The following is a 44,076-nucleotide window of genomic DNA, read 5'->3' as shown; positions in this document are numbered from 1 at the left end:
GCGCAGCTCAGGTTAATTAAATTTGAAATAAAGTAGCTTAAGAATACACCAACACCTATAACAATTAATGAAAATACAATAATTGTTATAATGGCGGATTCACTATCAGATTGTAGCTGGGGGCCTATCTCATCTAGACGGCTTTTGCTTGCAAGTTTGATCCTTTCAATTTGCTCAGCGATTTCAGGACCTATTTTATTTAAAGAGTTTTCAGTTAAATTATTTCTTGAAATAATGATCTCTTGAACTTTCTTAATACCTTCGACATAAACTTCAGAGCGCCTTGCAAAATCATTAAAAGCGGCTATATCTTGAGCATTGGTCAGCACTGATTTCTGATTTTGCGCCTCTATTGCAACTTCTTCGAACTCGTCTAGAGAGCGTTGGTTCTCTTCGACTGAGTTATTAATAAGAAATTTGCTTACATATGAACGTCCAAGTAACAGCGCTTCTTGTAATTTTGAAGATTTATGAAGTAAATCTGTATCTCGAATAGATGCACTTCTATCCATGGTTTTTGTTATGCTCTTTCGCATTTCAGCGCCATTACCATCTAAGTCATTTTGCACAACTTGGTTTCGCTGTTCGAATAAGCTCATAACTTGTGTAAATTCAGAGTTGTAATCTTTAGCTCCTTTTCTATGTCATTGATGAAAATCTGCTTATTTCTATCTTGAAATTAGTTTTTTCCCCTGCCCGATGAATTTATTTAACAAGTTAAAACGTTCTTCAAACTCAGAAACACTCTTCTGATCTTGTTCTTTAAAAAACTTCAAAGCATTGAGCCTGACCATTAACAAGTTAGCTTGAATACGACCAGACAAATTACTGTCTCTGGCATTCATACGATATTCAACAAAATTATCATGCCCTGAGCTTAAGGCAAAGTTAAGTTGGACATGTAGCTTTAGACGCTGGAACATTTAGATAACTCTCAGTATTAAACACTACCTGTGTCATTTCAGTCCATGAATAGTTTAGTTTTTATGAATATAGAAGGTATCTTAAATTTTGCGGGATAATATTGATTGATGATAAGTTTTTGATGTTAAAGCTGGCAATGCCAGCTTTTATTTTTAAGATAAATACCACTGTGCTATTTGATGATACACGCCAATGCCTATGACTACATTGAGTGGAAAAGTTAAACCAAGCGAACTCAACATCGCCAAACCTATGTCAGCCTCTTTTATCGATGCTTTTATCGCGGCAGGTGCAGCGATATAAGAGGCACTGGCCAGAATACTAGCTAAAACAACAATAGAACCTAGAGATAAACCTAAAGTTGCGCCAACAAACACACCTAATGACCCAAGTATAAACGGGATTGTTAATGCAAATATTGCCAGCTTCCAATACTTAAATGGCAGCGGTCTTAAAGTTTGCGCCGCTGTAATACCCATTTCTAATAAAAACAGCGCCAGTACTACTTTAAAGCTCGAAGTTAGTAATCCAGTTACTTGTGCACCTTGTTGTTCACCATACATCAGACCTATAAATACACCGCCTACAAGTAGGATCACACTCTTATTCGTTAATGCCTCATGCCAAAGCGCTTTCATCGAAACTTGCGTAGAGGTGTCATGAGAGAGTTTTCTAAATAACAATAAGCCAACAATAATTGCGGGTAATTCTAACAACACTAAATATAGAGTCACCTCAGCGCCTACTGCCAACTGATTCGTTTCGGCATATGCTAAAGCAACCGCAAATGTACCTGCGCTTACCGAGCCATAATGTGCAGCGATACTGGCACTATTCGCCACAGAAAGACCGATTAATTTTCTTAATAGTGGAAATAAACTCAGTGGGATCAATGCACCTAATGCAACAACCGTCAGCATCTGTGGTAATAAAGACCAACTCACATTACCGTGTAATGCAATTCCGCCTTTTAAACCAATTGTCAGCATTAATAATAAGCTTAACGTATCGTAAGTGGCTTTCGGAATGGCCAGATCTGATCTTAATAACCCAGCGACCAAACCTAAGATAAAAAACATGACGATTATATCAGGCATAAATACTCCTCTAAATTGCTGCGAAGCATTGTAAAAGACTATTTATATTGATAATAATTAAAGTTTAATAATACATATATAGATAATAATAAATATGATTGAACGCTATCTGACATTTCGCTTGTTAAGGGTCTATATCACATTAGTTCAAACCGGCTCTATCAGCGAAACTGCAAGGCAACTTCATCTAACCCAACCCACTGTATCTATTCAGCTTAAAAAACTGCAAGAAACAGTAGGTCATAGATTATATTCTTTTCAACAACAGAGATTTGTCTTAACTGAAGCCGGAAATGCTCTGTACTTATCTTGCCAGAAGATTTTCGCATGTTTAGATGAATTTACCTCGCAGCTAGACGATATAGATGCAGGCCAATCTGGTCACCTAAAGATTGCGATGGTAAACACCGCACAATATATACTGCCTAAGCTAATAGGCCCTTTTCAGATCAGGTTTCCAGGAATAGAAATAACGCTTGAAATAGGTAACCGTGAGCAGGTTCTACAACGTTTCGAACAGGGCTTAGACGACTTGTATGTATTCAGTCATCCCCCCTCATTAGAGCATGCAATTGCTGAACCTTTTCTGGTGAACCCCTTAGTGATGGTTGCCAATAGCGCACATCCTCTTGCTCATAATGAACGCATCGATATCAGAGAATTACTCGAGAACCGTTTTCTGCTGAGAGAGCAAGGCTCAGCGACACGAATGATGTTTGATAGCTTTTTGCAAAACCAAGGCGCAACTCCTTCGCACATGCAGCAACTATCAAGTAATGAGGCAATAAAAGTTGGTATTTCAGCAGGAATGGGCATTGGTATGTTGTCGCAGCATGTATTAGATTTGCATAACTCCAACCTAACCGTTTTATCTGTTGAAGGATTACCTTTGGTGAATCATTGGTATTTTATTGCACGTAACGACCGATATATGCCCAAAACAGCATTGAAGTTTTTAAGCTTTTGTCAAACATCTGTAGAGCAAGTTTTAGGAGAACCGTGGCGAGGAGAATTAGAAGGCCTTATCGTTCGTCATTTTGAACATCTATAATTTGTGGTTTAAGTTCAAAGCCTCTGCCTAAGCCAGATATGACTTGCAAATTGCTTTGCTGATTAAAAATAGTGATAGAAATTAAGCATGCTTTTTGATTTGAACAATTCGCACCCCATAAATCAGGGTGAACTAAATCAACAAATATCTATAAGTCATCAAGATATTACCTTTATCGCGGAGATGACGAAACACCACCAGAGTGGAAGTTTGAAATTCACTTTTAGCTCACTGCTCACAAAAAAACCATAGAGCCAGTTTAGCTATATGGTTTTTCTGTCGTTTTATAAATATTAACCTCAAACGGTTAAGCTTCATCGCACTTAATACTGTGCTGTGAAAGTGAGCTGATAGACTTCACCACCATCAAAGTCGATTATGCTGCCGCCTAGATGAAACTTATCATTAAAGAAGTATTTCGCTTTAATACCTAAATCAGAATCAAAAGAGCCTAAGCCAACTGATAGGTTGCGATTCATGTAATAATTTATGACCGCTGACGTATAGTCATCATTAAAATAATAATCTTTTTCGTGCTCTAGATCTAAGCTAATGAACTGATCACCAGAAAGCTTCTTAAAATAACGACCCGAAAGTGTCCATGTATCAAAGTCTGACTCAGTATCAAGCGTTACACCAAAATAATCATTTTCATTAATTTGGTGATTATACTCTGCTTTCAACATGGTTTGGTCATTAGCATTTTCGCGGTCTTGATATCGAATGCTCAACTTTAATTTATCAGCAAATAAATAGCCAAAACCAATTTCAGCATCATCACTAATATGACCGATATCTTCAGTACCAGCCAATACAAACCACTCTTTAGTCGCGAACCATTCACCAGATACCGCAAGATCTTTCACATCATCATACTTCAAGTAAGTCGCTTGAATATTGGTATCAGTATTTAAATAACCAAAATCATCCCACACACCTGAATGTTGTTGCGGCGCAAAAAAGTAATGGCTAGAGATTATATAAGCATTATCTCCGTCAGGAAAATCAGCAAAACCTACCTGATTAAATAGCTGTTTAGACTCATCGGCTACAGAAGAAAATGAAGAAAGTGCTGCAATTACAGCAACAGAAAGAAGCTTTTTCATGGTATTCCTTTAGATTCCATTGAAAACATTGTCATAAGAGGCGGCATTCTAATCGAAACTGCCTTAACCTCAAATGACTTTTTGTTACAAAACATTCGACTCTTTTTATTCAATTATCTTTATAGTTCAGCAAATTAAAGGCACACTTTGGCTTCTTCTGACACATATTCAGTCAACCTAGAAACTTGGAGGCTCAGTTGAGCGATAAAGACAAAAAACAGCAGTCTGCTTTTAAGAGTCTGATACCTATTTTTGGTTTTATAAAACCTTACAAACTAGTTGCACTTTCAGCATTGTTAGTACTGCTATTTACTTCTGGCTTAAACCTTTTATTAGGCCAAGGGGTGAAATATGTCATCGACCATGGATTTATTGCAGGCTCTGTAGAACAGCTCACCAATGCGGTTTTTGTCATGATTGCACTGATTGTTTTATTTGCAGGCGGTACATTTACTCGATTTTATTTAATGAGCTGGATTGGTGAACGAGTCTGTAATGATATACGTAAAGCCGTGTTTAATAAAATTATCCACCTTCATCCGAGTTACTTTGAAGAAAATCGCAGTGGCGAGTTGATGTCACGCTTAACCACGGACACAACACTTTTACAATCCATAGTTGGTTCTTCATTCTCAATGGCGCTGCGCAGTACATTAATGATGTTTGGCGGCTTAGTCATGTTATTCATTCTGAACTTTAAGCTGACTTTATTGGTGATGCTCTGCGTACCTTTGACCCTCCTTCCCCTTTTCTTCTTCGGTAAAAAAGTGCGTAAGCTTTCTGAGAACAGCCAAAGTGCTATTGCGGATATAAGTACTTATGCTGGTGAAATTATTCAGAACATAAAAGTGGTACAAAGTTACACCCATGAAACAAAAGAAAAAACCGCATTTGCTGGAGAAGTAGAAAAAGCGTTCACAGTAGCAAAACACCGTATTACACAGCGAGCAATATTAATTGCAGCAGTAATTGGCCTAACATTTAGCGCCATTACCGTGATGCTTTGGGTTGGTGGTATGGATGTGATCGCAGGGCATATGTCAGGCGGTGAACTGGCTGCCTTCGTATTTTATGCAGTGATTGTTGCCTCGAGTGTAGCAACTGTCTCTGAAGTATATGGTGAGCTTCAACGTGCAGCCGGTGCTGCAACCCGATTATTAGATTTATTGAATGTCAAAAGTGATATTACCAACAAAGATAATGCCTCCTTGCTTACTTGGCATCAAGACGCCCATTTAAAGTTTGATAATGTCACCTTTAATTACCCTTCTAGACCTGAAGTTGCGGCGCTAGATAAAGTGAGCCTGACAATCGAAAAAGGCAAAATTGTTGCTATTGTTGGCCCATCAGGCGCAGGCAAAACCACCCTATTTGAGTTATTACAGCGCTTTTACGACCCGCAAACCGGAAACATTTGTATAGGCGAGCAATCTATTGATTCTCTGACTTTAGATTCTCTTAGACACACAATGGGCATGGTGCCGCAAAACCCCGTGCTATTTAGCTCAGATGTATGGCACAACATACGCTACGGCAACCCGGACGCAACTGACGAGCAAGTTATAGAAGCCGCAAAACGTGCCCATGCACATGACTTTATTACCAGTTTACCCGAAGGCTATGGCAGCTTTTTAGGCGAGCAAGGCGTTCGCTTATCAGGAGGACAAAAACAACGTATCGCGATTGCTCGAGCTATTTTAAAAGACCCATCAATTTTATTGCTTGATGAAGCCACCAGCGCCCTTGATGCAGAAAGTGAATTTCATGTTCAAGCTGCTTTAAATGAGCTAATGCAAGATAGAACGACGCTAATCATTGCCCATCGCCTAGCAACTGTAATGCATGCCGACACTATAGTGGTAATGGATAAAGGACAAATTGTTGCGCAAGGCAATCATCAAACACTACTCAAAGAATCAAAGTTATATCAAAGACTTTGTGAGTTACAATTTGAACATTCAGGTAAATTAGATTAGTCATTTTCTATGTTTTGATTTAACAATATTGCTTATCCCCTAGCTTGGTTATACTCAATCAAGCTAGGAAATCTCTTTTGAAATAAACTCTTCAAATAATTTGAATATATCTATCAATTTCCTACGCTTATTTACCTCAACTAAACTTGCTAAATTTATCTCATCAAACAGCTAGAGATTAAGCAGCATGAAAATTATTCGTACCAACAAAGCACACGCCACCCAAGATGGTGCTGGCGTCAACATTAGCCGTATTGCGGGGTTTGACGGTAGAAGCCTTGACCCCTTTTTGATGATCGATGAACTAAAATCAGACAACAAAAGTGATTTTATGGCCGGCTTTCCTGCTCACCCTCATCGTGGCATTGAAACCTTTACTTATATTCGTAAAGGTGGCTTTGAGCACCAAGATCAAATGGGTAATAAAAAAGCCATACGCGCAGGTGACGTTCAATGGATGAGCACTGGCCGTGGCGTAATACACTCTGAAATGCCACTCGCTGATGCAGAGCACGGCATGCACGGCTTTCAGATTTGGTTAAATATGCCTGCAAAAGACAAAATGCGTCCGCCTCGTTATAAAGATACCACGGAGCAAAAAGTCCCAGTGTTACAAAATGACGCAGGTATAGAGCTAAGAGCACTGGCTGGAAGTTGGCAACTAGAGCAACAAACCGCGATATCTTCAATTGATGAATTAGCCGGTAATGGCGCTATTGCCGATGTAATATTGCCAGCAAACACTGAAACAACTTTAGACATCTCTGCACACAGCAAAGCACTTGTTTATATTCATTCTGGCTCTATTGCTGACACTGAATATGTCGAAACCTATCAGTTTGAGGTTGAACCTAACGCACCACTAACTTTAAAAGCAGGTGAAAGGGGGTTAGGTGTTTTAGTGTTAGTCGGCGAGCCTATTCGAGAGAAAATCGCCCACATGGGGCCTTTTGTGATGAACACCCAAGAAGAGCTTCATCAAGCAGTTCGCGATTATCAAATGGGCCGCTTTGGCGATATTGTATAAGTGCTTTTTTGATTTAACCTTTTTCCAACATACAAAACTGACCCGAGTATTTTGATTCGGGTCATTATACTGTTTATCATTCATTTAATGCTTCACTGCAACTACCAAACATGATGAGTCTTAAAAAGGAATGAAAAATGAGAGTTGATGATATCCGCGTCTTTATACCAGCAAAAGATTTTACAATATCGAAAGCGTTTTATACCGCGCTTGGGTTTAACGGCAGTGATGCTTCAGAAGATTTAACCCTTTATGAAAAAGGCGATTGTTACTTTTTCTTGAGCCGCTTTTACAACCAAGAGCTAGCAACTAATTTAATGATGCAACTTTCGGTACATGACATTGATGAGGCTTATGAGCATATCTCTTCAATTCAAGGATTCGATATCAAATTCACCCAAATTAAAACTGAGCCGTGGGGCAAAGTTGTTTATTTATGGGGACCTTCTGGAGAGTTGTGGCATGTAACCGAGTTTAATTTGCGTTAAACCATTTAATGAACTGGCTAAATATCTGACACACCTTGTTGCAAGTTTTGCTTTATCTTACCTATGCGCGTTTTGTAAACTAAGCAAAACCACTGAGCAACAAGGAATTACAGTGATAAGCGTAACTGAACTATGCTTTTCTCGCGCTGATGGCGACCAAGTACAAACCCTATTTGATGGCTTTAGTTTTGAAGTCAGTGCACAAGAGCAAGTGGCACTACTGGGTGACAGTGGTTCAGGAAAAACCACCTTATTACACCTACTCGCTGGGTTGCTCACACCCGATAGTGGCCAAATCAGTATTAATGGCGAGGTTATATCTGCATATAACGACAAAAAACTTGCACATTATCGTCGAAAAATAGGCCTTATATTCCAGCATTACCAACTGCTCGATTGCCTGACTGTTAAACAAAACATCTTATTTCAGCACAAGCTCAACTACCCTAATCAAGATGCCAAAGAATTTGACCTTCTGATTGAGCAACTTGGTTTAAATGGCAAATTGAATAAGTTACCTCACCAATTGTCTGGTGGTGAGCAACAACGTGTCGGTATAGCCAGAGCCTTATTAAACCAGCCTAAGCTTATACTTGCTGATGAACCTACCGGCAACTTAGATCAAGCTCGCTCACACCAAGTGGTTGAAATGCTCACAAGTTTATGTAAAGAAAGACAAATTAATTTAGTTATGGTCACTCACTCGCAGCAACTGACACAGTATTTTGATACGGTGAAAGTACTCGCTAATGGGCAATTCAACGAGTAGATCATGGCTGAAATTAAACTCATATTAACGACGCACATTGCTTATTTTAGGCGTCACCCTTGGCTATTGTTGCTCTTTATCGTGGGGCTGAGTTTAGGCAGTGCCCTACTCACCGCCATTGCCGGACTTAACCAAGAAGCAAAAAATCGCCACAGTAAATCATCAGCCCTCATAGACTCTGCGGTCAGTCACATTGTCAAACCTCCCATAGGGCAAGACTATCTCGATGGCAAGCTATGGCTGAAGTTACGCGAACATGGTTTCACCAAGGCGCAACCTGTATTACGGGGTAAGCTAACACTCAAATCAGGTAAAACTCTGTACGTTCAGGGCATAAACAGTCTCCTTTGGATGACTCAGTCTATTCCCGAATTCTCTACTCAAACTGAAGAGAAAGAGAATACTGGCTTTGCATTTGATGCCATTATGATTGACACCAATCGAGCACAAAGCTATCAACTACATAAAGACGACAATACGCTTGCGCTGCAAAACAATCCGCATACGCCAAAATTTATATTAGTTGATGACATAGGTGTTTGGTCGCTCACCGATATTGCTTATGCAGACATGTTACTCAACGCACAAGGTAAACTCAGTTTTATCGAATTTACAGGCTTATCATCTGAGCAAGTTTCGCAGGTTGAAGCCATTTTAGACCATGAAGCCAGATTAGTTGCCTCACAAGAGCAAGACTTTGATGCGCTTTCTGAAGCTTTCTTTTTTAACCTCGCAGCACTGGCGCTACTTGGTTATATTGTCGCTGCGTTTTTAAGCTTCAACGCCATTAAGCTTTCTATTGCTGGGCGCAAAAAACTGCTCACTCAATTTAACCTGTTGGGGTGCTCAAAACAGGCGATTACGACGGCCATTGTCATAGAGTTTACCCTCATGAGCTTTATCACTGCACTACTTGGTAGCGTGGCAGGCTTTTTAATTGCCAATGCACTTGTACTCGATATAAACCGTACCTTGATGGGCTTATATCAGTTAGATAAAGCACTTACCATCAGTTGGCAATGGCAAACTTTAGCACTAGGGTTTATCGTCAACTTAGCGACTTTAGCACTTATGGTTGTCACCCAGAAAAAGAGGTTGCAAGGAAAAGGCAATACGCTTTTCACGCTATCGCTGCTCGGTATTCTTGCCGCACTGAGTTACTTGTATTTAAATGCCAGCACTGAATTTGAAGCACTGTTGTTGTGCTTTTTCATCTTGGCCTTGTTTGTGCAGCTCACGCCAACTTGCTTACAAGGTTTATTAAGTTTCAAAAACCCATTCAAGCAGCCTCTTTGGCAATGGCTTTACGCCGACAGTAAATCTCAATTAACTGAATTACGCATTGCCATCGTGGCTATTTTAGTTGCGCTTGGTAGCGCTATTGGTATGCAAATTATGGTGAAGAGCTTCAGTAACACTCTCAATGCACACCTTGAAAAACAACTCAGTGCCGACATGTATATTCATGCTGATAAATACCAACCAGAACTGAGAGCGAATTTGAATGGCGATGCTGACATTCAGCGTGTTGGCATTTATATGGCGTCTAATGGTTACATCAATGCTATGCCTGCAAAACTTGCAAGCTTTGGGAATAGCGCTGATGCTTTCTCACATATCAACTTAACTACAGGTGAGCCTATCAGTGCGGCGCACTTTACTAATAATGGCTGCATAGCCAATGAACAAGCACTTATAAAACACGGTATTCAACTTGATGATACGGTGTTGTTCAAGCAAAACCAGTACAGCTTCTTGTGTCGTATTTCGGCGTTTGCTTATGACTATGGCAACACCGCATTGGGTCTCATTACCCTTGAAGATAATATCAAGCAAAGCCCATTACATTGGCAAGTATATGGCTTATCTTTGACCTTGAACAGACAAGTATCAACTTCTCAAATTACTGAAAAGCTTATTAATAACTATGGGATAGATAGCGCCGCCATTTCAGAAAATAAACGCTTTAAAGAAATCGCAAACAAACTGTTTAACGACACCTTCAAAGTCACGAAAGTACTCAATGGATTTATTCTCGCCATCGCACTGATCAGTTTATGTATTAGCTTATTAAGTCTCAGTGCCCAACACGCTAAACAACTGGCAGTGCTTAACAGTCTAGGGGTCGATCCCACTCATTTACATAAGCTAAAACTCATACAAACCATTGCGTTAGTCGGTTTTACATGCTTGTTTGCCATTCCGCTAGGGTTAGCTTTGGGTTTGGCATTGCTGAAATATGTTATGCCTATTGCCTTTGGCTGGACCATACATTTCTATCTAGATATACCAGCTTTGATCAGCACCTGTTTATTCTTGCTGTTATCTGCTGTGATATGCGCTTATCTACCAGTGAAACGGCTCACTGCCAGTTTACATCGTAAGGAAGGTTAATTGTGAAATCTGTTTATGTATTGTTATTCACTTTATTAATGCTGCTGGGGTGTGAAAAGGCGCCACAGCCGCAAGAAAAACAGCTTTTACATACCATGCGCGGCGAACCTGTCGATGCCAAACGTGGTGTGAAGTTTCCAGAAGATCATGGCGCACATTTAGCGCAAGGCATTGAGTGGTGGTACATCACAGCCACTTTGACTGCTGAGACAGGTGAAACCTTTGGTGCACAGTGGACACTATTTAGAACTCAAGTCCCGCTGCCATTCGAATCAACCTGGTGGGACGACCAGCTCTACTTTGCGCACTTCGCCCTACAACATGAACAAAAACATGTTGCTTTTGAGCGCTATGCCCGTGCAGGCCAAGCGCAAATAACATCACAACCCTTTACTGCTTTTTTAGATGATTGGTCACTTAAAAGTCAAGCTCGCAACTTTTTACCCCTGCAAATGAAAGCCAAACAAGGCGACTATGAAATTGATGTTTCGCTAACCAACAGCCCACTTACGCTACATGGTGACAATGGCTACAGCCAAAAAACACAAAGCGGTCATGCCTCTTACTATTTTAGCTACCCATTTCTAGAAACCGCTGGCACCCTCACCTTTGCAGGTAAAGAGTATAAAGTCACAGGTAATGCTTGGTACGACCGAGAATGGTCAGCAAGCTTGATCGACAAAAATCAAATGGGTTGGGACTGGTTTAGCCTAGTAAGTGGCACTGATAAAAGTCAAAAAACAGGTCTGATGCTATTTTGCATTCGTGATGCACAGCAGAACTATGATTACTGCAGCGGCACGCATATTGATGAAAAAGGCCAAACACAGCAAATTCTCAAACAAGATATTCTGCTAGAAAAACTTAAGCACATAAGTATTGATAACAAACGCTACCCAAGTAAGTGGCGTGTTACTTTGCAGAATATCGAGCCTATCGTGATTGAAACCATCACTAAAGACTCAGTCAATAAGCTCTCCATTCAATATTGGGAAGGCAGAGTCAAAGCCAATGGTGGTTTTAAAGGCATGGGGTATGCAGAGTTATTTGGGTATTAAAATTTAGCGGCTTCATTAAGCCGCTTTTTAGAATAAAAACCTTTACACCTTCACGATAACCCTGAACTTTTTCTGTTCACTGCTATGCTATATAAAACAATAATCGCTAGCTTTGACATAAGTATACTAATACGCGTATCTAGGAACGATGATTAAATGCCAAGAATCAATCTCATACTTTTGAGTTTTGTTTTTTTTGTATGTAGCTTAAGTGCCCAGAATTCAACTAATCAGATACAAAAAGAACATCAACCAATTAGAATAATTACCAATAACTGGGCTTCCCAAAAGGTCATTTCTCATATCGTTGGCAATATCTATCAACAACTCGGCTTTGAAGTGAGTTATCTAGAATTACCTACTGAAGGCCAATGGTTTGCACTGAAATATAATAAGGCTGACATACAAGTTGAAGTATGGGAAGGCAGTATGGCAGATAAATATTATCAATTAAAAGAAGAAAATAGCATTATCGATGCGGGGAGCCATAACGCTAAAACTCGTGAAGAATGGTGGTTTCCTAGCTATGTTAAAGCACAGTGCCCTAACCTACCAAAATGGACTGCATTAAACGAATGCGCGGCTTTGTTTTCAGATGAAAACTCAAACCGCGGTATTTACTACGCAGGCCCATGGGAAAAACCTGATAGAGCAAGGATCAGAGCATTGAAACTAAATTTTAAATTGATCACCCTCAATTCTTCAGATGAACTCTGGGTCAAGTTAACAGAGGCTTATACGCAAAAAAAACCTATTTTGTTGTTTAATTGGACACCCAATTGGGTCAATGCCAAATATCAGGGCGAATTTATTGAGTTTCCTGACTATGATATTGAGTGCGAGACAGTGCCTGAATGGGGTGTAAATAAAGTTTTTCTTTATGATTGCGGCAACCCTAAATCAGCTTGGCTAAAAAAAATTGCCTCACGTAGTCTAGCTGAGCGTAATTCTTGCGCCTTGAACACTCTAAAAAATGTGAATTTAAACAACTCGCAGTTTGAAGAAATAGCAGCTTTAGTCATGATTAAGGGGCTAACCATAGAAAAAGCAGCTAAGTATTGGCTAAGCGAAAACCAATCTCTATGGAGAAGTTGGATAAGTAAAGATTGCCAATAGTTAATATCAACCTTTTTCAGATAGATGATCTAGTTAACTTGTGCTTCTTTTTTAATTTGAAAAATGCAGATACTTGCCAAAATCACACCTAGAACATTAACCACCACATAAACTTGTGTGGTTATATTAAAATGAAAGCTCATTGCCAATGCAAATAAAAAACCAAACTTCTGACCGTTTACTCCTACGACTAATATTTGACATAGCCAAAATAATAAAACCAAGTAACGGGCAAACACCCTTGCTTTAAATAAGCTATAGCTGGCAAACACACCCATCACGCAAAGTAATGCTGAAAATGGCGCAAAATTTAAACTAGTCATATACATATAGCTATTCGCACCTAAACTTAAAATAGCAGCAATAGCTGTGATGAAAGACATAAAAATGAGGGTTTTATTACGGTTCAGCACTTTTCAATCTCGTACCTAAAATGGACCACTGCAATCATAAAAAATTTCACAAGATGCAACAATGATTAAAAAGAAAAAAGCCCCAAAAAAATTTGGGGCGAAAGTAGCTCAAGCTTGGATGGGAGACCCGATTTCTCGGAATTTAAGCTGCGGCTTTTAAATTTAATACATTCATTAAAATGGGTTTAAACACTAAATTTGACAAATACGACACTAATGCAATTGCAGTTATTATCAAAAAGGGCGTTACAGCACCAAATACCAGAAAATTTCCTACTACATAGGCCAAAACACATTCAGCTCTATAAATAGGTAAAATTAGTCCTGCCACTAACAACATAACAGTGCACATTAAGAGCACATCTAAACCATAAATAACAAAGCTAATAGATTGTAAAGCAGCCAGCAGTAACATGACTAAAAAAGCCAATTTAACTGCCCTAACTTTATTAATCACTTTGCTTTTATCTAATTGAGAACACACAACTCGGCTTTTTAAATTTACTGATACAAACCAAGTTAAAGCTGGCAAAACAATCATACTCCACCAATTAGATACCTCTGGTAATACAGAGCTATACAATAAGTGATGGCTGACAATCCCACCATTAGCATGTTGCCACAACAAATGAGTGGTGACGAAAAATGTGATTGCCATCAATAATTGTAATGAACGTGTTTCAAACCTTAATTCACTCATGACACCCTCTTTGACTGTCATCAGAAGCTATAAGAGTGAGTGTATTGCAGATTTAAAATAAAGAGTGTCAATTGTTCGAATAAATGTAACTGTCTATGTCAGGTGACATAAAAACTGTAAATTTGACACATTTTGCGCAAAAAGAGCCCCACCAAAACGGTAGGGCAAAACAGCGTTAGCTTTTTCAGGGAGATTAAGCTGTGCTCACAGGGGAAAACTTAAATAGGCTTGTTACCAAACCCATGACAACGTCATATAGAGCCGCCAGGCTGAAACACACCTCGCTCACTTTTAGTTCTGTAACCTACTACCAAAACCAACTACTGGTAATAACAAGTAAACTAAAAGCTTTGCTGTAACCAAACTCTATGAAACCCAGTTTAATGATGTAGAAGAATTAAACAGTCACAATTATCGCTGCATTTGTAAAAGAGTGTTTTCAGTACCCTAAAGTCTGTAACCACATCAATAATCACCCTGCATTTTTAAAAGAAACGCTAGTTGGAGGGCCGTAATTCAATCCAACAAATTAAATTGATAACTACTACACTCACATCAAATTGCAGGCAAAAAAAAGCCCCACCAAAATGGTAGGGCAAAAATTAGTTTAAGCTTCAGAGAGATAAAGCTTTGCTCTCAAGGGGAAAACTTAAAATGGGTTCGTTGTCAAACCCATTGAAAACTTCACATACAGTGTCGTTACTGTTGTAACCAAACTCTATGAAACCTAGTTTAATGATGTGGGAAAATTAAACAGTCACAATTATCGCTTCATTTGTAAAAGAGTGTTTTCAGTACCCTAAAGTCTGTAACCACATCAATAATCACTCAGTATTTTTTAGACAAACCACCTATTACAGAACTAAAAAAAGAGCATTTATCAAAAATAAATGCTCTTCTTCAAGGTGATTTATATATGAGCTAAATTTAGCTTTTCGCTAAACGAGCTCGTGCTGCGTGTAGCTTCTTATAGCTTTCAATTAAGCGTAAATGCTTATCTAGACCTTCAAGGTTCATGCTGGTTTCAGTTAAACCATAGAAAGTCACATCGCCATTAATTGAGCCGACAACGGCATCCATCACTTCTTGACCGAACATACGTGTGAAGCTATGAATGTAATCTTCGATTTCAAGTTCTTCATCAAGTGCTACTTCTAACGTTGCATCCATCGCTTGGTAGAATAAGCCACGCTCAACAATGGTATTGTCGTTGTATTGTAAGAAGGCTTCAACCAGCTCTTTGGTTGCTTCTAAATCACCTAATGCTATATAAATTAATAGCTTAAGCTCAAGAATTGTTAGCTGACCCCATACCGTGTTTTCGTCAAACTCAATACCTATTAATGTGATGATGTCGATGTAGTTGTCTAGTTCAGACTCTTCTAAACGCTCAACTAAATCAGCCAGTTCATCTTCACTCAAACGATGAAGATTTAAGATGTCTTCACGATATTGCAGGGCTTTATTGGTGTTATCCCAAATTAAGTCTTCAACCGGATAGACTTCTGAGTAGTCTGGTACAAGAATACGACATGCATTACCAATGTGTGTAAATTCAGCCACATAAGCTTCTTTATCCATCGACTCTAAAATACCAAATAACTTGTCTGACTCTTCTTCAGTTGTACCCGAGAAGTCCCACTCAACAAACTCATAATCGTGCTTAGCACTGAAGAAACGCCAAGAAATTTTACCTGTTGAATCAATAAAGTGTTCAACAAAGTTCTCAGGCTCTTGTACTGCCATGCTGTTAAATGTTGGCTTAGGTACGTCGTTTAAGCCTTCAAAACTACGACCTTGCAGTAGCTCAGTTAAGCTACGCTCAAGAGCAACCTCAAAGCTTGGGTGGGCACCGAATGACGCAAATACACCACCCGTTTTAGGGTTCATTAGCGTCACACACATAACAGGGAATTGACCGCCAAGTGATGCGTCTTTTACAACGACTGGGAAACCCTGCTCTTCAAGACCTTGAATACCTTCAACAATACCTGGGAACTTATCTAATACGGCTTGTGGTACATCTGGTAATACAATTTCTTGCTCGATGATCTGACGTTTAACCGCACGCTCAAAAATCTCAGACAAGCACTGAACTTTCGCTTCAGCTAGGTTATTACCGGCACTCATACCATTACTTAAGAATAAGTTTTCGATTAAGTTGGTTGGGAAGTAAACCGTTTCACCGTCTGAGTGACGTGTGTAAGGAATTGAACAAATACCACGTTCAACATTACCTGAGTTAGTATCGATTAGGTGCGAACCACATAACTCACCCTCTGGATCGTAAATCTCGCGCGTATATTCGTCTAAGATCTCTGTTGGTAATTCATCTTCTTCGTTTGGCTTGAACCATTTTTCATTTGGATAATGCACGAACTCAGCATTGGCGATTTCAGTACCAAAGAATTGATCGTTGTAGAAGAAGTTACAGCTTAAACGCTCGATGAATTCACCTAATGCCGAACATAATGCGCTCTCCTTGGTTGCGCCTTTACCATTGGTAAAGCACATTTCAGAAGCCGCATCACGAATATGCAATGACCAAACATTCGGTACGATGTTGCGCCATGAAGAAATTTCGATCTTCATACCTAAGTCTTCCATTACCGATGTCATATTGGCAATGGTTTGCTCAAGTGGTAGGTCTTTACCTAAAATATATGTTTCTGTGCCGCCTTCTGGCGTTGTCATCAACATCGCTTGTGCGTCAGCGTCTAGGTTCTCAACGGTTTCAAGTTGGAAATCAGGGCCAGTTTGGATCACCTTTTTAACCGTACAGCGGTCAACCGCACGCAGCATGCCTTCACGATCTCTCTCAGAGATATGCTCTGGGATCTCAACCTGAATTTTAAAAATCTGGTTATAGCGGTTTTCAGGATCAACAATGTTGTTTTGTGCTACGCGAATGCCATCGGTCGGAATATCACGGGCGTTACAATACACCTTAATAAAGTAAGCCGCACACATTGCTGATGAAGCTAAGAAGTAATCGAATGGGCTTGGTGCTGAGCCATCACCTTTATAACGAATAGGTTGGTCGGCAATAATTGAGAAATCATCGAATTTCGCTTCAATTCGAAGATTATCAAGAAAATTAACTTTGATTTCCATAGAGCGGTTTCCACGGTCGCGCGCTTACTATGCTTTGTAAGCGCTTTTCTAAAAATACCGCTAATTATCCGCTTTTTCTGCTCAACTGTCTTGGGTTAATTATAAAAAAACGCCAACGACAAACTAAAATGCTTTCTGCAGAAAAATATCGTATCGATACTCGTTCGATTTACTGGTTTTTTTAGCCGTCATCATTTTCTGTTCTTGCTTAGATTTACGTTTGAACAAGCCATCTTTGTCGTTTAAAGGCTGATCGGGAAAATACAGCTGCGTCAGTAAAGACTCATAACCGTACTTACTGATTTTTATATGAATATGAGGTGTACGCTGCTGCGGTGCATTTAATGGATATGCTCCCGGCATCACGGTTTTAAATTTAAAGCGCCCTTGTTTACCACTTTGCAAAATCGCCCAGCCTTGAAAATGCGGGTCAATTGGCGCTTCACTATTATCGTGAGGGTGATGATATTTACCATAACTATTAGCCTGCCATAAATCTATGGTGACATCTTCAATGGCATTACCTTCTTGATCAAACACTTGTCCAAAGATATCTATAATAGTACCTTTGGCTCGCCCTACTATACCCTCAACTTGGGTTAAATCTGCATCCTTGTCTTTTTGTGGAGTTATGGGGTAAAACGGCCCTTCGACTTCCCTAGGGGTTAACATTTTACCACCAGCCTGTGCACCGAACGTTTGGCTTATAAGTAAACCGCCCATCGAGCCTAAGGCTGCACTTTTAATAAATTCTCTGCGCTTCATTGTATTCTCCTCACCTGCTTAACTAGGCTTTTTGTCATTGCATGGTTTTCACTGTAAAGCGTAGCGATTTATTCTTCTTATCAATCTTCTATTATTTTCCTAACCGAGAGTTTAAATAAATTTAACTCTATTTTTTATAAACTTATGGAAGGTAATAGATCATTCATGCAAAATTATTCTGGGCTCAGACTGCCAAACAACATCCAACTCAATAGGTTGGCTTGTTTGATACTGATAAAACTTTCTGCCATCTTCTTGCCACTGTTTTACCATTACACCTGGTGCTTGGCTTTCATGCTTCAATTGGGTGGAGAGTGTTGTTCTTAGCATAGCTTTAACAGGCACTCCCGTTTGAGATGGCTCTGCAATTAACCCTTTGTTTGCTCTTTCTAAAGGATCTTGAATTTCAAACTCAGGTTGATAACCAACCATAGGTAAAATTGATTGCGCCGCGATTTGTGACCACTTAGGTTTAATTATCAAGTGCTCTGAACTTGGCCAAAACATTACTTGCTTGAGCATTAAGCTCACTTTCAGGTTAAGCGACTGCCCTACCTCTAATGGTTTAGCTAATCTAATTTCATACTGATTGAGTTTAGGTGGCTTTATTTCCCCTTCTCTGTTTATCAGAGTCAAACTCCAGTTTGTATGATTGCCATCTCGACTAACTAAAAACTGACTGATTGGATATTCACTGGTATTTTCTAGCGTGTATTGAACATCAAAGTATGCTTTGCCTTGCTCTGGATAAAACGCGATTTTAGTGTCTAATTCTGTCATTGTTGGTTGAGGTAAGTCGGCAAAGTGCCTGAAGGTTTGCTCGTAATCCGCTTGCCACTGCATTCTTTGCTTTTGATAGGTCAAAGGCTTTTCATTGGTGATTTGAATGTGCATAACGCTACCGGCTCCGAGCGTTAGTAACGCCATCGCAACTGCTGGCATGGTCCAAATTTTTTTATTCATCACATACCCTGCCCCTCTATGTGACAGCTTTACAGCAAATACACAAAGCGTTGCAGCGACCAGACTCCAAAACAGCATAAATGGTAAAAATACCTGTTCACTCTCTAAAAACAGCTTTGTTTGAGAGGCAGGTTGCAATGGTGAACCCGCAATATTCCAGAGTAAGTGTGTTATTCCTAGCGCCGAAGTGATGGGTGTGAACTTAATAATTAGCAATGCAAATATACACAGCCCTGCTTTAATCACAGATTTAGCAATATGGTGAATACATACAAATATCACAGCCAACAACGCTTGTGGTACTAGACTAAATATTATTTGCTGTACATAGTGCAACAGCGAAATATCACTCCCCGCTATGAGCTCAGCCATTAGGCTCGCGACTCCCATAACCACAGTTAAAACCAGTAAGCAAATTAACAATGTAATCATATCTGCCATGATTTTTTGCCAATTACTGATTGGTGTCGAAGACAATACATCTGCAAACTGGTTACGCTGTGTATGCCAACAAACTAGCCCGCTCCACAGCGCCAAACACACTGAAGTAAAAAGCAAATATACATCCCAGGCGACGGCATTGAGTGCCGTTATGCTGTTATTGAGATTATGAGCTTGAGCTGAAAGCAACGTTGAAAGTGCCTCATTAAGAACAATACTGGCCCAAATGACCAAAATGACAGGGGTAAGCTTTGAGCTCAACAACACTTTAAAGTTTAAGAAAAGCAGATGAACAACAGGCAGATCGGGCAGACGCTTATAAACATGGCGTCTGGTTTTTTCCTGCGCAGGCTTAACCGCCTTTTTATTATTGTGCTCAACATTTAAATTAATACTGACTTTAGACAAAGCCAAAAACACAAGCACACCCACTATAAAATAAACGATTCTATTAACTATAAAGGGCACATTTGAAGCTTGATCACTAACATTGATATCTAACAAAGGCGTTATACCAAACGGATCTGCCCAGAGCATGAACGTGTAAAACACCTCACTCACTATCGCGCTGCCCGATAAAAACTGAAACCCTAAAATACCGCCAATGACTATGTAAACAATGCCTTCGGCAGCACTGATGGCATACAAGGTAAACGGCGTACATGACCGTTTAACCAAATAAAAGGCGATTAATATCAGCAAAAAACTACTTTGAACAATGCCAAATAGACTGATCAAAAAGAAGCTTTGCAAACCCATCAACCAAGTTGTTTGACTTGCAAATACACCACAGACGACTACAAAGCCGAACAACATGGGAAAACTTAAAATAGCGGTCGATACAAACACTCTGGTACGCCATCGCACCCGAAAAGACACAGGGGTTACATCGATAAGCACCATCATGTTCGACGTACTGTCTCTAAATAGTAAAGTGACCGCAATTACGGCAAAAGCCGCTGGCATTATCAACATTTGCAAAAGCGCATACACTTGGTAGAGCTCATTGAGAGTGCTTAGTTCATGCAGACTACCTAGGCCGATTAGGGTGTTTAATAAGCTCACAGCTATAGTGACCACCCACACGATTGGCTGTCGGTAAGCGTATCTCAACTCATTATTTATTAGCATGACGCGCCTCCTTTTTATGAAGCTCTAAAAAATAACGGTCTTCTAATTTTGCCAGTTGAAGGCGTGCATTCGCAGTAGGCTGTTGCTCACTATAAATTCGCCACGATGGCTTGCCATATTTATAGCTTTTACTTAAAACCTGAGCATGGCTAGTAGGAAGCGTATCACACAACCATATTTTGTTATTTAGCGGCGCGATTAAGGTTTCTACATCATTGCTGTCGATGATTTGGCCTTCTATCAACATAGCAACGTGATGACAAAGGTTTTCAATGTCTTCAACTATGTGGGTAGAGAGAATGATTAATTTATCAGCGCTTATTTCAACTAAAACATCATGTAAACGCTCACGCTCTGCGGGGTCGAGCCCTGACGTTGGTTCATCCATGATCAGTAATTTGGGTTCGCCGAGTAAAGCTTGAGCAATACCAAAGCGCTGCTTCATCCCCCCTGAAAAAGTCGAAACATGGCGTTTAGCAACTGAAGTTAAATTTGTCAGCGCTAATAGTTCTGGAATTTGCTTTTTGTATTGCTTTGCCGATAACCCTTTTAACACTGCAATATGGGTTAATAGTGCTTCGCAAGACATATTGGGATACACACCAAAATGCTGAGGTACATAGCCTAATTGTTTGCGTAGCATAGAAGGGTCTTGCAAACATGATTTGCCTAAAAACGCATAGTCGCCTTGATCTGGCGCTTGTAAGCAGGCAAGCGTTCGCATCAGGGTTGATTTACCGGCGCCATTTGGTCCTAGTAAGCCAACCATGCCTTTGTGTAATTCTAGATTAATCTGCTTTAGGGCATGTGTGCCGTCAGGATATTGTTTATTTATGTCAGTTAAAACTAGCATGTACCACCTCTGTTCAACTTTGTTCAGTGGTTTTATGCTATTGAGTCAATTGATGACTGACTATTACTTGATGACGTCTTGCTTTGTTTAAATGATAAAGCGCAAAAATGGCTTTTCATCATTTAAAAATGCACTTTCGTCACTTCAAAAGCGCTCTAGGTCGCCTTATATTGTGTGTTTAAGATATAGTGGCCTTATCTACTTTTCGCAGTAAACTTTTTATAAACAGCGTTATGAGCCAATTGTTCCAAAGCAGCCCGACACTATTTATCTCACGGTTTGTGCCTATGCTATGCGCGCTCATGATAGTGACTCACTTACAATTTTTGTCAGCAAAACAGACAAGCGCTTTAGCGTATATAAGCACATTCATTGAAGTCGGTATGATGAGTTTGCCTATGCTACTTGCTCATTTAGCTACTTATAATAAGTACATATTGAAGCGGCTTATTTATTGGTCTCTTGGTTTCGTTGTTTACCCCGTCGCCCTTTTTACCTTACAAACACTGCAACCAACTTTTTTGAATGCTCACCTTAGTTTTGATGGCGTAATGATTTTTATTGGCTTGAGTCTGTGTAGTATCTTTATACCTTTGGTCAAATTTAAGTTGAGGAGCATAAATAGTGGGTACTTACAAACCATAAAAATTGAAGACCTATTTATGCTTATAGCCCTAGGGGCTTGGGTTATTTTGATGTGTTTAGCCAACAGCCATGATGAAGCTTTAACACTCACCCCTAATACCCTAGTTATCAGCCTAGACGTAGGAGTGACAGAGTTTAAAGCGCTTATTTGGACTGGCATACAATCTAGTATTATTGCAGCACTTATCTGGGTAATTTATTGGTTGAACAAGCGTTTTCTCATCGCAAAACTACTTGGGCAATTCGGTTTATTTAATTATTTGTGCGGTACATTCGTCTACTTACTTATCTGCACACCGGTTGTGTTTTCCCTCATTAATGTATTACCCATATCTGGGCAAACATTGTTACTCATACCTTCAAATGCACAAGGTATTTTTCAACCACAAAACTATGTGTTTACTTTCAGCTTAATAGCACTTAGCACCCCGATTATTCTGCTCTGTCGACACCACAGAACAGAGCGCAAGCTGTTCGAATTAGAACAGCAAAACAAACAGGCTGAGCTCACTTTGCTGCAACAGCAAATAAACCCACATTTTTTGTTCAATTCACTTAACAATATTTATGGCAAAGTGCTTTGCCAGTCTGACGATGCGCCAAACTTGATCGAGCACTTATCGAGTTTGCTGCAGCATTCTGTCTATAGAGGGCACAAAGACTTTGTACCCCTTGAAGATGAGCTCAACTACATCAGACACTTTATTGAGCTACAAAAAGTGAGATTAAGCGGCAATATTAACTTGAGTATTAACCTACCAAGATTCAACAACTCAGCACATCAAATCACACCACTGCTACTCATTGTGCCCATTGAAAATGCTTTTAAACACGCAATAGCCAATAGCCTTGAGCGTTGCAATATTCGAATTGACTGTAAGCTAGATGGTAATCGCTTAGCCTTAATCTGCGAAAACAGTTTTAGCGAGCAAATGGCCGAAGATATGAAGCAAAACAAGGAGCATACCGGCGTTGGCTTACAAAATTTAAGCAAACGGCTTTCTCTCATTTATGCTAATAATCACCAATTAAACTATGGTCCTAAGGGCGATCATTGGCAATGCAATTTAGAAATAGAGCTAACATGAAACATAAAGTTGTATTGATAGATGATGAGCCGATTGCACACCAAGTGCTGCTTCATCATTTAAAAAAGTACCCTAATTTTGAGGTTGTCGCTCAGTGCTATAGTGCCGTTGAAGCGTTGCAAGTATTAGCCAATCAAGACATTGATTTATTATTTTTAGATATCAATATGCCTGCCCTAACTGGTATTGAGATGCTAAAAGTTGTTAAACAGTGCCCGCCAGTGATCATCGTTAGCGCCCACCCTGAATATGCCATAGATGGCTTTGAACTCAATGTGGTCGACTATTTATTAAAACCCGTCAATGAAACTCGTTTTGCGCAAGCTATTGATAAGCTCTCTTTTGTAGCGACCAGCTTAAGTGCAGCAACGTCTTTAACCCTCAAAGTAGGTAGAAGTCTAGAAAAAGTCACCCTTATAGACATTACATACCTCGAATCTTACGGTAACTATGTAAAAGTATGGGTTAAAGACAACATGATACTCGCCAATACCACGCTAAAATCTTTAATCGATGAATTACCAAGAGAAAACTTCTTACAAATCAATAAATCAACGGTGATTAATTTAACGCACATCCATAGCGTTACAAACAAAGACGTTACGCTCAGTGATGGACAAACTAAGAAAGTCAGCAAGCTATTTATTGATGACACAAAAGTATTGCTAAAAAGCAGCTAAGCAAATTCAATAAAAAAGCCCGCTTAACAAAGCGGGCTGCTTACTAAAAAACCTTAGTTAATCTTAATCGACCAAGCGTTTAATGTGCCTACATCTTGGTTATAGTGATCTTGCACTCTTAATTGCCAAGTGCCTTTTACACTACCCGACAAATTCACCGTGTAAGACTCAACGACATTATCAGCACTATCGCGACCATTATAATTCTTAAGTTGATATTGAGCACCTGTTGGCGAGGTCAACACTAGACTAATATCACCACGGTATGTATGGCTAATATTCACCTTTACGGTTGCAGTGCCAGATGTCGTTGAGTTATCAACATCAAGCGTTGATGTCATTGCGCTGTTGTCAGGAATAGAAGAAACACTATCCATTTCAAAGAATGTTTCTTCAACCACAGGTTCAGTAACAGGTGTACCGCCATTAAAGCTTTGACCTGAGTTCACTTGATTGTACGTTGAAGCAGTTACTTGCCAAGTGAAATCACTGTACTTTGAACCTGAGCCAGTAAGTTGTAGCGCGTGGCCTACTGCAGTAGATGACGTTTCAGATACAGGAATTGCTGTTGAAGATTGACCCTGCGCTGCACCATCGGTTGCAGTAAAGGTACCTTCATAACTTAAGAATTGAACCAACTTACCGGTGTTATCTACTAACGCAATACCATCTGGGCCACCATTTTGTAGGCCACTTATAGCGAAGAATTTAGTACCAAAACCAGATTGTTGATCAGCTAAAGTGCCTGATAGTGAAATAGTTTTGTATGCCGCACCGCCGTTGCCGTTATAAGCTACTAGCTGCCAACCACTTAGATCTACACCTGCAGCGCCTGCGATTTCAACACCTTCGTTTACATCTGAACCATTGTTGTCATAGTGGAGTTCGTTTATCCAAGGTGTTGCGTCACTGCTACCTGTGTCACCTCCACCAGTATCGCCACCGCCAGTTCCAGTGCCTGCACCTACGCCTGAACAATCACTTTCAAAGATACATGCTGCAAATTCAGGGTGATCGATAAATGGGTTACGGTTACCTTGATACTGGAAAATTACATCGTTACGACGGCGCTCAAAATCATCAACTGGATCGTCTTTGTGCCATTGAATAAGCACTGTTTTTAAACCCATATAAGCAACAGCTTCATTACCGCCGGTCTTAGAGGCTTCAATTTTACTGCGATCATCGGTCAAAATAAGATCAGGCTCTACAAAACCATTGGCATTTGTACCACCTTCATAGCGCACTGCTAAGTACATTAATGCACGGGCTACATCACCACGACGGCCCGGCCAAGTTTGCCAAATACCATCTAACGGACCTGAACCCATAGTTAGATTCACTTCAGATGATGATCCACCGCGGTTATTATTTATATCAGTGGTTTTTGTTGAGCAAGACGCACTAGTACAGTTTGCATAAGGTTTGTTATTTCTGCTCGAATTGTAGCTACTATTTGAAATAAATAAGTGATGTAGGTCTGTATATGCCAAATTTTGACTGCCATCTTTTGGAAAACCATAAGATTTCGGCCAAGAGTGCTCGCGATTGTAGTTAGTATTACCACCACCCACTTTGGTGTAAACTGCATTTTTATATACATCAACAACTTGAGAGTTGTTATCTGGGTTTTCATCGGCTTTTTCTAGTACGTCCCAAGTATCTGTATTTGATGATGTATAAGGAATTTTTGTGTGACCCTTAATAATTATATGCAAGCTTTGTTTCAGTGTTGTTGCATTTGCATTATCAATGTTCTGGTAATAGTTTTGTGGCGCAGCAGCCAAGGATACACCTGACAACGTGCTCATAAGCATTGCCATAGATGTCAATCTAAGTGAGAGTTTCATAATTAACCGTGTGTTTTAATTAAGATTTATTTTTATATTCACCTTCCTTTGCAAACCGCTTCCAAAAGCTGACCCCATGCCAGCGCGCAGAAGTATACACTCTAATTTATTACAAAAAGATAACAAAAGAATAAATTATCTAACGTGTCAACGCTGTCAAAATTTCAATAATAAAAATAATTTATATTAAACAAGCGGTTAACTTGTTTACAATTATTTACCAAAAAAAGATCCCTTACGGACTAAAGACATTGAGATTGCAAGATCTAGGTGATAGCAAGAATTGTTAGAGGTTTACTTTTACTGATGAAAAGCTTAATTGCAGTTTAGATAATTTTAAAAATGCAGGGCTGAGCTGTGAATATGAGAGTCATGTTATTCAACTGACGTATGTGACTGTTAAAACCAAAAAAGAAGCTAGTTTTTGAAGATTGCATTAATTTTTTTATCATGAAAACCGAATTAGTAAATAAAGAAAAACACAATAAAAACTGAGACTTGAAAGAAATTAAACACGCCGCCCTCTGTCTTTGTTAAGGCTAATTTCACTGATAAGGTGTATTTTGTATATTTTATACGATATAGTTTGTTTAACAGAGAATTTTGACAGAAGGTAATACGATGCAAACAAATAGTACAGATTGGCGTTATACAGTGATGCCAGCCGTGTTTACATGGCTAAAAGAAACAGACTCAGGTGACCTTGAAATCGATCTAGCTGCAACACAAAAATACGCTGCAGATATTCTAAGAGTTGAAGGCAAAGGTGGTACTAGAATGGGCGGACTAGTCGGCTCTGGTACGCTTGGCGAAAATAGCTACCTAAGCACTGAGCAGCGCCTTTCTTTACTTAAAGCCCTTTCTGAAGTTGCTAAAGAGTTCAATGTGCCTTTAATCAGTGGTGCTGCTGCAGAAACAAAAGAAGCACTTGCCAAAATCGTCACTGAGCTTGCAACAGTCGGCGTAGACACTGTGATGGTTATGCCTCCAAAAACCACACAAGCCCCTTCTGATGAAGAGATGTACGCCTATTATGCGCTTGCTGCAACTGCTGCAAAAGAAGCAGGCGTAACCATTATGCCTTACAACAATCCTGACGCGGCGGGTTACCATGCCCTATCGACAGATATCCTTAGAAAATTATCTGCGCTACCAGAAGTAACGGCACTTAAAATTTCGACAACAGATGTATCTGTCATTGAAACTCTGATGTTAGAAAACAAAGACTCAAAGATCTTAGCGGGTGTTGACACAGTAACTGTACATGCTGGTTTAGCTGGCGCATGTGGTGGCATTACGGGTGTTGGTTGTATCTTCCCTAAAGCCAGCGTAACGATGCAAGAATATGTTAATAATGGCCAATGGGCTGAAGCAAACCAGATTTCACAAGCTATGAACTCAATCTCATATCTTGATGCTCAACCTCTGCTTTTAGAATACCTAAAGTTTGCATTTGGTGTTCACCACAATGATGCAGAAGGTGGTCTTCGTACTCTAGGTAAGAAGTTAACAGCTGAGCAAATTGATGACGTCCGCGCTAGGTATCTACTTGCAAAAGAACGACTTGAAGCTCTAGGCTTAGCAGAATAATTCCTTAAGATAAACAAAGCCCCAATTTATGGGGCTTTTTTATATCTAAAACGTGTGCAAAAAGCTCATCACATCTAAGCAGTAGCTGTGCTTGCTTATAGATCGAAAGACAAAATTACACTCTTCTGCGAGCCTGCTGATCTCTTCTCTGGATCATAAAAAGTATCAACGATTTCAAAGCCAGCTTTACGCATCATGCCTGCTGAGGCTAGGTTTTCTTCATGCCTTTCGATCAATACCTTCTTGGCATAGTGCACTTTTGCTTCCAGTATGCATTCCTTCAATAACTTAGTCGCAATGCCCTTCCCTGCATGATGTGAAGAAACAACCACATCGCCCACAAATTTCATTTGTTCAAGTGGCGAATATTTCTCTAGGTAACGTGGTCCAACTAACCCATCTATCAAAACGGCAAAACCAATAATCTCAGAGTCAACAACCGCTATAATCGCTTGCGCATCACCACGCTCAATCAGCGCAAACTCATCATTCACGCCTTCTGGCGTTAAGTAGTTCCATTCATTTGGGCCAAACTCCCAAAGGAGTGATTTAAGTTTATCTATTTCTTGAGTTGAAGCTTTACGGAATAAGGCCATTACAACATCCTTATAATAATTAAGAGGTTTTATGAATCAGTAAGTATAGGTAATAAAATCAATGAGAAAGAAGTGCAAGTCAAGCCTTTTTCGCCAACTCCCTGCAACTAACAGTCCCATTTAAAAATAGCAATTTGATTACGTACTCATCATCATTGAGAAGTGCAATTTGTGACTTTTTCAGTGTTTAGCTGGCTAGTTTTACTGCCTCGAATTAACTTAGCAATAGGCTTTTCAAAGTACCTAAATGAAATATATGCGACCAATATACTCATTGATAAAGACGCTAATAGTTTCAGCTCAACAGAAAAATCTAACTTGTTTACCTGCACAATAATGGGCATATGCAATAAATAAAATGAGTACGAGATCTTCCCGAAGAAGTCGCCAAACTTATTCGCTAAGAGCACATTATTATTTGGCACCAAAAACACCACACAAAAGAAAACTGTACTCATCACTAACAACACTTCGTAGCTTAACCACATTCTGCGTTTTGCATCAGAGGTGATTGTTGTCAAATCTGGATACATCAGTGGAATTAAGCAAAGCGCCAATATAAACCAATGCTTTTTAAGGTACTCTGGAATTTTCAGCCTTCTATAATGCATCCCAAAAATAACGCCAACAAAAAAGTACGGTAAGCTTCTGAGAACATTAAATGCGTTATAAGGAACCCCATTGATATCACCGTATATTCTCGGAAAGTTGAATAAAAACAGTAAAATCATCACTGCAAAAATTAAAAGATAAATGTAGCCTTTCCTATTCTTTGCACACATCCAGAAAAGGATAAACATGAAGTAAAACTGTATCTCAGGTGAGATTGACCAAAGCACGCTTTCGCCGTAAAGGAATAATAAATGCCCTAAGAGGGTATGGAGATCAGAAATAGTATAAAGCGTATTTTTACCAGTGCTAGACAGAAAATAAGAGCCAAATACAACGGCTAAATACAGAGGTAAAACCCTACAAGCTCTAGCTAAAAAGTAATCCTGTATATTAGCCTGAGTAAAGTCTCTGTCTAAATAGAGGTAGGCCATTAAGAAGCCACTTAACAAGAAAAATAGCATAACTCCATAAGCGCCAGAGCCGCCTCCTAATACGCCATCGAGCCAGTTTGTAATGTCACTAAAATGAGTCACAAAGACAATTAGAGCGGCTAAGCCTCGCAATGTATTAAGTTTTCTAATTTCCAATGCTCTTCCCTAAGTTCACTTCTAAAGTTGAAGCAGCTAAATTCTGAGTGATGCCATAGTCTCTTTTTAGGTGCGTTTCGCATATATCCTAAGTTTCTCTATCTCCGCATCTGTTAATCTTGATTTTGGGATTGATATAACCCCCTCCTCCAAATTGAAGAAAATATTTTGAGGAAAAAAGTCGACAGAAGTTAAGTCTTCCCATTTCGTATTAAGTTTGCCTTGTCCTGAACTTCTTTCAATTTGCTCTTTATTGATTGTGAAATGATATGTGTCTTGAAGTTTTTCCTTTTTTGCAAAAGCGAGTGCTATTGATGGCATTAGAAAGTCTGCAAATAGACAGGGAATAGCATAGATTGAGAGGAGCGTAATGAGACTAATACCCCACCAGGAAAACAAAACATTGAAGTAGAAAAAGACAACACCAACAAATATTAAAATACCAGTTGGTAGATAGGTGTGGAGATGTTTATTTGGCATCACAGTCAATTGTTCTCTAAGCGCTGATTTATATTCTGCATCAGAATATTTGATTGTTAATTCAATACTCACCCTTGCTTTTCCCTTTAGTAATAACGCCCTGTTAATAGGCAAAATATAGTTGGCTAAAATTAAGCGACGAAGGAGCAAAAGCCAACTGTAATTTGTACCTATTTAATAGCTTGTTATAACACGATTTCACCGGATAAAACTTGTTTGAAACAAATCTCTTCATTTAAACTTTTGTTTTTATCAGGGTACCAACATTGATCCAGAGTTTTATAAGTATCAGCTAGTGGTAGAGGTTTAATGTTCTTCGCTTGTAGTTGACATTGTGCCTTATAAAAATAACGATAAGAAAGAATGTCATACTCCATTTGATCGGATATATCGATTTCATACACTTCTTTAGCTATTGCTTTAGTTTCATCGAGACTAAACCCAGCTTTTTCAAATGCGTCATGATGCACTAAGCCAAGCATTCTCCAACCACCTGGCTCTTTATCTTTTTGAGTTTTATTTGTTTCCTTAAGTGCCCATTTAGTGGCAACCATAGGCCCTACAGCCTCAGCAATTAAGTCGCATTTAGAGTTTTTAGGTTGTACCTGCACTTTTGAAACATTTGATGTCGAATTACATCCAGCAACAGTAAATACAATCAGGGAAAATATTAAATTACGCATCCGTTCCTCATAGTGTTATAACGCCTCGCTTAACCGGCGCAAAATAGCAGGCTAAAAATAGCGACGAAGGAGCGCAAGCCTGCTGTTTTGCGTCCATTGGTTAAAGCGTTTGTTAGGTGTTTTTTTGACCGAACAAGTATCCGAGAATCATTGTTAAAATTGGTACTATTAACTCCCAGAATTCACTTGCAGTGATTTTTGAATCAATAAAAAGAGTTAGTATCCCTGTAGCTATTAGCAGTACAGCGATAAAGCCGGCAATATTTTTAGATGCAGCTTGAGAAACTCCAAACACTTTCCCTAGTAAACCTGCTTGTAAACCTAACTTTTGAGACTCTAATGCATATTGATGTTGTGCTTCTGGTTGAATACCACTTTTAGGTTTAGTGGAAGCGAATTTTGTGTTATTCATAACTATTCCTCATCAGCAGGAGCTAAGCCTAAAGGAATGAGCGCGTGATATGAGATAACCGCACAATTTTGACAAGCAGTTATCGCTACTGGCATGTCATAATCCATATTATCTGGACTATCACCTAACTCTTGTTTGCTATATCCCACAAATTCAATCTTTGTATGACCACATCTATGACAAGGCTTGTCAGCCCCGAGCTCCTCTAATTTTTGAATAACTTTTGTATTAAATTCTATCTTGGAATTCATGTTGCCTCGAAATATTTGTGAAACACCTAACGCTTAGCTAACAGGCAAAATTGAATAAGCTAAAATCGAGCGAAGCGACGAGCTTATTTAATTTTGTCCTAGTTGAGCGCCTTGTTATGCGGATTTATTCAAATTATTAAAGCGTAAAAACAATTTAGCAAAAACAAAGCCCGTTATAGAACCAACGGGAATCCAAATATACATTGGCAAATCTAAACCAGTACCACAAACCCAGCCAAAATACTCCTGCATTGCTTGTATGTTTTGAGCTATTTGATATTTAGCAATGCCAAAGCCGATAATTGCCCCTAAAGCAGGACCTAAGAGTAAAACTGGTTTTTTCATTATCAAAGCCATTTATACATTCTTAATGTACACCTTAACTGCTTACCCGCATAACGCTGCGCTTAACCGGCGCAAAATAGCAGGCTAAAATTAGCGACAGAGGAGCGCTAGCCTGCTGTTTAGCGTCCTTTTGGTTAAAGCGTTTGTTATACGGTGTTTTTTATGAACCTATTAACCTGATTATATCTTTCAACAACTTTATTCCTATCAGTATCTCTACCAAGGTTTAATTTCCCTTTAGAAAATTTGAATATAAGCTCATAGTCATCTGAACAATCACCTGATATTTCATCTATTATGATCTCTTTAATATCATCATATTTTTGATACACCTCTCCATTTTTTAATATTTCTTTCTTTATAGAGTCAAAAATGAATATTTCTTTTTTGATGAAGCGTGTTGTACAACCTGATATACACAAAATTAGAAGTATTAAAGTTACGAGAAAAAACGAAAAAAACCAGCTATCAGGCGATAAGAAATTTAAATAGTATAAGGAAGAAAAGTAACCCGCCCAGATCAAACAATACAGAAACCAAGGCAACTTATCATAAGTTACCTTAAGTTGAGCTTCATTAATTTCAGTGATTTCTGGATACATCTACAACCGTATAACAGCTTTTTCATAGGAAAAATTCCTGTTTTTGTCAGTACCAAATCGGGAATCATTCCTGTTAATTTCATCAACAATATCTTGTTTCTATCAAGTACTCAACAACTTAGAATAAGCCTGCTTAATAAACCGGCATGGTAAACGGATTTAATCGGGAATTGTAAACAGTCCCCCCATTAAACAAATTTAACTTAAAAACGCTGAATTCGATTTTATACTTGATTAAAACCAATCCGCCCTTATCATATTTGCACGTTTTTATTTTGAACTTGTTGCTTTGAACCGAATTTTAAAAATTCTTGCTGTGTTGTTTTTACTGTTTGCCGTTGCTCCGTCATCTGCCGAACAGTTTGCGCATGCGCAGAATAATGTTCAGAGCCAGACTAATTATCAAAGTCTGTTTGAAGTTGAAGTTGGTGATGAGTTTTCATCGCAGCAGCAATCTCAAAACCATCATATTACTGCCGATGATTCTGGGTTGTTTTCAATTGTTGAGCGCCCTTCTCAACAACAAGCCATTCGTTTTTTACATCCAAAACAGCAAAGCGAATTTATTTTAGTTTTTGAGCTGATGTCAGACACTTACATTAGCGAAATTCGCTTGCAAACAGACAAGCTCGAACAACCTTGGTACCAATGCAATACACGGCCAAACCACGGCTTTATTGATGCCTGTAAACCTGCCAATTTAGTTTATAAAGCGCAACTAACCTACCACGCTTAATTTCACTTATCGCAAAAAAGTCTTTTAATTTTTTCGGCAAAACTGTGTTTTGCTGCCCTAGATGAGTGAATTATGAAAAATCAATTAAACCCTAAGTCAAACAACCGTTTGACCCCATGGGCGTTGCTGTTAGTCATTGTATTTCTGGCAATTAGCGCGCTACCAAACCTTTATCCGAATAACACGGTATTAAAGGTCAGCAGCCATAACAATACGTTATCGGCGACTCAAATTAGCCAATATCTTGAAGACGCGCAATTGCCTGTGCGTGAAGCGACGGTAAATCATCAAACCGGTGAAATTCGTGTGTTGCTCGAACATCCAAAAGCAAGTGTGAATGCGCAAGCCATATTACAAAAAAAGTTACAAACACAATTACAAAACGCAGCAAACATTAGCGTGCAAAGTGAAGCAACTACACCCGCATGGCTGCAAAGCTTTAATTTATCCCCTTTAAAATTGGGCTTAGATTTAAACGGCGGCGTTTTATTTGTATTAAAAGTTGATACCGACAAAGCCCTTGAAGAGCGACTCGAAAAACTGCGTTTAGTCGCCAAAGATTATCGCATTGAGCACAAATTACGTGGTATCAAGATTGAAGCAGCCCATGATAATCGCGTGGTTATAAAAGCCAACAGTAACCAAGCAGGTAAGCTTGCTACCTTAGTTAAGCACTTAAAAACAGACTACCCAAGCCTTACGAGTGTTGAACAAAACACGGCAAGCCAAGCGATTTGGCAACTTGGTTTTGACGAAGCTAGCCAAAAGCAGATTGCTGAACAAGCAATTGGCCAAGCCATTAGTACTTTGCGCTCGCGTATCGAGCAATTGGGGATCACAGAAGCAGTCACACAACGCCAAGGTAAACAGCATATTCGAATTGAGTTGCCGGGAGTACAAGATCCAGCTGCTGCAAAACGCTTAATTGGGGCAACTGCTGAGTTGTCTTTTCATGCGTTGAAAGACATTGGTGGCCACACTTACAAGTATAAAGATGGCGGCACAACCAAATTGAACCCCTTACCTATTTTTACTGGCTCAGAGATTGAATCGGCTCAGGCTGGACGCGATGAGTCAGGACAACCGCTAGTACAACTCATGCTCTCCCCTGCTGGCGGCGATAAGATGAGTCGTTTCTCGCGACAAAACATTGGTAAGCCAATGGCCACTCTCTATGGCGAATATCACCAAAATCAAAAAGGGGATGTGGTTAAACAACAAGAAGTGATTTCGGTCGCCACCATTCAACAAGCCCTTAACCGCCAATTTAGTATCACTAATTTAGGCACCATGCAGCGTGCACAAGAGCTGGCTATGGTATTGCGTGCTGGGTCACTTCAGGCACCTATCACCATTGTTGAAGAGCAAACGATTGGCCCAAGCCTAGGCGAGCAAAACATTGAAAACGGCTTTAATGCGCTCAAATTGGGCTTAGCCATCACCCTATTATTCATGTTGGCCTGCTACGGGCGACTCGGTGTAGTCGCCATCATTGCATTGGTGGTGAATCTTGTTTGTTTACTTGGGTTAATGTCGTTATTACCGGGAGCGGTGTTAACCTTACCCGGGATCGCGGGTTTAGTACTCACTATAGGTATGGCGGTCGATACCAATGTGATTATTTTTGAGCGTATTCGTGATGAAATTAAACAAGGTGCGAGCACACTTGGCGCTTTAAAACGCGGCTATCAACATGCTATGTCGAGCATTATCGATGCGAACCTAACGACGATGATCACCGCGCTGGTTTTACTTGGTGTAGGTTATGGCCCAATCAAAGGTTTTGCTATTACGTTAGCCCTTGGGATCTTAACCAGTTTGTTCTCGGGCGTATTGGTGTCGTCTCACCTTTCGCCACTCTTTCTTAAAAATAAAAGAAAAAACGAGCATCAAAAAGATAAAAACAAGGCCCAACTTGAATCAGTAACAACAAAGAAAGAAGGAGCGCATCATGCATAATATTTGGCAGTCTGCCCGTAAAATGGGCTTTATATTTAGTCTACTTGCTATTGTTGTTAGCCTTGGCACTTTAGCCCTTAACCCCATTGTATTTGGTTTAGATTTTACGGGGGGTACCGTTTTAGACTTCACGTTAATGTCGCTAACCAGTATGAGTGAATTGCAAACCACATTAAGTACCTTAACATCAGACGCATTTAGCTTATCGCAAAGCCAAGACGGCCATTGGCGGGTGTTGTTTTTACCCGACGTGGCTTCAGATTCAATCGCCGCTTTTCAAACTGCGATTGAGTCAAAGTTAAATGCCCATATCCTAGAAAGTAAGTTTCTGGGCGCACAAGTAGGTGAAGAGCTCAAAACCAGTGGTGCACTGGCGGCTGTGTTTGCAGTGATGTCTGTGCTGATTTATTTAATGGTGCGTTTTGAGTGGCGACTCGCCGTCGCGGCAACTGTCGCGCTGTTCCACGATGTTTTACTCACCATCGCTTTATTCACTGTGCTTGGCTTAACCTTCGATTTAACGGTATTGGCAGCACTTTTAGCGATTATCGGTTACTCGCTCAACGACAGTATTATCATTGGCGACCGCATTCGTGAACTCATTCGTGCCAATCCTGAACAACCCATTGGTCATTCAATTAATGAAGCCTTGCAAAGTACATTACGCCGTACGCTGATCACCTCGTTTACCACACTTGCCACGGTTTTTGCGATTTGGTTGCTCGGAGGCGATGCCTTAAATGGTTTTGCCAGCGCCCTGTTAATTGGTTTAACTGCGGGTACCTTGTCATCTATTTTTATCAGCGCAACCTTGCCTGAATTTATGGGCTTAAGTTTTGCAAACTATCAAAACCAAGACAGCGATGAGGTGAAAAAACTACTCGCTGAGCCCTAACTAACATTTAGAGCATTTAGCTCACTCATCAACTATGAGTGAGCTTCTGTTTATATTCATAGACTTAGAAATTACTCATTTCTGAAAAAGCTGATTTAAATTAACATTTTTGTAACTTTTACGTGTTAATTCTAGCGCTCCCTTTTTTTAGAGTAATTACTTATGTCTATTTCACGTCGAAGTTTTTTGAAAGGATCAGCTCTACTGAGCGTGATGCCAATGAGTTTAACACTCTCGGGTTGTACGTTTAAAACCAACCCTTTCAGCCATGGCGTTGCCAGTGGTGATCCGCTCCATGATGCGGTGATCATTTGGACTCGAGTCACCATTCCTGAGGAAATCACTCAAGTTGTCGATATCAACAGCCTGGTATTGTCTGTGCGCTGGCAAGTATCAACATCATCTTCATTCGCGACTATCGAAACTGAAGGCAAGGTTGAAACCAGTATAGATCGAGATTTTACCGTTAAAGTCGATGTCACAGGTTTAAATGCTGATAGCATTTATTACTATCGCTTTATCATCGAAGAGCTCGATGAGCCTGTTGTATCGCCAGTCGGTCGCACCAAGACTTTACCTCAATATGATGTGTCTGAAGTAAAGCTAGCGATGACATCTTGTTCACACTTTAGCTATGGCTATTTTAACGTCTATGCTCGCATCGCAGAAATGGATGATCTCGATGCAGTTTTACACCTAGGCGACTATTTATATGAGTACGGTAACGAAGATGTTTACCGTAACCCGTTATTATGGAAGAGGCTGGTAGAGCCAAAACATGAGATGGTGTCACTCAATGATTACCGCTTACGTCATGCGACGTATAAAACAGATGAAGATTTACAAACCCTGCACCAAACCCACCCTATGATCTGTATTTGGGATGATCATGAGTTTACCAATGACACTTGGCGTGGCGGTGCGCAAAACCATAATGACAATGAAGGCGACTGGCAAACCCGTGCCAATGCAGCCATTCAAGCATATTATGAGTGGATGCCTATTCGAGAGCCTCAAAGTGGTAACCGTGAAAAGGCGTATCGCAAATTCGAATTTGGCCAGTTGCTGCATTTAAATATGCTCGATACCCGTTATGTTGGTCGCGATGAGCAAGTCGATGTGAAAGACGATGCGCGCCTTGATCCTATGCGAACTTTATTGGGCTTTGAGCAAGAGCAATGGTTAGAAGACAACCTGCTCGATGCCAAAAATAATGGCGTGAAGTGGAATTTAATTGGTCAACAAGTGCAAATTATGCAAATTCAGATGTTTGGTAAACCCATTAACGCTGATGCATGGGATGGCTATCCTGCCGCTCGAGACAGACTACTTAACTTTGTTGAACAAAGAGACATTAAAAATGTGGTGTTCTTAACTGGCGATGTACACTCATCTTGGGCTGCCGATATTGCTAAAAACCCATACGACTGGCGTGAATATAATCGCTTTACCCATGATGGTGCACTTGCCGTTGAAATTGTTACACCTTCTGTCACTTCGCCGTCAATTCCTGTACCGGGTTTGCAGCAAATAGTGGGAGATGTCGGCAATATCCTAAAACCAGAAAACCCACATATTCGTTATGTTGACCTTAAAAACCGAGGTTTTGTCACCCTTAACATCAAGCAAGACAAACTCACTTCTCAATGGCACCATGTACCAATTGTTGGTTTTAAAAATAACCAGTCATTCGTTGATAGAACCCTGTATGTTAATTCAGGCGAAGCCAAACTGCACAAATTGTAATCTGGCAATCAGCACGCGAATTTGAACACAAGGGGAGCTTAGCTCCCCTTAAAGTCATGTAGAAAAGTATTTAAATGATGTTCATAGAAAAGAATAGACATTGACTGTTTTATCTCGGCCTTTGAGTTTTACATCCGCAACCCAAGCTAAATCCGACATCTCTGATTTTTCTGCGGTGTCTTCACTGACAAGTAATACTTGCCCAAGCTCTTTGGTCTTGCTCTCTATTCTCGCTGCGACATTAACTGTGTCACCAATCACGGTGTAATCCATACAACTCAAACTCCCCACATTACCTGCAATGGCTTCACCACTGTGAATACCAATGCCAATTTCAAGCTGTGGAAGGCCCTGCTCGGCAAATTGCTTATTTAACTCAATCAATTCTTCAAGCATGCCCTTAGCTGCATCTATTGCACATTGAGCGCTATTCATTCCTGCTTGTGGTGCACCAAACACAGCCATAATCGCGTCACCGATAAATTTATCTATCATGCCATCATGTTTAAAAATAGGATTACTCATGGCTGAGAAATAACGATTTAGAATACGAGTAACTACCTCTGGTTCATTGCGTTCACATAAGGTGGTGAAATTACGAATATCGGCCATCAAAATCGTTACTTCTCGGCGCTCACCGCCCGGCTCTATGTCAACGGCACCGGTTTCAACCGCGCTAACCAGCTTTTCAGGCAAATAGCGTAATAATCTTTCGCGATGACGCAAGCGTGTATATGTATTAGTAATGTAATGAGAAATTGACCACGCGAGTAACCCCGAGAATAACACGATGATCTGTTCGTGGATCTCTATGGTTCGGTCAGTCTGGCTGTGCTCTAAAATAAGCGTTGTCGCAGCTAAACAACACAGCGTTGAAAAGTAAATAATCACACGACCTTGCCTGAATGCACTCATGACGTTAAATAGGATTAGCGCGCTGATCAGCATCAATTCAAATTGTGTTTGATGTAGATCGCGTAAGAAGTGCCCTATTTCGGCCAAATATTCCATTTCTAATGTGATCCCTAAAATAATCACATAATCGAATAAAATAGATACATACTTGAGCCAAGGCTTATAACTGCCTGTGGTTGCCCAGTGCCGAACTAGCCAACACCAACCTGCTGTTATAACCATCGACCCAAGATCGACACCGATTAAAATTAAATCCAGTCCCTGACTGAGCGTACCGACCAGTAGTTCAAGTAAAAACAGCGCCATCAAACCAAAAAAACGAATTTTGTTGATGTGGTTTTCCATTTCCATTTCGCGCTGCTGATAGCAATCTGTCAGCAATGCATCAAAGCTATCATCAATATGTTTCAACCATTTCATAAGTTTAAGTATTCTGCTTTTTTATTAAACATAGCTTGTCATAACAATGAGTACGAAAAATGAAGGCAGAAATAATGGTAGGGTATGAAAAAAGGCAATTTAGTTACCTAAATTGCCTTTGTAAAACAAAGTGTGGGAATTACTTAATTGAAACTCTTATTGTTGGCATAAACCTTTATCAGTCCAAACGTCCCATGGACCTGAGAACTGTTCTGGATTTTGACCTTGGTTCCACCACTTAGCCTGATATAAACGACCATTTAGCGATGTTTGTGCATCAGGTAAGAACACTGCGCCGGCTGTCCAAGCTGGTACACCATTACAGCCAGCATTTGAATCTGATGATACATTGACTGTCTTAGATACACGGTGAGATAAGCCCTCAGCGTCGGTTACTTCTAGGCTTACTGAGTAAGAACCTGCTTGTACATAGCTGTGTGACGGGTTAGCAAGTGAACTTGAACGACCATCTCCGAAGTTCCATGCATAAGACGCTACACCTTTATCATCCGTTGCTTGCTGAGTGAATGATACGCTCAAACCGTTAGTATTGAATGAGAACGCTGATACTGGCGCCTGGTTGTCACCGCCACCAGAGCCACTACACTTGCCTAATTTTTTCCAAACATTCGTGAATACATTAGGCTGTGCACCTGTTGACCACCAAGTTGCTTCGTACTGATAACCGTTGTAAGACACTTTGTCGCCTGCACGGTATGACTTAGTTGCCGACCATGCTGCAACACCATTACAACCACCAGTGTTACCATCTGTAATGCTGACAACAGAAGACTTACTCGCTGTTTGACCAGCTGTGTCTGTTACAGTTAGCTTAACCGTGAAATCACCTGTTCCGCTATAAGTGTGACTTGGGTTTTGCTGTGAACTGGTTGCGCCATCACCAAACTGCCAAGCATAACTAGAGATACCTTTATCGTCTGATGAACCATCAGTAAACTGAACTGTTTTACCATTCACTGCCGCAGTAAATGATGCCACTGGCGCTGTATCACCTGTGCCACCACCACAGCTTGAGTTAGCTAGATAATCATAAGCCGCTTTTGCTTGAACAATACCGTAACCATAAGAAGTATCTCGGCCCGCACTGCCCTTATCTTTTGCTGTCGCATTAAGCGCATCACGAACTTGTTGGTTAGAACAATTTGGGAAGTGACTCCATACCAATGCAGCGACACCCGATACGTGTGGGGTTGCCATCGAGGTACCACTTATACTTTTATAGCCGTTGTTATTCCAAGTCGAGTTTACATTAACACCCGGTGCTGCAATCTCAACTTGACTGTTATATTGCGAGAACGACGCTTTGCTCTCACTGCTATCAACCGCGGCAACAGATACAACTGCGTCATAAGATGCTGGATAACTCATTGAGCTGTTACCATCGTTACCCGCTGCTGCAATATGTAACATACCCTGCGCATAACTATTCGCAAATGCTTGACGTTCAGCTGATGATTGGCCAGAACCACCTAAACTCATACTGGTGATGTTTGCGCCAGCTTGCTGACATTGCTCAATGGCTTTAATTAAGTCAGAACCATATGCCCAGCGGCCTGAGTCATTGAATACTTTAACAATGTGAAGACCAAGCTGACCCGATGGGTTAACACCCACAACACCTTGACCATTACCACCAATGGCCGCAATCGTGCCCGCTACATGTGTACCGTGACCGTTGCCATCGTTATACCAGTTACCAGTATCATTACTGCCGTAGCCGTCGTCACCTGTGATCCCAGTCGATGGAAGATCTGGGTGGTTAAGCGTGTAACCTGTATCCATAATACAAACTTTACGGTTACCCGACATGTTGTCGCTCAGCTGGTTAGCTTGCACCATGCCAATACCGTAAGGCGTGCTCTCAGCTAGCAAATGACGCTTAGGATCCACTTCAATTGATACAACATCTGAACGAGACGCAATTTGCATTCTTTGTTGTAATGTCAACTCAACTGACACTGCATTAATCGATGGTAAAACTTGAACAGCTTCGGCAGCAACATCATCAGCAACCGATTGTAGACGGTTAAACTGAAGCTGCTTAGCTTGCATTGGGCTTAATTTAAATGGTAAAGCCACTGCTTGATTTTCTTTTTTCAACGTCACAATGTAACGCTGCTCTTGATCAAAATTCTCCCCTAAAACTTCAGGTAATGAACCCGAAGCATATACCGTTGGGACCAACGTACCGCAAAAAATTAAAGCTTGTGTTGTTTTATTTAGTCTTGCTTTCATGGCGATGCCTTATCTTGTTGTTTAGGTGCGCAAACGGTTAACAACCCGTTTACAAGCAACAAGGAAAGAGCAAATGTCCAGCGCTGTCAATTTGTTTTTATTTTAGGTGCAAAAGCTCTAATCGTAACGATTTCAGCTGTAAAAATTTCATTACATAGATATAGATACGTATATACGTCTAGATACACAGAGCTTGAACAAAGTTTGTACTAACTTAATTACAGCTGCACAAAATTTGTTACTAAATTGTTATAACCCAGAGTAATAAGGTATGTTTATATGATTTGAAATAGTCTAAAAGATTACACGTTTCACCGATGCCGCATTGAATAGAAATTCAACTTGAGTGAAATAAAAAACATTAAAAAGATGGGGGTATTCAGATAATTTAAACGTTAACTTACTGCTCTCTCATAACGATAATCATCAATATACTTAGAATTTATGACAACATTATTTTTCAGCTTAGCGGTTCTTATAAAACCACTCTTTTCTAGCAGTCTTATAGATGACACATTATTTACCGAGCATATTGCAATCAGTGTTTGAATGTCTAACGCAGTAACGGCAAATTTAACCAAAGCTTCAAGCGCCTCAAAAGCATACCCTCTGCCCTGTTTATTTGGACTCAATAAAAATCCAAATTCAGCTGCTCTTGTTTTGTGATCAAGTATTTTGATTGAGATATTGCCAACCTTATCGCCTGTGTTTGTTTCAGTTATCCCAAAGCATAACCAATCATGGCTGTTTCTATCCCACGGCTGAGCTAAAGCCTCAAAGCCAGCCTCGGCTTCTTCTAACGTGCTAGGATCATAACAGTGTTCCATCACCTCAGGGTCCATACATAACTCAATAAAAAGAGGTTTATCACTTTCATTTAAAGGGGCTAAGGTAAGTCTTTCAGTAACTAATATTGTTTTGTTCATTTATTTTCTTATTTTTTTGGCGCTTTAATCACAAAGCCCTTCTCGATACCCGCTTTAAAACCGACCGACTCATATACTCGGTGCGCGCCAGTCAGGTTCTCACCCGAAAGCAACATGACTTTGTAGCAATTTAGCACCCACGCTTTTTGAATGCCAAACTCGAGTACTTGTTGACTTAATCCACGACGGCGAAATTTTTCTGCGGTGATCACATGTTCAATAATGGCAAAAGGTCGCCCACCATTTGCAATACTCTTATTTAAACCCAGCGCGCAAGTTGCAGCTAACTCCCCTTCGATATCTGCCACCACTATATGTGTTTCTGGACAACGCATCATCTCTGTCCATACCTGCTCTGAAAAAGACTTTTCAAGCTCGGGGTCGTGCGGACGTAGTTCTCGGTATAAGTTGAGCACTTGTGGAAGATCTTCTAGATTTGCAAGGCGGATCATTGGTTTACTCCTTTAAACTTCAACAAACACCTATAATGAATACAAACTTATGAGATGTAAACTGCTGTTTTAATGTGAAGAAAAAACCCGTTTCTCGCATAAACTTCAATTTCAAAAACATTCAAAGTTAGCTTACAAAATTGTATGAATCAAAACTCAATAAATAAGATATGCTTAAAAGGTAATATATTTCTTTCAGAGCGTTATGAACATCTTATTAGTTGAAGACGATTTAGATACAGCTGAATTTATCAGCAAAGGGCTACAGCAACATGGTGAAATAGTTCAACATTGTGATAATGCTGAACAGGCTATGCTGTTAGCATCGTCAAGTGAATTTGATGTCATCATATTCGATAGATTACTGCCTAATATGGATGGCCTTGATGCCGTTCGCATTCTGCGTGCAAGCAAAGTTACCATTCCTATCATCATGCTTACGGCGCTCAGTGACACATCTGATAGAGTTGCAGGGTTAGATGCCGGCGCTGATGACTATTTAGTTAAGCCGTTTGCTTTTTCGGAGCTTTATGCTCGAGTTAAAGCCCTTGCCCGGCGCCAACCTCTAAAAGAAAGCAGCCTTGAAATTTGCATTGGTGAACTCAAACTTGAACGAACCACTCGGCAAGTATTCAGGGCAGGAAAAGAAATTGAGCTCATGCCAAAAGAATACCAAATCCTTGAGTTTATGATGCAAAACCCCGAGCAACTTATCACTAAAACCATGCTGTTAGAGCAAGTATGGGGGTTTAGCTTTGATCCGAAAACCAGCCTTGTTCAAACTCATGTGTCTAGACTTAGAAATAAAATAGATAAACCCTTTGTTTTCGATATGATCAAAACCGTACGTGGTTGTGGCTACTTATTGTCGAGGCAACAAGATGCTGAATAAACATCAAATCGTGCAAACTTTAAAACTAAGCACATTGTCTTGGTTTGCATTACTTATTTTAATATTCACCTTGATAGAAACGTCGCTCTGGTTTGATAAGCGCGATCAAAAGGCTGAGTTTGCTGAGAATGCTGAAGAAATAGAGCATATCTATGAAGAGCAAGGTCCTCGTGCCATCTTAAAAGAGCTTGAGCTGACACATCGACCTAAATGGACTGATAATGAAGCAAAGACACACTTATTAGAAGAAGGTTGGCTAGTTGCAGGCTTTCGAGACGGCAAACTCATGCTTGGTGCCGACACCGATTTACCCACAGCTGATACCCCAACTTGGTTCACACTGAGTTTAGAAGACGACGCACCTATTCAAGTGCTCACCACAACATTATATTTTAATGAGTATGCATATGCTCACTTTTGGCAAAAACAAGAAGAAACACAAAGACTGAATGGAGTTTTTGCCTATAAATTGCTTGCTTGGTTTATACCGCTTAGCTGGCTTATCTTATGTATTTTATTTGCCATTATTACACGTCGAGATTCAAAACCAATTCAAGCGATTATTGGCCAGCTTGATGCCGTTGCACAAGCACCTGATTCAGCAAGAATTAAAGTAGAGACGACTAATCCACAATGGCAAGCGCTTGGCCAATCAATCAATACCATGTTAGATGAAATTGTGCACTTGCATAATAATATGAAAACTATGTCGGTCGGGATTGCTCATGATTTAAAGACCCCCCTATCTCGTGTATCAAACCGACTGCAATCTATGTATCAAGATATTGAGGATGCTCACGCGCTGCATTTTCACCTCGAGAAAGCCAATCAAGACCTCACTCATATAATTACTACATTTAACAATTTAGTACGGTTAAATGCCATTGAGTCAGGCAAGCATATTCAAGGCTTTACCGTGTTTAATTTATCAGAGCTGGTCAATGAATTGGCCCTCAGTTACCAACCTGTATTTGAAGATAGCGGCCGCCAGTTTGAAATCTCAGTTGTACCCAGCGTGCAATGTTATGGTGATAGAGATTTAATAAGTCAGTTGCTGTGTAACTTACTTGAG

General features: G+C 40.0%; 39 protein-coding genes and 1 pseudogene (1 of these 40 cut by a window edge). 17 read left to right on the top strand and 23 right to left on the bottom strand.

Annotation, left to right across the window (positions count from 1 at the left end):
• From CWB72_RS12730 to CWB72_RS12720, 3 genes and pseudogenes are all read right to left on the bottom strand, one after another.
• A pseudogene (locus CWB72_RS12730) lies at window positions 1–599 on the bottom strand (hypothetical protein); the annotation flags it as partial.
• Window positions 600–668: 69 nt separating this feature from the next.
• The gene (locus CWB72_RS12725) at window positions 669–923 is read right to left on the bottom strand and encodes a hypothetical protein (protein ID WP_138631903.1); all 255 of its coding nucleotides are present in this window, start codon (window positions 921–923) and stop codon (window positions 669–671) included.
• 153 nt (window positions 924–1,076) lie between these two features.
• On the bottom strand, window positions 1,077–2,021 hold the full coding sequence (locus tag CWB72_RS12720; RefSeq protein ID WP_130255159.1) for a sodium-dependent bicarbonate transport family permease: 945 nt from the start codon (window positions 2,019–2,021) through the stop codon (window positions 1,077–1,079).
• 94 nt (window positions 2,022–2,115) lie between these two features.
• On the opposite strand from CWB72_RS12720, the gene CWB72_RS12715 reads away from it, so the two are divergent.
• Window positions 2,116–3,072, top strand: a complete 957-nt coding sequence (locus CWB72_RS12715; protein WP_138631901.1) for a LysR family transcriptional regulator — start codon at window positions 2,116–2,118, stop codon at window positions 3,070–3,072.
• 323 nt (window positions 3,073–3,395) lie between these two features.
• Here CWB72_RS12715 and CWB72_RS12710 read toward each other — a convergent pair whose 3' ends face one another.
• Entirely contained in the window at window positions 3,396–4,178 is a 783-nt protein-coding gene (locus tag CWB72_RS12710) for a putative porin (protein WP_130255157.1), read from the bottom strand.
• 197 nt (window positions 4,179–4,375) lie between these two features.
• Between CWB72_RS12710 and CWB72_RS12705 the strand changes: the two genes are divergently transcribed.
• The 7 genes from CWB72_RS12705 to CWB72_RS12675 all read left to right on the top strand — a co-directional run bounded on the left by CWB72_RS12705 (window position 4,376) and on the right by CWB72_RS12675 (window position 13,006).
• Window positions 4,376–6,154: an ABC transporter transmembrane domain-containing protein gene (locus CWB72_RS12705; protein WP_252371554.1), complete on the top strand. Its 1,779-nt coding sequence runs from the start codon at window positions 4,376–4,378 to the stop codon at window positions 6,152–6,154.
• Between the two features lie 187 nt (window positions 6,155–6,341).
• Window positions 6,342–7,181 (top strand): pirin family protein, encoded by an 840-nt coding sequence (locus CWB72_RS12700; protein WP_138631897.1) that lies wholly within the window; start codon window positions 6,342–6,344, stop codon window positions 7,179–7,181.
• A gap of 137 nt (window positions 7,182–7,318) precedes the next feature.
• Entirely contained in the window at window positions 7,319–7,669 is a 351-nt protein-coding gene (locus CWB72_RS12695) for a lactoylglutathione lyase (RefSeq protein WP_138568184.1), read from the top strand.
• Between the two features lie 112 nt (window positions 7,670–7,781).
• Complete coding sequence (locus tag CWB72_RS12690) at window positions 7,782–8,438, top strand: ABC transporter ATP-binding protein (RefSeq protein WP_138631895.1); 657 nt, start codon at window positions 7,782–7,784, stop codon at window positions 8,436–8,438.
• Between the two features lie 3 nt (window positions 8,439–8,441).
• Window positions 8,442–10,832: an FtsX-like permease family protein gene (locus tag CWB72_RS12685; protein WP_138631893.1), complete on the top strand. Its 2,391-nt coding sequence runs from the start codon at window positions 8,442–8,444 to the stop codon at window positions 10,830–10,832.
• Between the two features lie 2 nt (window positions 10,833–10,834).
• Window positions 10,835–11,890, top strand: coding sequence for a lipocalin-like domain-containing protein (locus tag CWB72_RS12680; protein ID WP_252371553.1), 1,056 nt, complete (start codon window positions 10,835–10,837; stop codon window positions 11,888–11,890).
• A gap of 156 nt (window positions 11,891–12,046) precedes the next feature.
• Window positions 12,047–13,006 (top strand): ABC transporter substrate-binding protein, encoded by a 960-nt coding sequence (locus CWB72_RS12675; RefSeq protein ID WP_138631889.1) that lies wholly within the window; start codon window positions 12,047–12,049, stop codon window positions 13,004–13,006.
• A gap of 29 nt (window positions 13,007–13,035) precedes the next feature.
• Here CWB72_RS12675 and CWB72_RS12670 read toward each other — a convergent pair whose 3' ends face one another.
• From CWB72_RS12670 to CWB72_RS12645, 6 genes are all read right to left on the bottom strand, one after another.
• Window positions 13,036–13,389 carry a hypothetical protein gene (locus CWB72_RS12670; RefSeq protein ID WP_138631887.1) on the bottom strand — a complete coding sequence of 118 codons (354 nt, stop codon included), beginning with the start codon at window positions 13,387–13,389 and terminating at the stop codon, window positions 13,036–13,038.
• Window positions 13,390–13,561: 172 nt separating this feature from the next.
• A complete protein-coding gene (locus CWB72_RS12665) occupies window positions 13,562–14,119 on the bottom strand; it encodes a hypothetical protein (RefSeq protein WP_138631885.1) in 558 nt (185 codons plus the stop codon).
• Window positions 14,120–15,046: 927 nt separating this feature from the next.
• Window positions 15,047–17,233 carry an OsmC domain/YcaO domain-containing protein gene (locus CWB72_RS12660; RefSeq protein ID WP_138631883.1) on the bottom strand — a complete coding sequence of 729 codons (2,187 nt, stop codon included), beginning with the start codon at window positions 17,231–17,233 and terminating at the stop codon, window positions 15,047–15,049.
• A 123-nt stretch (window positions 17,234–17,356) separates the two neighbouring features.
• Entirely contained in the window at window positions 17,357–17,998 is a 642-nt protein-coding gene (locus CWB72_RS12655; RefSeq protein ID WP_138631881.1) for a protocatechuate 3,4-dioxygenase, read from the bottom strand.
• 159 nt (window positions 17,999–18,157) lie between these two features.
• The gene (locus CWB72_RS12650) at window positions 18,158–20,533 is read right to left on the bottom strand and encodes a hypothetical protein (protein WP_138631879.1); all 2,376 of its coding nucleotides are present in this window, start codon (window positions 20,531–20,533) and stop codon (window positions 18,158–18,160) included.
• Window positions 20,520–21,386 carry an ABC transporter ATP-binding protein gene (locus CWB72_RS12645; RefSeq protein ID WP_138631877.1) on the bottom strand — a complete coding sequence of 289 codons (867 nt, stop codon included), beginning with the start codon at window positions 21,384–21,386 and terminating at the stop codon, window positions 20,520–20,522. The genes CWB72_RS12650 and CWB72_RS12645 overlap by 14 nt, the downstream gene beginning before the upstream one ends.
• Window positions 21,387–22,048: 662 nt before the next feature.
• Between CWB72_RS12645 and CWB72_RS12640 the strand changes: the two genes are divergently transcribed.
• Window positions 22,049–23,119 carry a sensor histidine kinase gene (locus CWB72_RS12640; protein ID WP_171037296.1) on the top strand — a complete coding sequence of 357 codons (1,071 nt, stop codon included), beginning with the start codon at window positions 22,049–22,051 and terminating at the stop codon, window positions 23,117–23,119.
• Window positions 23,116–23,799, top strand: a complete 684-nt coding sequence (locus tag CWB72_RS12635; protein WP_171037295.1) for a LytR/AlgR family response regulator transcription factor — start codon at window positions 23,116–23,118, stop codon at window positions 23,797–23,799. Before CWB72_RS12640 ends, CWB72_RS12635 begins: the two co-directional genes overlap by 4 nt.
• Before the next feature lie 53 nt (window positions 23,800–23,852).
• On the opposite strand, the gene CWB72_RS12630 is transcribed toward CWB72_RS12635, so the two are convergent.
• Window positions 23,853–25,610 (bottom strand): endonuclease, encoded by a 1,758-nt coding sequence (locus CWB72_RS12630; protein ID WP_252371552.1) that lies wholly within the window; start codon window positions 25,608–25,610, stop codon window positions 23,853–23,855.
• Between the two features lie 660 nt (window positions 25,611–26,270).
• On the opposite strand from CWB72_RS12630, the gene CWB72_RS12625 reads away from it, so the two are divergent.
• The gene (locus CWB72_RS12625; RefSeq protein ID WP_138631871.1) at window positions 26,271–27,239 is read left to right on the top strand and encodes a dihydrodipicolinate synthase family protein; all 969 of its coding nucleotides are present in this window, start codon (window positions 26,271–26,273) and stop codon (window positions 27,237–27,239) included.
• Window positions 27,240–27,334: 95 nt separating this feature from the next.
• Here CWB72_RS12625 and CWB72_RS12620 read toward each other — a convergent pair whose 3' ends face one another.
• The 8 genes from CWB72_RS12620 to CWB72_RS12585 form a co-directional block, all read right to left on the bottom strand.
• On the bottom strand, window positions 27,335–27,835 hold the full coding sequence (locus CWB72_RS12620; protein WP_138631870.1) for a GNAT family N-acetyltransferase: 501 nt from the start codon (window positions 27,833–27,835) through the stop codon (window positions 27,335–27,337).
• 152 nt (window positions 27,836–27,987) lie between these two features.
• Window positions 27,988–29,034 (bottom strand): acyltransferase family protein, encoded by a 1,047-nt coding sequence (locus CWB72_RS12615; RefSeq protein ID WP_138631869.1) that lies wholly within the window; start codon window positions 29,032–29,034, stop codon window positions 27,988–27,990.
• A gap of 66 nt (window positions 29,035–29,100) precedes the next feature.
• On the bottom strand, window positions 29,101–29,586 hold the full coding sequence (locus tag CWB72_RS12610) for a hypothetical protein (protein ID WP_138631868.1): 486 nt from the start codon (window positions 29,584–29,586) through the stop codon (window positions 29,101–29,103).
• Window positions 29,587–29,699: 113 nt separating this feature from the next.
• On the bottom strand, window positions 29,700–30,197 hold the full coding sequence (locus tag CWB72_RS12605) for a hypothetical protein (RefSeq protein WP_138631867.1): 498 nt from the start codon (window positions 30,195–30,197) through the stop codon (window positions 29,700–29,702).
• Window positions 30,198–30,309: 112 nt separating this feature from the next.
• The gene (locus CWB72_RS12600) at window positions 30,310–30,609 is read right to left on the bottom strand and encodes a hypothetical protein (protein ID WP_138631866.1); all 300 of its coding nucleotides are present in this window, start codon (window positions 30,607–30,609) and stop codon (window positions 30,310–30,312) included.
• 2 nt (window positions 30,610–30,611) lie between these two features.
• On the bottom strand, window positions 30,612–30,860 hold the full coding sequence (locus CWB72_RS12595; protein ID WP_138631865.1) for a hypothetical protein: 249 nt from the start codon (window positions 30,858–30,860) through the stop codon (window positions 30,612–30,614).
• A gap of 114 nt (window positions 30,861–30,974) precedes the next feature.
• Window positions 30,975–31,205: a hypothetical protein gene (locus tag CWB72_RS12590; protein ID WP_138631863.1), complete on the bottom strand. Its 231-nt coding sequence runs from the start codon at window positions 31,203–31,205 to the stop codon at window positions 30,975–30,977.
• A gap of 146 nt (window positions 31,206–31,351) precedes the next feature.
• Window positions 31,352–31,807, bottom strand: a complete 456-nt coding sequence (locus CWB72_RS12585) for a hypothetical protein (RefSeq protein WP_138631861.1) — start codon at window positions 31,805–31,807, stop codon at window positions 31,352–31,354.
• 289 nt (window positions 31,808–32,096) lie between these two features.
• Between CWB72_RS12585 and CWB72_RS12580 the strand changes: the two genes are divergently transcribed.
• The 4 genes from CWB72_RS12580 to CWB72_RS12565 all read left to right on the top strand — a co-directional run bounded on the left by CWB72_RS12580 (window position 32,097) and on the right by CWB72_RS12565 (window position 37,143).
• Window positions 32,097–32,543, top strand: a complete 447-nt coding sequence (locus tag CWB72_RS12580) for a hypothetical protein (RefSeq protein WP_130256906.1) — start codon at window positions 32,097–32,099, stop codon at window positions 32,541–32,543.
• Between the two features lie 72 nt (window positions 32,544–32,615).
• Window positions 32,616–34,502: a protein translocase subunit SecD gene (gene secD, locus CWB72_RS12575; protein ID WP_138631859.1), complete on the top strand. Its 1,887-nt coding sequence runs from the start codon at window positions 32,616–32,618 to the stop codon at window positions 34,500–34,502.
• Window positions 34,495–35,397 carry a protein translocase subunit SecF gene (gene secF, locus CWB72_RS12570; RefSeq protein ID WP_138631857.1) on the top strand — a complete coding sequence of 301 codons (903 nt, stop codon included), beginning with the start codon at window positions 34,495–34,497 and terminating at the stop codon, window positions 35,395–35,397. Before secD ends, secF begins: the two co-directional genes overlap by 8 nt.
• A gap of 219 nt (window positions 35,398–35,616) precedes the next feature.
• Window positions 35,617–37,143, top strand: a complete 1,527-nt coding sequence (locus CWB72_RS12565; RefSeq protein ID WP_240701019.1) for an alkaline phosphatase D family protein — start codon at window positions 35,617–35,619, stop codon at window positions 37,141–37,143.
• 81 nt (window positions 37,144–37,224) lie between these two features.
• On the opposite strand, the gene CWB72_RS12560 is transcribed toward CWB72_RS12565, so the two are convergent.
• The 4 genes from CWB72_RS12560 to CWB72_RS12545 all read right to left on the bottom strand — a co-directional run bounded on the left by CWB72_RS12560 (window position 37,225) and on the right by CWB72_RS12545 (window position 42,112).
• A complete protein-coding gene (locus CWB72_RS12560; protein ID WP_138631855.1) occupies window positions 37,225–38,478 on the bottom strand; it encodes an adenylate/guanylate cyclase domain-containing protein in 1,254 nt (417 codons plus the stop codon).
• 156 nt (window positions 38,479–38,634) lie between these two features.
• Window positions 38,635–40,734, bottom strand: a complete 2,100-nt coding sequence (locus CWB72_RS21150) for a S8 family serine peptidase (RefSeq protein WP_138631853.1) — start codon at window positions 40,732–40,734, stop codon at window positions 38,635–38,637.
• A 395-nt stretch (window positions 40,735–41,129) separates the two neighbouring features.
• Window positions 41,130–41,660: a GNAT family N-acetyltransferase gene (locus CWB72_RS12550; RefSeq protein ID WP_138631851.1), complete on the bottom strand. Its 531-nt coding sequence runs from the start codon at window positions 41,658–41,660 to the stop codon at window positions 41,130–41,132.
• A gap of 8 nt (window positions 41,661–41,668) precedes the next feature.
• Window positions 41,669–42,112, bottom strand: a complete 444-nt coding sequence (locus CWB72_RS12545) for a GNAT family N-acetyltransferase (protein ID WP_138631849.1) — start codon at window positions 42,110–42,112, stop codon at window positions 41,669–41,671.
• Between the two features lie 205 nt (window positions 42,113–42,317).
• On the opposite strand from CWB72_RS12545, the gene CWB72_RS12540 reads away from it, so the two are divergent.
• Entirely contained in the window at window positions 42,318–43,004 is a 687-nt protein-coding gene (locus CWB72_RS12540) for a response regulator transcription factor (protein WP_138631847.1), read from the top strand.
• Window positions 42,994–44,076, top strand: the 5' portion of a protein-coding gene (locus CWB72_RS12535; RefSeq protein ID WP_138565982.1) for a sensor histidine kinase. Its footprint extends 285 nt past the window's final position; the window shows 1,083 of its 1,368 coding nt (coding positions 1–1,083); the start codon lies at window positions 42,994–42,996; the stop codon falls past the right edge of the window. The genes CWB72_RS12540 and CWB72_RS12535 overlap by 11 nt, the downstream gene beginning before the upstream one ends.

The sequence above is a fragment of the Pseudoalteromonas phenolica genome (assembly GCF_005886345.1).
Taxonomy (GTDB): domain Bacteria; phylum Pseudomonadota; class Gammaproteobacteria; order Enterobacterales; family Alteromonadaceae; genus Pseudoalteromonas; species Pseudoalteromonas phenolica_A.
Note: the sequence above shows the minus strand (reverse complement) of the source record. Positions and strands in the feature narration are given on the sequence as shown.

Coding starts and splice junctions, on each gene's coding strand:
- CWB72_RS12725 (WP_138631903.1), bottom strand. CDS start 923: ATGTTCCAGCGTCTAAAGCTACATGTCCAACTTAACTTTGCCTTAAGC.
- CWB72_RS12720 (WP_130255159.1), bottom strand. CDS start 2,021: ATGCCTGATATAATCGTCATGTTTTTTATCTTAGGTTTGGTCGCTGGG.
- CWB72_RS12715 (WP_138631901.1), top strand. CDS start 2,116: ATGATTGAACGCTATCTGACATTTCGCTTGTTAAGGGTCTATATCACA.
- CWB72_RS12710 (WP_130255157.1), bottom strand. CDS start 4,178: ATGAAAAAGCTTCTTTCTGTTGCTGTAATTGCAGCACTTTCTTCATTT.
- CWB72_RS12700 (WP_138631897.1), top strand. CDS start 6,342: ATGAAAATTATTCGTACCAACAAAGCACACGCCACCCAAGATGGTGCT.
- CWB72_RS12695 (WP_138568184.1), top strand. CDS start 7,319: ATGAGAGTTGATGATATCCGCGTCTTTATACCAGCAAAAGATTTTACA.
- CWB72_RS12685 (WP_138631893.1), top strand. CDS start 8,442: ATGGCTGAAATTAAACTCATATTAACGACGCACATTGCTTATTTTAGG.
- CWB72_RS12675 (WP_138631889.1), top strand. CDS start 12,047: ATGCCAAGAATCAATCTCATACTTTTGAGTTTTGTTTTTTTTGTATGT.
- CWB72_RS12670 (WP_138631887.1), bottom strand. CDS start 13,389: ATGTCTTTCATCACAGCTATTGCTGCTATTTTAAGTTTAGGTGCGAAT.
- CWB72_RS12665 (WP_138631885.1), bottom strand. CDS start 14,119: ATGAGTGAATTAAGGTTTGAAACACGTTCATTACAATTATTGATGGCA.
- CWB72_RS12660 (WP_138631883.1), bottom strand. CDS start 17,233: ATGGAAATCAAAGTTAATTTTCTTGATAATCTTCGAATTGAAGCGAAA.
- CWB72_RS12655 (WP_138631881.1), bottom strand. CDS start 17,998: ATGAAGCGCAGAGAATTTATTAAAAGTGCAGCCTTAGGCTCGATGGGC.
- CWB72_RS12650 (WP_138631879.1), bottom strand. CDS start 20,533: ATGCTAATAAATAATGAGTTGAGATACGCTTACCGACAGCCAATCGTG.
- CWB72_RS12645 (WP_138631877.1), bottom strand. CDS start 21,386: ATGCTAGTTTTAACTGACATAAATAAACAATATCCTGACGGCACACAT.
- CWB72_RS12640 (WP_171037296.1), top strand. CDS start 22,049: ATGCTTATAGCCCTAGGGGCTTGGGTTATTTTGATGTGTTTAGCCAAC.
- CWB72_RS12635 (WP_171037295.1), top strand. CDS start 23,116: ATGAAACATAAAGTTGTATTGATAGATGATGAGCCGATTGCACACCAA.
- CWB72_RS12630 (WP_252371552.1), bottom strand. CDS start 25,610: ATGAGCACGTTGTCAGGTGTATCCTTGGCTGCTGCGCCACAAAACTAT.
- CWB72_RS12625 (WP_138631871.1), top strand. CDS start 26,271: ATGCAAACAAATAGTACAGATTGGCGTTATACAGTGATGCCAGCCGTG.
- CWB72_RS12620 (WP_138631870.1), bottom strand. CDS start 27,835: ATGGCCTTATTCCGTAAAGCTTCAACTCAAGAAATAGATAAACTTAAA.
- CWB72_RS12605 (WP_138631867.1), bottom strand. CDS start 30,197: ATGCGTAATTTAATATTTTCCCTGATTGTATTTACTGTTGCTGGATGT.
- CWB72_RS12600 (WP_138631866.1), bottom strand. CDS start 30,609: ATGAATAACACAAAATTCGCTTCCACTAAACCTAAAAGTGGTATTCAA.
- CWB72_RS12595 (WP_138631865.1), bottom strand. CDS start 30,860: ATGAATTCCAAGATAGAATTTAATACAAAAGTTATTCAAAAATTAGAG.
- CWB72_RS12590 (WP_138631863.1), bottom strand. CDS start 31,205: ATGAAAAAACCAGTTTTACTCTTAGGTCCTGCTTTAGGGGCAATTATC.
- CWB72_RS12585 (WP_138631861.1), bottom strand. CDS start 31,807: ATGTATCCAGAAATCACTGAAATTAATGAAGCTCAACTTAAGGTAACT.
- secD (WP_138631859.1), top strand. CDS start 32,616: ATGAAAAATCAATTAAACCCTAAGTCAAACAACCGTTTGACCCCATGG.
- secF (WP_138631857.1), top strand. CDS start 34,495: ATGCATAATATTTGGCAGTCTGCCCGTAAAATGGGCTTTATATTTAGT.
- CWB72_RS12565 (WP_240701019.1), top strand. CDS start 35,617: ATGAGTTTAACACTCTCGGGTTGTACGTTTAAAACCAACCCTTTCAGC.
- CWB72_RS12560 (WP_138631855.1), bottom strand. CDS start 38,478: ATGAAATGGTTGAAACATATTGATGATAGCTTTGATGCATTGCTGACA.
- CWB72_RS21150 (WP_138631853.1), bottom strand. CDS start 40,734: ATGAAAGCAAGACTAAATAAAACAACACAAGCTTTAATTTTTTGCGGT.
- CWB72_RS12550 (WP_138631851.1), bottom strand. CDS start 41,660: ATGAACAAAACAATATTAGTTACTGAAAGACTTACCTTAGCCCCTTTA.
- CWB72_RS12545 (WP_138631849.1), bottom strand. CDS start 42,112: ATGATCCGCCTTGCAAATCTAGAAGATCTTCCACAAGTGCTCAACTTA.
- CWB72_RS12540 (WP_138631847.1), top strand. CDS start 42,318: ATGAACATCTTATTAGTTGAAGACGATTTAGATACAGCTGAATTTATC.